This is a genomic window from Leptospira sanjuanensis, assembly GCF_022267325.1.
In the GTDB taxonomy this organism is placed as follows: Bacteria; Spirochaetota; Leptospiria; order Leptospirales; family Leptospiraceae; genus Leptospira; species Leptospira sanjuanensis.
In genome coordinates this window covers 173,015-229,354 of sequence record NZ_JAIZBG010000001.1, presented here as the reverse complement: position 1 = coordinate 229,354, position 56,340 = coordinate 173,015, and the positions used below count along the sequence as shown (strand labels likewise).

61 protein-coding genes (2 of these 61 only partly in view) are annotated in these 56,340 nt (G+C 43.5%); 31 read left to right on the top strand and 30 right to left on the bottom strand.

The features are described 5' to 3' along the window. Nucleotides 1–610: the 3' portion of a hypothetical protein gene (locus tag LFX25_RS01105; RefSeq protein ID WP_238728459.1), read on the top strand. The gene continues 347 nt to the left of window position 1, outside the view; 610 of the gene's 957 nt are visible here — the last part of the coding sequence; the start codon falls outside the window, past its left edge; its stop codon occupies nt 608–610. An 18-nt stretch (nt 611–628) separates the two neighbouring features. Beyond that, on the top strand, nt 629–1,876 hold the full coding sequence (locus LFX25_RS01100; protein ID WP_238728458.1) for an acyltransferase family protein: 1,248 nt from the start codon (nt 629–631) through the stop codon (nt 1,874–1,876). 44 nt (nt 1,877–1,920) lie between these two features. On the opposite strand, the gene LFX25_RS01095 is transcribed toward LFX25_RS01100, so the two are convergent. Genes LFX25_RS01095 through LFX25_RS01085 form a run of 3 tightly spaced genes read right to left on the bottom strand, consistent with a single transcriptional unit; the run spans nt 1,921 to nt 4,406 of the window. Next, on the bottom strand, nt 1,921–2,418 hold the full coding sequence (locus LFX25_RS01095; protein WP_238728457.1) for a DinB family protein: 498 nt from the start codon (nt 2,416–2,418) through the stop codon (nt 1,921–1,923). 9 nt (nt 2,419–2,427) lie between these two features. Beyond that, on the bottom strand, nt 2,428–3,627 hold the full coding sequence (locus tag LFX25_RS01090; protein ID WP_238728456.1) for an aminotransferase-like domain-containing protein: 1,200 nt from the start codon (nt 3,625–3,627) through the stop codon (nt 2,428–2,430). Next, nucleotides 3,624–4,406: a PhzF family phenazine biosynthesis protein gene (locus LFX25_RS01085; RefSeq protein ID WP_238728455.1), complete on the bottom strand. Its 783-nt coding sequence runs from the start codon at nt 4,404–4,406 to the stop codon at nt 3,624–3,626. Before LFX25_RS01085 ends, LFX25_RS01090 begins: the two co-directional genes overlap by 4 nt. Before the next feature lie 68 nt (nt 4,407–4,474). Here LFX25_RS01085 and LFX25_RS01080 point away from each other — a divergent pair, with 68 nt between their 5' ends. Next, nucleotides 4,475–5,914 (top strand): aminotransferase-like domain-containing protein, encoded by a 1,440-nt coding sequence (locus LFX25_RS01080; RefSeq protein ID WP_238728454.1) that lies wholly within the window; start codon nt 4,475–4,477, stop codon nt 5,912–5,914. 58 nt (nt 5,915–5,972) lie between these two features. Here LFX25_RS01080 and purF read toward each other — a convergent pair whose 3' ends face one another. Then, nucleotides 5,973–7,445, bottom strand: coding sequence for an amidophosphoribosyltransferase (gene purF, locus LFX25_RS01075; RefSeq protein ID WP_238728453.1), 1,473 nt, complete (start codon nt 7,443–7,445; stop codon nt 5,973–5,975). 41 nt (nt 7,446–7,486) lie between these two features. On the opposite strand from purF, the gene LFX25_RS01070 reads away from it, so the two are divergent. The 12 genes from LFX25_RS01070 to LFX25_RS01015 all read left to right on the top strand — a co-directional run bounded on the left by LFX25_RS01070 (nt 7,487) and on the right by LFX25_RS01015 (nt 18,817). Beyond that, nucleotides 7,487–8,653, top strand: coding sequence for a ribonuclease D (locus LFX25_RS01070; RefSeq protein ID WP_238728452.1), 1,167 nt, complete (start codon nt 7,487–7,489; stop codon nt 8,651–8,653). Nucleotides 8,654–8,686: 33 nt separating this feature from the next. Next, a complete protein-coding gene (locus LFX25_RS01065; protein ID WP_238728451.1) occupies nt 8,687–9,358 on the top strand; it encodes an NUDIX hydrolase in 672 nt (223 codons plus the stop codon). A gap of 291 nt (nt 9,359–9,649) precedes the next feature. After that, nucleotides 9,650–9,823 carry an LIMLP_16695 family PerRB-regulated protein gene (locus LFX25_RS01060; RefSeq protein ID WP_238728450.1) on the top strand — a complete coding sequence of 58 codons (174 nt, stop codon included), beginning with the start codon at nt 9,650–9,652 and terminating at the stop codon, nt 9,821–9,823. Next, on the top strand, nt 9,820–10,218 hold the full coding sequence (locus LFX25_RS01055) for a hypothetical protein (RefSeq protein WP_118954305.1): 399 nt from the start codon (nt 9,820–9,822) through the stop codon (nt 10,216–10,218). Before LFX25_RS01060 ends, LFX25_RS01055 begins: the two co-directional genes overlap by 4 nt. Then, entirely contained in the window at nt 10,215–10,814 is a 600-nt protein-coding gene (locus tag LFX25_RS01050) for an RNA polymerase sigma factor (protein WP_238728449.1), read from the top strand. The genes LFX25_RS01055 and LFX25_RS01050 overlap by 4 nt, the downstream gene beginning before the upstream one ends. After that, on the top strand, nt 10,798–11,196 hold the full coding sequence (locus tag LFX25_RS01045; RefSeq protein WP_238728448.1) for a hypothetical protein: 399 nt from the start codon (nt 10,798–10,800) through the stop codon (nt 11,194–11,196). The genes LFX25_RS01050 and LFX25_RS01045 overlap by 17 nt, the downstream gene beginning before the upstream one ends. Continuing rightward, nucleotides 11,193–11,639 (top strand): hypothetical protein, encoded by a 447-nt coding sequence (locus LFX25_RS01040; protein ID WP_238728447.1) that lies wholly within the window; start codon nt 11,193–11,195, stop codon nt 11,637–11,639. Before LFX25_RS01045 ends, LFX25_RS01040 begins: the two co-directional genes overlap by 4 nt. Before the next feature lie 213 nt (nt 11,640–11,852). Next, a complete protein-coding gene (locus LFX25_RS01035) occupies nt 11,853–12,557 on the top strand; it encodes a response regulator (RefSeq protein WP_002724505.1) in 705 nt (234 codons plus the stop codon). Then, nucleotides 12,547–13,938 (top strand): HAMP domain-containing sensor histidine kinase, encoded by a 1,392-nt coding sequence (locus LFX25_RS01030; protein ID WP_238728446.1) that lies wholly within the window; start codon nt 12,547–12,549, stop codon nt 13,936–13,938. Before LFX25_RS01035 ends, LFX25_RS01030 begins: the two co-directional genes overlap by 11 nt. A gap of 73 nt (nt 13,939–14,011) precedes the next feature. Next, entirely contained in the window at nt 14,012–15,163 is a 1,152-nt protein-coding gene (gene argJ, locus LFX25_RS01025) for a bifunctional glutamate N-acetyltransferase/amino-acid acetyltransferase ArgJ (RefSeq protein ID WP_238731463.1), read from the top strand. Further along, nucleotides 15,144–16,448, top strand: coding sequence for a hypothetical protein (locus LFX25_RS01020; protein ID WP_238728445.1), 1,305 nt, complete (start codon nt 15,144–15,146; stop codon nt 16,446–16,448). Before argJ ends, LFX25_RS01020 begins: the two co-directional genes overlap by 20 nt. Further along, nucleotides 16,445–18,817 (top strand): SpoIIE family protein phosphatase, encoded by a 2,373-nt coding sequence (locus tag LFX25_RS01015; RefSeq protein WP_238728444.1) that lies wholly within the window; start codon nt 16,445–16,447, stop codon nt 18,815–18,817. Before LFX25_RS01020 ends, LFX25_RS01015 begins: the two co-directional genes overlap by 4 nt. Nucleotides 18,818–19,197: 380 nt before the next feature. Here the strand turns inward: LFX25_RS01015 and LFX25_RS01010 are convergent, their stop codons facing one another. The 14 genes from LFX25_RS01010 to LFX25_RS00945 all read right to left on the bottom strand — a co-directional run bounded on the left by LFX25_RS01010 (nt 19,198) and on the right by LFX25_RS00945 (nt 32,876). Next, a complete protein-coding gene (locus LFX25_RS01010) occupies nt 19,198–19,893 on the bottom strand; it encodes a hypothetical protein (protein WP_238728443.1) in 696 nt (231 codons plus the stop codon). Nucleotide 19,894: 1 nt separating this feature from the next. Beyond that, entirely contained in the window at nt 19,895–21,028 is a 1,134-nt protein-coding gene (locus LFX25_RS01005; RefSeq protein WP_238728442.1) for a suppressor of fused domain protein, read from the bottom strand. Next, a complete protein-coding gene (locus LFX25_RS01000) occupies nt 21,025–21,279 on the bottom strand; it encodes a hypothetical protein (RefSeq protein ID WP_238728441.1) in 255 nt (84 codons plus the stop codon). Before LFX25_RS01000 ends, LFX25_RS01005 begins: the two co-directional genes overlap by 4 nt. Nucleotides 21,280–21,686: 407 nt before the next feature. Then, nucleotides 21,687–21,914: a hypothetical protein gene (locus LFX25_RS00995; protein ID WP_118954315.1), complete on the bottom strand. Its 228-nt coding sequence runs from the start codon at nt 21,912–21,914 to the stop codon at nt 21,687–21,689. A 76-nt stretch (nt 21,915–21,990) separates the two neighbouring features. After that, on the bottom strand, nt 21,991–22,293 hold the full coding sequence (locus LFX25_RS00990) for a hypothetical protein (RefSeq protein WP_238728440.1): 303 nt from the start codon (nt 22,291–22,293) through the stop codon (nt 21,991–21,993). A 233-nt stretch (nt 22,294–22,526) separates the two neighbouring features. Continuing rightward, nucleotides 22,527–24,050 carry a thiolase C-terminal domain-containing protein gene (locus tag LFX25_RS00985; RefSeq protein WP_238728439.1) on the bottom strand — a complete coding sequence of 508 codons (1,524 nt, stop codon included), beginning with the start codon at nt 24,048–24,050 and terminating at the stop codon, nt 22,527–22,529. A 121-nt stretch (nt 24,051–24,171) separates the two neighbouring features. Beyond that, nucleotides 24,172–24,603 (bottom strand): MaoC family dehydratase, encoded by a 432-nt coding sequence (locus LFX25_RS00980; protein WP_238728438.1) that lies wholly within the window; start codon nt 24,601–24,603, stop codon nt 24,172–24,174. A 15-nt stretch (nt 24,604–24,618) separates the two neighbouring features. Continuing rightward, the gene (locus tag LFX25_RS00975; protein ID WP_238728437.1) at nt 24,619–26,241 is read right to left on the bottom strand and encodes an acyl-CoA dehydrogenase family protein; all 1,623 of its coding nucleotides are present in this window, start codon (nt 26,239–26,241) and stop codon (nt 24,619–24,621) included. A 483-nt stretch (nt 26,242–26,724) separates the two neighbouring features. Then, nucleotides 26,725–28,770, bottom strand: coding sequence for an NAD-dependent DNA ligase LigA (gene ligA / locus LFX25_RS00970; protein ID WP_238728436.1), 2,046 nt, complete (start codon nt 28,768–28,770; stop codon nt 26,725–26,727). A gap of 18 nt (nt 28,771–28,788) precedes the next feature. Continuing rightward, nucleotides 28,789–29,760, bottom strand: a complete 972-nt coding sequence (locus LFX25_RS00965) for a M23 family metallopeptidase (RefSeq protein WP_238728435.1) — start codon at nt 29,758–29,760, stop codon at nt 28,789–28,791. Between the two features lie 44 nt (nt 29,761–29,804). Then, entirely contained in the window at nt 29,805–31,190 is a 1,386-nt protein-coding gene (locus tag LFX25_RS00960) for a cytochrome P450 (RefSeq protein ID WP_238728434.1), read from the bottom strand. Between the two features lie 221 nt (nt 31,191–31,411). Further along, on the bottom strand, nt 31,412–31,777 hold the full coding sequence (locus LFX25_RS00955) for a hypothetical protein (protein ID WP_238728433.1): 366 nt from the start codon (nt 31,775–31,777) through the stop codon (nt 31,412–31,414). Between the two features lie 24 nt (nt 31,778–31,801). Next, the gene (locus LFX25_RS00950; RefSeq protein WP_118954325.1) at nt 31,802–32,314 is read right to left on the bottom strand and encodes an RNA polymerase sigma factor; all 513 of its coding nucleotides are present in this window, start codon (nt 32,312–32,314) and stop codon (nt 31,802–31,804) included. Between the two features lie 7 nt (nt 32,315–32,321). Then, on the bottom strand, nt 32,322–32,876 hold the full coding sequence (locus LFX25_RS00945) for a Spy/CpxP family protein refolding chaperone (protein WP_238731462.1): 555 nt from the start codon (nt 32,874–32,876) through the stop codon (nt 32,322–32,324). A gap of 168 nt (nt 32,877–33,044) precedes the next feature. On the opposite strand from LFX25_RS00945, the gene LFX25_RS00940 reads away from it, so the two are divergent. Then, on the top strand, nt 33,045–33,734 hold the full coding sequence (locus LFX25_RS00940) for a SanA/YdcF family protein (RefSeq protein WP_238728432.1): 690 nt from the start codon (nt 33,045–33,047) through the stop codon (nt 33,732–33,734). A gap of 145 nt (nt 33,735–33,879) precedes the next feature. Here the strand turns inward: LFX25_RS00940 and LFX25_RS00935 are convergent, their stop codons facing one another. Then, the gene (locus tag LFX25_RS00935) at nt 33,880–34,830 is read right to left on the bottom strand and encodes a GDP-mannose 4,6-dehydratase (RefSeq protein ID WP_238728431.1); all 951 of its coding nucleotides are present in this window, start codon (nt 34,828–34,830) and stop codon (nt 33,880–33,882) included. Between the two features lie 84 nt (nt 34,831–34,914). Here LFX25_RS00935 and LFX25_RS00930 point away from each other — a divergent pair, with 84 nt between their 5' ends. From LFX25_RS00930 to LFX25_RS00915, 4 genes are read left to right on the top strand one after another with little or no spacing between them, the layout of a single operon-like run. Further along, a complete protein-coding gene (locus tag LFX25_RS00930) occupies nt 34,915–35,919 on the top strand; it encodes an LIC_10202 family protein (RefSeq protein WP_238728430.1) in 1,005 nt (334 codons plus the stop codon). Next, nucleotides 35,916–36,974 (top strand): glycosyltransferase family 4 protein, encoded by a 1,059-nt coding sequence (locus tag LFX25_RS00925; RefSeq protein WP_238728429.1) that lies wholly within the window; start codon nt 35,916–35,918, stop codon nt 36,972–36,974. Before LFX25_RS00930 ends, LFX25_RS00925 begins: the two co-directional genes overlap by 4 nt. Beyond that, on the top strand, nt 36,971–38,020 hold the full coding sequence (locus LFX25_RS00920) for a glycosyltransferase family 4 protein (protein WP_238728428.1): 1,050 nt from the start codon (nt 36,971–36,973) through the stop codon (nt 38,018–38,020). The genes LFX25_RS00925 and LFX25_RS00920 overlap by 4 nt, the downstream gene beginning before the upstream one ends. Next, nucleotides 38,004–39,380, top strand: a complete 1,377-nt coding sequence (locus tag LFX25_RS00915; protein WP_238728427.1) for a glycosyltransferase family 4 protein — start codon at nt 38,004–38,006, stop codon at nt 39,378–39,380. Before LFX25_RS00920 ends, LFX25_RS00915 begins: the two co-directional genes overlap by 17 nt. A 254-nt stretch (nt 39,381–39,634) precedes the next feature. Here LFX25_RS00915 and LFX25_RS00910 read toward each other — a convergent pair whose 3' ends face one another. Further along, complete coding sequence (locus tag LFX25_RS00910) at nt 39,635–40,450, bottom strand: inositol monophosphatase family protein (RefSeq protein WP_238728426.1); 816 nt, start codon at nt 40,448–40,450, stop codon at nt 39,635–39,637. Continuing rightward, complete coding sequence (locus LFX25_RS00905) at nt 40,447–40,761, bottom strand: YkvA family protein (protein ID WP_238728425.1); 315 nt, start codon at nt 40,759–40,761, stop codon at nt 40,447–40,449. The genes LFX25_RS00910 and LFX25_RS00905 overlap by 4 nt, the downstream gene beginning before the upstream one ends. Nucleotides 40,762–40,836: 75 nt before the next feature. Between LFX25_RS00905 and LFX25_RS00900 the strand changes: the two genes are divergently transcribed. From LFX25_RS00900 to LFX25_RS00885, 4 genes are all read left to right on the top strand, one after another. Continuing rightward, nucleotides 40,837–41,712 (top strand): 5'-methylthioadenosine/S-adenosylhomocysteine nucleosidase family protein, encoded by an 876-nt coding sequence (locus tag LFX25_RS00900; protein WP_238728424.1) that lies wholly within the window; start codon nt 40,837–40,839, stop codon nt 41,710–41,712. Next, complete coding sequence (locus LFX25_RS00895) at nt 41,684–42,721, top strand: SPL family radical SAM protein (RefSeq protein WP_238728423.1); 1,038 nt, start codon at nt 41,684–41,686, stop codon at nt 42,719–42,721. The genes LFX25_RS00900 and LFX25_RS00895 overlap by 29 nt, the downstream gene beginning before the upstream one ends. Continuing rightward, nucleotides 42,718–43,467: an SDR family oxidoreductase gene (locus tag LFX25_RS00890; RefSeq protein WP_238728422.1), complete on the top strand. Its 750-nt coding sequence runs from the start codon at nt 42,718–42,720 to the stop codon at nt 43,465–43,467. Before LFX25_RS00895 ends, LFX25_RS00890 begins: the two co-directional genes overlap by 4 nt. Before the next feature lie 335 nt (nt 43,468–43,802). Beyond that, nucleotides 43,803–44,645: a carbon-nitrogen family hydrolase gene (locus LFX25_RS00885; protein WP_238728421.1), complete on the top strand. Its 843-nt coding sequence runs from the start codon at nt 43,803–43,805 to the stop codon at nt 44,643–44,645. Here the strand turns inward: LFX25_RS00885 and LFX25_RS00880 are convergent. Beyond that, on the bottom strand, nt 44,614–45,552 hold the full coding sequence (locus LFX25_RS00880) for an RluA family pseudouridine synthase (protein WP_135778873.1): 939 nt from the start codon (nt 45,550–45,552) through the stop codon (nt 44,614–44,616). The genes LFX25_RS00885 and LFX25_RS00880 overlap by 32 nt on opposite strands. Nucleotides 45,553–45,689: 137 nt before the next feature. On the opposite strand from LFX25_RS00880, the gene loa22 reads away from it, so the two are divergent. Continuing rightward, the gene (gene loa22, locus LFX25_RS00875) at nt 45,690–46,277 is read left to right on the top strand and encodes an OmpA family outer membrane lipoprotein Loa22 (RefSeq protein WP_135778874.1); all 588 of its coding nucleotides are present in this window, start codon (nt 45,690–45,692) and stop codon (nt 46,275–46,277) included. Between the two features lie 437 nt (nt 46,278–46,714). On the opposite strand, the gene LFX25_RS00870 is transcribed toward loa22, so the two are convergent. The 4 genes from LFX25_RS00870 to LFX25_RS00855 all read right to left on the bottom strand — a co-directional run bounded on the left by LFX25_RS00870 (nt 46,715) and on the right by LFX25_RS00855 (nt 48,496). Then, nucleotides 46,715–47,284: a hypothetical protein gene (locus LFX25_RS00870; protein ID WP_238728420.1), complete on the bottom strand. Its 570-nt coding sequence runs from the start codon at nt 47,282–47,284 to the stop codon at nt 46,715–46,717. A 169-nt stretch (nt 47,285–47,453) separates the two neighbouring features. Further along, nucleotides 47,454–47,783: a hypothetical protein gene (locus tag LFX25_RS00865; protein WP_238728419.1), complete on the bottom strand. Its 330-nt coding sequence runs from the start codon at nt 47,781–47,783 to the stop codon at nt 47,454–47,456. Further along, nucleotides 47,780–48,013, bottom strand: a complete 234-nt coding sequence (locus LFX25_RS00860) for a hypothetical protein (protein ID WP_238728418.1) — start codon at nt 48,011–48,013, stop codon at nt 47,780–47,782. Before LFX25_RS00860 ends, LFX25_RS00865 begins: the two co-directional genes overlap by 4 nt. A gap of 180 nt (nt 48,014–48,193) precedes the next feature. After that, nucleotides 48,194–48,496: a helix-turn-helix domain-containing protein gene (locus tag LFX25_RS00855; protein WP_238728417.1), complete on the bottom strand. Its 303-nt coding sequence runs from the start codon at nt 48,494–48,496 to the stop codon at nt 48,194–48,196. A gap of 561 nt (nt 48,497–49,057) precedes the next feature. On the opposite strand from LFX25_RS00855, the gene LFX25_RS00850 reads away from it, so the two are divergent. Continuing rightward, the gene (locus LFX25_RS00850; RefSeq protein ID WP_238728416.1) at nt 49,058–49,225 is read left to right on the top strand and encodes a hypothetical protein; all 168 of its coding nucleotides are present in this window, start codon (nt 49,058–49,060) and stop codon (nt 49,223–49,225) included. On the opposite strand, the gene LFX25_RS00845 is transcribed toward LFX25_RS00850, so the two are convergent. After that, nucleotides 49,226–49,624, bottom strand: a complete 399-nt coding sequence (locus tag LFX25_RS00845; protein WP_238728415.1) for a helix-turn-helix domain-containing protein — start codon at nt 49,622–49,624, stop codon at nt 49,226–49,228. Between the two features lie 167 nt (nt 49,625–49,791). Between LFX25_RS00845 and LFX25_RS00840 the strand changes: the two genes are divergently transcribed. From LFX25_RS00840 to LFX25_RS00820, 5 genes are all read left to right on the top strand, one after another. Then, entirely contained in the window at nt 49,792–50,028 is a 237-nt protein-coding gene (locus LFX25_RS00840) for a hypothetical protein (protein ID WP_238728414.1), read from the top strand. Continuing rightward, nucleotides 50,028–50,333: an LIC13344 family protein gene (locus LFX25_RS00835; protein WP_238728413.1), complete on the top strand. Its 306-nt coding sequence runs from the start codon at nt 50,028–50,030 to the stop codon at nt 50,331–50,333. The genes LFX25_RS00840 and LFX25_RS00835 overlap by 1 nt, the downstream gene beginning before the upstream one ends. Continuing rightward, the gene (locus tag LFX25_RS00830; RefSeq protein ID WP_406600467.1) at nt 50,330–50,587 is read left to right on the top strand and encodes a hypothetical protein; all 258 of its coding nucleotides are present in this window, start codon (nt 50,330–50,332) and stop codon (nt 50,585–50,587) included. The genes LFX25_RS00835 and LFX25_RS00830 overlap by 4 nt, the downstream gene beginning before the upstream one ends. 191 nt (nt 50,588–50,778) lie before the next feature. Further along, entirely contained in the window at nt 50,779–51,378 is a 600-nt protein-coding gene (locus tag LFX25_RS00825) for a host-nuclease inhibitor Gam family protein (RefSeq protein ID WP_238728412.1), read from the top strand. Between the two features lie 115 nt (nt 51,379–51,493). Beyond that, complete coding sequence (locus tag LFX25_RS00820; protein WP_238728411.1) at nt 51,494–51,934, top strand: PD-(D/E)XK nuclease family protein; 441 nt, start codon at nt 51,494–51,496, stop codon at nt 51,932–51,934. A gap of 296 nt (nt 51,935–52,230) precedes the next feature. Here the strand turns inward: LFX25_RS00820 and fumC are convergent, their stop codons facing one another. The 3 genes from fumC to LFX25_RS00805 all read right to left on the bottom strand — a co-directional run. Then, a complete protein-coding gene (fumC, locus tag LFX25_RS00815; protein ID WP_238728410.1) occupies nt 52,231–53,625 on the bottom strand; it encodes a class II fumarate hydratase in 1,395 nt (464 codons plus the stop codon). Between the two features lie 97 nt (nt 53,626–53,722). Further along, complete coding sequence (locus LFX25_RS00810) at nt 53,723–55,801, bottom strand: hypothetical protein (RefSeq protein WP_238728409.1); 2,079 nt, start codon at nt 55,799–55,801, stop codon at nt 53,723–53,725. 281 nt (nt 55,802–56,082) lie between these two features. Beyond that, nucleotides 56,083–56,340, bottom strand: the 3' portion of a protein-coding gene (locus tag LFX25_RS00805) for a malic enzyme-like NAD(P)-binding protein (protein ID WP_238728408.1). Its footprint extends 1,005 nt past the window's final position; only the last 258 of its 1,263 coding nucleotides appear in the window; its start codon lies off the right edge, out of view — the gene reads right to left on this strand; its stop codon occupies nt 56,083–56,085.

Here is a 56,340-nt window from a genome sequence, read left to right as displayed (position 1 = left end):
CATAATACATGAATACAACATATTCCAACAAACCGAAGACGAGCGAAGACGTCTTAAAAAAACGGCTTCGTTCATGGATTTAAAATCGAACGAATATTGGACTTCTTTGAGTCCTCAGCGGGTTTGCAGCTTTATCGCGTATTGTCTTCAGGAAGCGAAGGACCCGGAGTTCGCCTCGCAATTTTTAACCGTTCTTCCTCCCGAAGCCGTTTCCGATCTGAGAAACCTCGCGGGTTTGAACTTGGAAGAAGAGAAGGAACTTTATCTTTCGCTCAAAGACGGAATCTACGAACTGCCGATTCGAAGCCCGGGAATTTATCGGCATATTCTTACCTTGTTTGAAGACGATCCGGAGATCTTTTTGATCCTTTCCACCATGGAAGATCTCGTTTCCAGAAAACAACAGATCATCGAATCCTCTCACGTGATTCTGGAAAAATACAGATCGGGAAAACTCAACCACCAATCCTTATTTGCGGATCTTTCCGTTTTGGAACCGGAAATCACGATGGAAATCCTGGGAATTTTCGAAGAGAAGGGAATTATCGGACGTTCCGAAAAAAACCTCATCAAAGAACTTCTTTCCAAACAAAAACATTCCAAAAACTAAAAAACGGTTCAAGCCGAGATGTTCCGTAAAATCCGTCTTTATTTGTTTTCTCCGTTTATCAAAAACGAAAACGAGATACAGTCTTTAAACGGAATCCGCGCGATCGCAATTTTGCTGGTAATCGTGTATCACGTTTGGCTTCCATTCGGTGTGGCGGGTTTCCCCGAAATTTTGCGGAGCGTTTTTTCGAATTTCAATTCGGGTGTGGATTTATTTTTCGTTCTCAGCGGTTTTTTGATATATTCAAGAATTCTAAAATACCAAACCGATCCGGCGGCTTTTTCCAAACGAAACTTCTTTTTGGCGCGTTCCCTACGGATTTTCCCGGCCTATTATTTTTGTCTGTTCGTTCTATACTTGTATTTTCAAGGTCAACACGATCGTTTATCCGCTATCGCAATTCCGAATGAATTGCAGACCGCAGAATTGAATCAGCTCTCGGCGATTCTACGGAGCTGCTATGCGGACTTGTTCTATATTTCAAATTACACGAAACATCGTCTTTCTTTAGTCGGTTGGTCTTTGTCCATTGAAGAACAGTTTTATCTGATTCTTCCGTTCTTTTCCGCGTTCTTTTTATTTCGATTCGGGATTAGGGTAAGAGTTCCGATTCTATCGATTCTCTATTTCGTTCCCCTTCTGTTTCGAATCGCGTATGTTCTGAACGATGCCGATCTTACCGTATTGATCTATTCCCATACCCGGATGGACAGCCTTTTGATCGGGATGATTCTCGCTGAGTGGAAAACAACAACGGATGTATCTTTGGAAAATAGGACATCGTCAAACAACGATAAAACAACCATCCTCGGCGGCTCGATGCAAATTCCGTTTATAAGAAAACGGTTTTCGGAACCGGTTTTGTTCCTTTTCGCAATCGGTATATTAGCGATCGGTCATATTTATCCGCTGGAACACGGGTTTCGAAAAACATTCGGATATAATTGTTTCAATGCCGGCTACGCGGTTTTGATTTATCTTTCCTTACAAAAGGAGAGTCTGATCGCGCGCGTATTCGGACTCGGATTCTTTCGACCGATCGCGAGGCTCAGTTATACGATGTATCTCTGGAACATTTTGATCGCAGGTCTTGCGGTTTCCAAAATTCTTTCCAGAATTACACAACCCGGACCGAACGATTTTGCAACGGCGATTGGAACGGCGATTCTTTATTGTTTTGCCGTTTCCTGGGTTTTGTATCTCGTCGTAGAAAGACCGTTTTTAATTTTGAAGGAAAGAATTCTCCCCAAAAACGAAACTCGTTAAACCGACATTCCAAATGAGGCGTGTCGATCCGCACTTCCATTTTCTTATACGCTCCCCATCCAAGCCAGATCCGTAACGCCCACATCGAAACCCATTTGCGTCAAAAGGGTCGTGATCTGTCCTCTATGATGCGTTTGATGATTGAAAAGATGAGCGACCAAAACCCAAGTCGGTTTTTCCAGCTCCCTTTGATACATAAGGCTGAAAAATTTATACGGAGAATTCAGCCAATCCGATTGAATCGTCTTTGTCCATTCGATGATCTGCGTATCGTAATCCTTACGGGTTCGAGTCAATTCCTCAAAACTCGTAAAAAGGTCCGAACCCGCGGGACCTTTCGGAAGAGGTTCGTTGTGAAATCGAGCCATCCAAGACATGTCCACCCAAAGGATATGATTGAGAGTCGAATGGATCGATTTAAAGAACGCGTGTCGATCCTCCTTTCTCTGTGAATCGGATAACTTTAGACAAACGTTATATACTTTTTCGTTCATCCATCGATTGTACTCGGCCATCAGTCCGCAGTATTCCGGAGTCAACATACGATTCTCCTAAACTTGGATTTTTGAAATCTTTCGGATCGATTCGGAAATTCTTACAATTCCGGTTTCGATCGCCTCCAAGGAAGAATGCGAAAAATTGATTCTCATCGTATCCGTTTCGGGATCATTCGTATAAAACGGGATTCCGGGAACGAAAGCCACATTGTTTGCGATTGCGGATTCGAACAACTCCATCGACGAAATAAAACCTTTCAGTTTCAGCCAGAAAAACATTCCGCCTTGAGGCGAAACCCATTCCGCAAAACCGCTCATCGATCTACGCAGAGATGCTTCCATACATTCTTTCTTGATACGATAAGAAGAACGCGTTTTTACGATTTGTAAATCCAAATCGTAAAGATTCAAATATTCGTCCAAAACGATTTGTGAAAGAAGATTCGAATGAAGATCGCTCGCCTGTTTCGCGATTAAAATCTTATCAATTATTTGTTTCGGAGCGCAGATCCAACCTACTCGAAAACCGGGCGTCAAGATTTTGGAAAAAGTGCCGAGACTGATCGTTCCTTCCGGATACAAGGATTGAATGCTGGGAAGATTCTCCGAATCGAAACGGATTTCTCCGTAAGGATTATCCTCGACCAAAATGGAATTTTGCGATTTTAGAATCTCCGCAAGACGTTTTCTTTTTTCAAGAGGAGTGGTTTTTCCGGTCGGATTTTGAAACGTCGGATTTGAATACAAAAACTTAGGAACGGTAGTTGCAAACGATCGCTTCAAAAATTCGAGATCCATTCCGTCTTCTTCCAGCGGGATTCCGACCAAGGAAGGTTCGTACAAAGAAAATGCCTGGATCGCTCCCAAATAACCCGGACGTTCGATAAAGATCGGATCTCCCGGATTGATCAGAACCTTTCCGATCAAATCCAAAGCCTGCTGGGAACCGGTCGTTATCAGAATGTTTTCCGAACTCAAAGGATAGTTTATGTTTTTGTAATATATTTCGAAAATTTTCTCTCGGAGCGGAGTGAATCCTTCGGAAATTCCGTATTGAAGAAGATCCGAACCGTATTTTCGAAACGCGCTTTCCGTAGATAAGCGAAGTTCTTCCACGGGAAACAAAGAAGGATCGGGATGTCCCCCCGCAAACGAAATCATTCCCGGATGAGAAGTCGCTTTCAAGATCTCGCGGATAAACGACCGGCTCGATTTTAGAATCCGATCCGAAAAATAAAACTGCTCCCGATTCATATCTCGATCCAACCTTCCAAATACGATACGCAGGTTCCTCCGATTCGAACGCGTTCGCCCAAATTCTCGCAAAAAAGTTTTCCTCCTCTGCTCGAAGCCTGATACGCTTGGAGACTCTTTTTGCCGAGACGTTCGGACCAAAACGGAATGAGCGTGCAATGGGAAGAACCGGTAACCGGATCTTCTGCTAAGCCGATGCTCGCGGAAAAAAATCGGGATAAAAAGTCGAATTCACCCGAACCAGGACAGGTTAGAATGACGCCTAACGCGTCCATATTTCTTAATCCCTGAATGTCGCATTGAACTTCTCTAAGCTGGGTTTCGTTTTCATAGACGAGCATATAATCCCGCGCTTTCCAAACTTCCTTAGGTCGAATCGAAAACGAATTCAGCACTATTTCCGGCGCCTCAACAAGCGCCGGTTTTCGGGAAGGGAAATCGAGATAAAGAACATTCTCTTTTTTGAATACGTTTAATTCTCCCGATAGGGATTGAAAACGAATCCGATCGCCCGTAAACCCGCCTTCGTCAAATAGATAAAACGCGGTCGCGAGCGTAGCGTGTCCGCAAAGATCGACTTCTCGAAGCGGTGTAAACCAACGAATACGATACGATTCTCCTTCTCGAACGAAGAATACGGTTTCGCTCAGATTATTCTCCATCGCGATCTTTTGCATCCGTTCGTCCGAAATCCATTCCTGCAAAGGACAAACCGCGGCGGGATTTCCCTGAAAGACTTTTTGTGCAAAGGCGTCGATCTGAAGAATTCTAAGTTTCATAAAAAATGATTTCCTTCCTGAAGTAATCCTGTTATAACAAATTTACAACGATCATAACAGATACAGAAATGAGCATTTTAACCAGTACAGATCAAAATTCAAAATACGAAACGATCGCGGAAAGCCTCAAAACCATGCTTGAATCGGGGGTTTTGCGAGCGGGGGACAAACTTCCTTCTTTGCGGAAAATTTCGCAGGAAAAAAAAGTGAGCATTTCGACGGTCCTGCTCGCATACGAACTTTTGGAAAACGAAGGTTATATCGAATCCAAGCCGAAATCGGGTTATGTGGTTCTCGCAAGAAAGGGAACTTCGAAACTTCCCACCATGCCCAAAAAGCCGAAGCTCGTTTCCTCTTTCGGAATCGACGAAAGAATTTCCTCGCTCATTGATTCATTACAAAATCCTGATATTCTTCCTTTGGGAACGGGAATTCCGGAAAAGGAATATCTTCCGATTCCTTCTTTGCATAAGAATCTAAAAAAGGCGATCTTGATGGCGGACAGCCACAACTATCAAAATTCTCAAGGATACGTTGGACTCAGAAAACAGTTGTCTCTTCGTTCTTCTTTACAAGGAGTTTCTGCGCACGAATCCGAAATCATCGTAACGAACGGATGTCAGGATGCGCTCAACCTCTGTATCAAGGTTCTTACAAAACCGGGCGATCTGATCGCGGTCGAATCTCCCGTTTATTTCGGAATTTTGCAAAGCATTCAAAGGCAGGGAAGAAAACTTTTGGAAATCCCGGTCGATCCGCTCTCCGGTATGAGCCTTTCGCATTTCGAGGAGGCGCTAAATCGTTATCCCATCCAATGCGTAATCCTCAATCCGAATTTTCAAAACCCTACGGGAAGTCTTGTTTCCAACGAGAATAAAAAGGCGTTCGTCGATTTATGTTCGAGCAAAAATATTCCGATCATCGAGGACGATATTTATGGAGATTTGTATTTTAATTCTTCGCGTCCTCTTTCCTTAAAGTCCTTCGATAAAAAAGAAAACGTATATAAGATTTCTTCGTATTCAAAGATCATATCGCCCGATCTCCGAATCGGATGGATCTTACCGGGAAAGAAGGGGCACGAACTTCAAAAAGAAATCAAACTTTCGAGACTCGCTCTCTCGAGCATTCCCCAAATCGCCTTAAGCGAATATTTGAAAACCTCATACGAAAGAAACTTAAAGATGCTGCGTAGGAATCTTTCTTCCAATCTTGCTAAAATCCGAGAATCGGTTTTAAAACATTTTCCGGAATCTACTTCGATTTCCAACCCACAAGGCGGTCTCGTATTTTGGATCGAACTGCCGGATAAGATCGATAGCCTTCTTCTACAGAACGAAGCTTGGAAACACAACATATCGGTCGCACCCGGTCCGATCTTTTCGGGCACAGGGAACTTCAGAAACTTTTTGCGTTTGAGCGGAGGAATCAAACTTACCCCGAAGGTGGAAGAGAAAATCAAGACGTTAGGAAAACTGGCTTCTCAACTGAAGAATTCTTTGTCTTGAAAAACGAAAGGTTTCGACATTCTCCGTTTCAGCGCTTTCCGATTCCGGTAAGGCCGTTTTAATAAACGGCCCTTTCTTCCACTTGATATTCTTTGAATAAACTCTTTTGATTTCCGACTTCGCTTTGGAACTCCACCGGATATTGAGCCGTAAAACAAGCGTTGCAGAATCCTCCGCCCTTGTGATCCAAAACCGCGCGGTTCATGGACTCGACGGAAAGATAGGCGATGCTATCGACTCTTAGGTATTTGCGGATTTCTTCAATAGTGTGCGTTGCGGCGATCAGTTCGTTGTGGGTCGGAATATCGATTCCGTAATAGCAAGGGGATATGGTCGGAGGTGCGGAAACTCGGAGATGGATTTCTTTGGCGCCCGCGTTTCGGATCATCTTGATGATCTTTCGACTCGTAGTCCCTCTCATGATGGAATCGTCGACCACGATCACTCGTTTTCCTTCGACGACGTTTCGAACCACGTTGTATTTGATCTTGGCTCCGAAATCTCGGATCTTTTGATCCGGTTCGATGAACGTTCTTCCGATATAATGAGATCGAATCAATCCGGATTGATAGGAAATTCCGGATTCTTCCGCATAACCTAAAGCTGCGATGCTCGCAGAATCGGGAACTGGAATTACAACGTCCGCTTCCACAGGCAATTCTCTGGCTAAGAATCTTCCTAAATTCTTACGAACCTTGTAAACCGATTCGCCGAAGATGTTGGAATCAGGTCTTGCAAAATAGATATATTCGAAGATACAAAGACTTGGGGTCGCTTTCGGAAACGGATAATAGGAATTCACTCCGTTCTTATCGACGACGATCATCTCACCCGGTTCCACATCCCTTTCGTATTTCGTATCGGTGATGTCGAAGGCACAGGTTTCGGACGCAAATACGATTGATCCGTCTTCCCTACGCCCCATCACCAAGGGACGGAATCCATTCGGATCGCGCACTGCAATCAACTGGGATTTGGTAAGAATGACAAGCGAATACGCCCCTCTTACTTTTTTGAGAGCGGACGAAAGCGCGGAGAGAAAATCGGATTCTCCCGAACGGGCCATAAGGTGAACGATCACTTCCGAGTCGATCGTGGTTTGGAAAATGCTTCCTTCTTTTTCGAGCTGGCTTCTGAGCTCCCAAGAATTGACCAAATTTCCATTGTGGGCCAAGGAAACGGCCCCGAGATGGGATTCGACCCGAAGAGGTTGTGCGTTTCTTAAAAAGCTGGCGCCGGTCGTGGAATAACGATTGTGACCGATGGCCGAATTGCCCTGAAGTTCCTTGAGTTTGGTTTCGGTGAAAATATTGGCGACCAGCCCCATTCCGGCGTAGCGATAGAGGTGTTCCCCGTCCGAGGAGACGATCCCGCTGGATTCCTGGCCCCGATGCTGCATCGAGTAAAGACCTAAATACGTGAAATTCGACGCTTCCGATGAATTAAAAATACCAAAAATCGCGCATTCATCTTTTGGTTTGTCATCCTGGGCTTGTCTTCTTACTCTGGATTTATCGGGAATTCGACTCATTCTCTGCCTTCTTAAGCTTAAAATCTCAGGTCGCGTTTTTCATGCAAATAAATTCCGACTACATAGTCGTAGATACAATTCGAAGCCTACAACTCGTTCTCATTAATTTGAGCCAGGCGGACTCTATCTCCATCGATACGGAGTCCTCCGGTTATTATACGTATTTTTCCAAGGTCTGTCTGATTCAAATTTCGGCTAAGGGAAAAAATTACATCATCGATCCGTTGAAGCTACAAAACTTAGATGGTCTCGGAAGTTTATTCGAAGATAAAAAAATTCTAAAAATCTTCCATTCCGCCATCGATGATATCAAAGCCCTGAAAAAGGATTTCGGTTTTACGTTCGTAAATATCGCCGATACTGGATTCAGTTCGCGTCTTTTGGATCACGATCAATATTCTCTTACATACCTCGTCGATTATTATCATAAAATTAAGCTTTCCAAGAAGGAGCAGAAGTCTAACTGGGAAAAGCGGCCGTTGGAAAAAAGCCAACTTCAATACGCAGCTTTGGATACGGTTTATTTAGAAACGATTTGGGAAAAGATGAAGGAAGAGCTCACAAAGAGAAGCCTCTTTGAGGAAGCTCTTTCCGAGTTCGAAAAAATCGCATCCGAAGAACCCGGTTCCGAAGGAAATTCCATTTCAATGGACAAGTTCCCGGATATTTTGGAATACAGCGCGGACGAAAGAAGATTCATCTACGATACGCTCGTGTTTCGGGACGATAAATCGAGAAAGTTGAATAAGGCGCCGTTTCGAGTCTTCAACAACGAAAAAGTGGTCCAGCTCGTAAAGTCGAGAAGGGACATGTCCAAGTTAACCGAAATTCTCGGGAAGAAGGATGCGGAAACACTGTTTCAAATTTATGCGAATCCGAGCGGACCTCCGATTCAAAAATCGGAATTGTTTAAAAAACCTGGCGAGAATCTGACGAACGAAGAGGGAGAACGTTTTAAACGTTTGAGAATCTGGAGAGAAACGATCATGTCGATTCGGAGAATGAGTCATCAGATGATGCCTTCGAATAAGATGATCGCGGAACTCGCGCAGAGAAATCCGAAGACGCTCGACGAACTCAGGGAGATGAATCTTTTCTCGGAATGGAAAGTGGTTCACTACGGACCTTCGATCCTGGCCGCCTTGGAAAACGTTCCATACGAATCGAATATCAAAGGATTGATTCCGATTAACAAAAAATTCGAATAGAGGAATATTCAAAATTCTGAATGCAGGTAAAGAATGAGATTTGATTTTCAGTCGCTCAAAACCCAGCTTGCAGTTCCTCAGGAAAGTTTTACCGGAATTCCGACCCCGCCCATTGGAGAGGAAAAATCAAGGGCCTCGTCCGTTATTCTTCCCATATACGAAAACCCCGATTCTACTCAGGGAATCATCCTACAAAAAAGAAATTCCAATCTGAAAGCGCATCCGGGGCAAATTGCGTTTCCCGGCGGTGCGCATTCCAAACGAGACAAGAATCTTTTGGATACGGCCCTTCGCGAATGGGAAGAGGAAATGGGAGAATCCAGTTCCGTTCTCGAAGTTCTCGGCGAATATCACGGACTTTTTACGCATACAGGATTTCATATTTCTCCCTTTATCGCTCGATACGCCGGCTCATTTCGTTTCAACACGAATCCGGAAGAAGTAGAACGTTCTATCCTACTCGATTTGAATCGTTTGGAAACGGCTCCGTTTTATTCGATTCGAATTCGGAGATCCGGCGCAAGAGAAATCGAAATCTATTATTTCGATTTGGAAGAAGGATTACTCTGGGGGGCTACGGGAAGAATCATCGTAAACTTTTTGCGCGAATATGCCGGTTTTGAAAGACAACCGACTCAAGTGGAACCGAATTTAGGCAGCCCTCCTTTTTTTGATCCGGTTCGGAAATTCTCTAAAAAAAATTAAAAAGACATTTTTTTCTTCAGCTAGTTTGCCGTCTGAAAATTGTAGATACGATTCTGTCTCGTAGTCCGTGTCGACAGGAGCGAGGAAAGAATTCAAAGTGTCCAAACGAGACTTCGAACTTTTCAAAAGGATCGATAAATTATCGTGCGGATTCTTTCAAACTGCCGATATTTATATAAGACATAATAAAATAAAACGAAGAACCCAAAAGGTTAAGATGAGATACGAACAAAACTGTTTCAAACTCAGCAACGACCTTCTATGGGGCGGCGTTAAGGAGGTAAAACAACGATGAAGATGATTAAGAATCTATTTCAAACCGAAATACGCAATTCCTACCTAAAAGAAAGTTTTCAAGAAGAAGAATGGTATCAATCCTTGATCAACCGTCCCGGTATCGAAGAAAGAATTCCTTACTTCAAGACCAGAGCGGAAAATAAAAAAGTAACAGCCATTGTAAGATGAACCCTGAAGAAAAAGCAAAATTATTAGAAACGCTGGACTTGATTCTGAAACACCTTCAGAATCAAAGCTCCAACTCCGGATCCGACTACAAAGTGGTTCTTTATTTGGTTCCGATCTTCGGAATCGTATTCGGATGTTCCTTGCTGTTTTTCGTTTTTTATTGGTGGTATAGACAAAGGATAGAAATCATCAAAGCCGGACTTTACAAAAAGGAAAGCTTCGATCTTAGAACGTATTCTTTCTTTTTAGGTTTGATCCTGACCTTTGTCGGAATCGCGCTCTCCATCGGATTCATTTCCGTATTAGGTCAATCGCTTGCAATGCTCGGAGGACTTGTTCCGCTCGGAACCGGTTTAGGATTGCTCTGCTATTATAAATTCTCCCGATCTCGATGAGGGAAAACCTTCCCATTGTATGCAACCAGGAAGACTGGGACTGCATTCAAAAAGTATTACACGGCGATTTCAATTCGTTCGAATTGCTGATGAACCGTTATCAGGGATTGGTTTATTCCCAAGCGATCAAGGCCTTTCGTAACGAAACGGAGGCCGAAGATTTCACCCAGGACATATTTTTAAAGGCATTCGAAAGTTTATCCACGTTCCAAGGTAGATCCCAATTCTCCACTTGGTTGTTCGTAATCGCGAGAAACGAAATCATCCGAAGATACCGCCGAGAACACCCCGAGGTCGCCGGACTCGACGCGTTGATTCTCGCGGAAACCGAAAAAGATAAACAAAGAGAAATCTCTTCCGAACAGGAAGCAAAACTTCTCAAACAGGAAAGCTCCGAGAAGATCCGAAACCTTGTAGAAAGCCTTCCCGAACTCTATCGCAAACCGATTTCTCTCCATTACTTCGAGAATATGTCTTATAAAGAAATTTCAAAAAAATTAAACTTGAAAATGAACACTTTAAAGAGTTATATTTTCAGGGGTAAGGAAATCATGAGGGATTGGTTAAACAAGGAAGAGAATGAAAAACAAGAATAATTCCGTTCCCCATTCTCCCGAACCCGATTCGCTTCCGCCGGAACTCGAAGAAAAACTGCACTTTTTCGAAGAGGAAACCCTAAACACTCGGGAAAATACGCCTGTTCCGCCGGATTTAAAACGAAGAGTCATGCTCCATATCGTTCCCGTCCGTCACATTAAGATTATCTTATCCGGCCTTTTTCTACTCGGGTTTTCTCCGCTTACGGTTTTGTTTTTTTTGGATCTAGGATTTTTGATCGAAACGGGACTTCTCGCTTTCATTTTAGTGACGAGCAGCATTCTCTTTTGTGTTTTCGCAATTTTAGCCGGTATCTACCTTGTCCATTATAGAAATCCATACACCAAAGAATGGAAAAATAAATTAGGCTTTTTCGAATGAATAGAAAGAATATTAGAATTTCCTTTTTCTCTCTTTTGATTTTTTCCGCGCTCGCGTCGACGAACTCGCTTTTGGCGGATCAGACCTCTTCCGCTGCGGATAAAGAAACGAAACCGGTTATGGGTGCGAGAGAATATCTGAACGCCGACCTGGATCGCGTATTTCCGATCATTCAAAAAATGAAAAAGGACGAAGCGGCGATCTTAATCACTCAAATCAGGGAAGAATCCAAAAAAGAATGGCCTAACGCAGACAAGTTCTACTTTCTGATTTCCCATCTCGAAGGCATCAAAGCGATCGAAGAAGAACACGAACGACTGAGAAGCCTGAACGAAGTGTATCTAATCGGAACGTTATTGCTCTCGGGTTTTCTCGTCTTTTCGATTTTCCGTCAAAGAACCTTGATTCGCAAGATCAACGCTCAATTAGGTGATAAAGAGTAATCTTTGTTTTCTCTCTGTCATTTAACAAAACGCTGAAAATCGAATTTCTGTAGTTTGTAATTTTTTCGTATTCTAATTGTAACGAATTTCTGGAATATTAGGATTATAAACATTGCCCGGTCTAATGAAAAGGATCTCGCGGTTTTCGGTTTTCTAAAAAAGGAAAATCGATTTGTAAAAAAACAGCGATAGATCGGGAAAAGAACAGGACTCATGAAAAACCAATCAGGGAACCCAGGGCAAAAAGTCCTCGTTGTTGACGACGAGGAAGATATCGCCGAGCTGATCCGATTCCACCTCGAAGAAAACGGCTATCAAGTCGACACATGCCAAAACGGGTTAGAAGTTCTCCCAAAACTCGAAAAGAACACACCGGATCTCGTAATTCTAGATTTGATGCTTCCGGGAATCGGCGGAATGGATCTATGCAAAAAGATCAAAGAAAAGTATTCCATGCCGATCATCATGGTTACCGCAAAATCCGGTGAGACCGAGGCGGTTCTCGGATTAGAACTCGGTGCGGACGACTATGTCCGTAAACCGTTCAGCACTCGCGAATTGATCGCTAGAGTTCGTTCCGTTTTAAGAAGAACCAAAGAAGGAGAGGAAGAGGAACAATTCGAAGGAAACATCACCATCGGAAACATCTTTCTCAACTTGAAAGCCCATAAGGCTTTTATCAACAATTCGGAAGTGGATTTAACCCTCATCGAATATAAGATTCTCAATCTCTTTATGACCAACCCGGGCGTGGCTTTTACAAGAGACAAATTATTGGACCGCGTTTGGGGAAAAGATATTTACGTTACCGACCGAGCTGTCGACGTAAATATCAAGAGACTGCGCGACAAACTCGGAGACGAAAAGGAAAGACTCGAGACGATACGCGGAATCGGCTATAGATTCAATGAGGCGTAGCTTATTTTCAAAACTCCTTCTTAGCAACTGGCTGCTTTTGCTTGTACTCCTCGTTGTTGCCGGCGCGGTACTTTTCGCGGAGAAGTTCATTCATCCCGATTTTAGAATTCTTCTTTTTTCCTTTTACGTTCTTTTTGCCATGTTCGGGACGTTCTACATGTCCTACTCGATCGCAAAGAGAGTCGCGGAACCTCTCGACAGAATCGAAAAAAAAACGAGCGATATCAACGCGGGAGATTTCGGTTCCGAGTTGGCTCTTTCGGACATTCGGGAACTCGCGGACTTAGCTTCTTCCATCAATCTCATGTCCAGTCGATTGAAGAATCAATTCGTGGATCTTACGATCGAAAAGGAAAAATTCGATTCCGTTTTACAAAATCTGAAAGAGGGTGTGTTTGCGATCGATCCGGACAACGCCTCCATTCTTTTTCAAAATAAAAGTATTCCGGGTTCTTTGATCGAACCGAATTCAAGATCCAGAAAAGTAACGGACGCGACGCGAGATCCGAGACTTTTGGAATTCGTTTTAAATCATCTCAAAGGTCCGAGCGATTCCAAGATGGAACTCGATCTTGGACAGAATTTTTACACGATCAAGATGTATCCTCTGAAAACGAACGGTAAAACGCTGATGTATATCGGCGTGATCCGAAACATCACCGAAGAAAAACAATCGCATATCATTCGGGAACAATTCGTGCAGAACGCTTCTCACGAACTCAAAACTCCGATCACGTCCATAAAGGGATATACGGAAACGTTGCTCGATCGTTTACGCCTTTCACCGGAAAGTCACGAAAAACGATTTCTAGACGCGATTTCCAGAAACACGGATCGTATGGTGCGTATCGTCGAAGATATGCTGACCATCACACGAATCGAAAATCAAACAAAGATCGCGGGCGATGAAGAATTCTCCCTGAAATCTCTTGTGGAGAATCTGAGTTATACCGTGGAAGGGGTCGTTTCCTCCAAAGGTCAAAAGTTTGTCGTAGAAATGCCTGAACCTTTGATGATCGCCGCGGATTGGGTTCTTTTGGAACACATGCTCTTAAACTTGATCTCGAACGCGTCCTCTTATTCTCCCGAAGGAAAAACGATCACTCTGAAAATTCTTCCCGTAAAAACGGATCAGGTTCAGTTCCAAGTGATCGATCAGGGGATCGGAATTCAAGACGAGGACAAAAGCAGAATCTTTGAAAGATTTTTCCGAGTCGATAAGAACCGTTCCCGTAAAGAAGGCGGAACCGGTCTCGGTCTTTCCATCGTAAAACATATCGTGCGTCTTCACCACGGCTCCGTAAAGGTTTTCGACAACCCGGAAGGCGGGACGATTTTTGCGGTTACGATTCCGATTCGTTATCAAGCCGAAGTTTCCTGAATTCTTCTTTCCGGCAGAGATAATTTTCCAAACATAGATCCAATCGACACGTTGAGGGATCTTATCCATGACAATGCCAAAAGGCTTTTCATCTTTCGGAATCAATATCGGAATCAAGGACAATACGAAAGACTTCGGAGTGATTTATTCCGAAGTGCCCTGCAAAGCGGCCGCCGTATTCACCAAAAACAATTATCCGGGCGCTCCCGTCATCGTGGGAAAAGAACACGTTCAATCCGGTCTTCTGCAAGCCGTGGTCATCAATTCTAAAAATTCGAACGTAGCAACGGGTGAAAAAGGAATTCAAAACTCAAGAGACATCTGCAAAGCGATCGGAGAATCCCTCGGCATCGACGCAAAGTTAGTCCTTCCTTCTTCGACCGGAGTGATCGGAGTTCCGTTAAAGATGGAAGTGATTCTCCCCGCTTGTAAAAAAGCGAAATCGCTTTTAAAACCGGGTAACTTGGAAGAAGTCGCAGAAGCGATCATGACCACGGACACTAAAAAGAAAATTTCTTTCCGAAAAATCAAAACAAAATCAGGAGAAGGCACGATCTACGGGATCGCAAAAGGCGCAGGAATGATCGAACCGAATATGGCTACGATGCTCTGCTATATTCTTTCGGACGTTTCTCTGCCGGAAGGAACGGATTTATATTCCGTTTTAAAATCATCCGTGGATCAGAGCTTCAATTGTTTAACGATCGATTCGGACACTTCCACTTCCGATACGGTCGCGTTGCTTTGCAACGGTTTGTCCGGCGAAAGTTCCGTTGAAGATTTTTCGAAAGCCCTTACGGAAATTTCAATCGATCTTACCAAACTCATCGCGATCGACGGAGAAGGTGCGACCAAGTTGATCGAACTCACGATCACCGGCGCAAAGAACGAAACGCAGGCAAGAAAAATCGGCAAGTCGATCCTGAATTCTCCCTTGGTAAAAACCGCGATCTACGGCGGCGATCCGAACTGGGGAAGATTGGTGATGGCGGTGGGAAAGGTTTTCGACGAACCGATCCCGTTCGAAGGTCTTCAAATCTATTTTGGAACGCTTCCGGTCAAAGAAGCGAACCAGGAAACATTGAAAAAGCTTTCCGAATACTTAAAAAATAATACTGAAATTTCCTTAAATGTAGTGTTGAATGTTGGGGCCGTTTCCATGAAATTTTGGGGCTGCGATTTTACGGAAAAATACATCGAAGAGAATGCTTACTACACTACCTGACAACGAGGAGAATCAAATCGGATTTAGGGAAGCCTTCCGTTCTCTCGTAACGGACTACTATCTAATTTCCGGAATTATCAACCTGTTCGCAAAGGGAATTTCGATTCTAATTGCGCTGGGTTTGTATTTCTTTATTCTCTCCGTAATTCCGGCGGCCATCGAATATTATATGGAAGTGAGTCTTCTTTCCACTTTGATCTTTGCGGTTTTTATCATATTCCCTCTTCAGGAAAAACTCAGCGGAAAATTAAAGTCGATTCTGATTTCCGAATATTTAAGCGACGATCCTCGATCCTCCCAATTGGCGTATCGAAAATTCGATCACGAAGGTCTGATCAAGAACGTATTCCCGGATTTGGTTCGGTTGACCGAGAGTAATTACGGAAAACTCGCGCTTCTTAACAACGACTTGAGAACCTTCGAACTTTATACGTATGCAAAGAAGAAACAAAGAAAGGTCATCACACACGACGGAATCAATCCGGACGCAAAGTTGTTGAAATACATCCTAAACAAAAAGAACGGAGCGATCATCGGAGAACCGGATCAAAACCACGAAATCAACGAGGATTTCGTAAGCCTCCGCGCTAATTTCATATTACCTTTCGTTTATAGAGAAACCCTATTCGGCTTTCTTGCGGCATCGAACATTCCAAAAGATTCCGTGCGTCAGGATTTGAGTTTTCTTTCCGGAAAGTGCGGGATCGCGGTTCACAATCATATTTTATCTTCCCAAGTCGCGGAAAATAAAAAGTACAGAAAAGAATTGGAAACGGCCGGTAAGATCCGGAAATTTCTGGAAGCCGCCGAACCTCCGATGATCGGAAATATCCGCATCGAAGTCCTTTCCAGAGAACCGGGGGAACTCGTCGAGTTTCTCAACTCGGAGGGGGAAGAAACCTACTTTGTCATCTTAAAACTGGGAGTTACGAACCAGATTTCCGTATTAGTTCTTTGTTATATACTTGGAATTTTGTTTTCCGCTAGAACATCCCGATCGGTTCAAAGTTTGAGTTACATTAAGAATCTGGTCGAATCCTATCTCAAAGAAATTTCCTGGAACGAGGACTACGATCTTTTGGTCGGAGTGATTCGTAGAAGCGAGAATACGATTTCCCTGAAAACATCCGGCAAAAATTTTAAAGCGCATAGAAATTCGAACTTCGGTAAAAATCTTCTTTCAGCGGGCTGGGAAGTGGAAGAGGAAATCGGCAGAGATCCTTTGATCCTCACCTGGAAGAACCGCACGATGATTTCTATCTATGACTTAGGATTTCCGGCGTGAGAAACATACTTTTATTGTTCATATCTCTGATCTTGTTCAGCATCGCGCTTTTTATAGGAGTTTTGCAGACTTCTTCCGAAAGTTTAAGACCTCCTTTTTATTATTATCCGAACGGAACGATCATTCAAAGCAGCGAAGAATTTCCGGGCATCTTAGGAAAGAAAGTGGATCTTTTGGAACTTGAGATCGCGGTTAAAATGGCCGAATCGGGTCAATCGTATGAAAACGGAATCCATGTTTACGACAAGGGAGTCAGCGAAACGATCCCTGTCATTCTCGCACCGAAATCGGATTACTCCGTGATCCAGGATTTTACGAGAGACATTCTGATTTCACTGTTGTATCTTTCCGTAGCGATCTGGTTTTTCTTTTACACAAGGGATCTCTACATGCTTTTGCTGTTCGGTTCCCTGTCGTGTTTGAGTTTATTCAACTTCTTTCTAGTCGGCTTTCACGAATTCCACTTTTTATTTTTCTTTTTTCTTTATTTTACAGCATTCGTGATCTTGAATATATCGTTTCGACTTCGAGGCAAGGAACTTCCCACACGATGGTTCGCACCGGAGATCATCTTCTCTTTGATCGCGGGTTTCGTGGGAAAATCGCAGAAGGCCGATCCGCATATCTTCGGAATACTTGCGACCAACGGAGTTTATTTTATTCTCTTCTGCTCCGTGATCTGCATTTTCTTTTTGATTTTGGATTCGATACGAAATCTTTTTCCGTTGCAGAGTTTATTCAAAAAACTCAGTTTGATTTTGGCGTTCAGCGCGATTTCCATTCTTCCTTTCGTATCCGTGGAATTTTCGCATCTTATCTCGCCCGATTCGGCGAAAGTTATGATCTTGGCGGCGTTCTTGATATTTCCGGCCTTGATCATCTACGGAACGTTCACGTATTCGATCGTTCCCGTTCAGATTGCGTTCAGTTCCTCTCTTACTTCGATTTATTTGATCTTGATCCTTGCGGGCGGTTATCTGTTTCTTCTTGCGGCGTTTTTTAAATTTAATCCGATCGCTGCGGATAAGTATCTGGAAGAATTCAACGTTCTCTTTCTTTGTTCGAGTTTATATACTCTCGGTTCAATCAACCGGCGTTTGTCCAACCTTGTGGACACTTGGAGCTTTAAAAGAAATCAAAAACTTCATTCGGCGATGGAAACGATCTCTTCGATGATCAGCGCTCCTATTTCCATGCGAGCGACGATCAACAATCTAATGAGAAAGGTTTCGGAAGCGTTGGATATTTCCAAAATCCTCGTATTGATTCCTGCGGATAAATTTCCGAGAACGGATCTGAAGAATATCAACTTCATTCGAATCGCTTCCGGTTCGGAGATTTGGCAGTATTTTGCGGCCAATACGGAAGTTACCGTCACGAATCACCTTGCGTATGGACTCGGAATCCGCGAATCGGTCTATAAATTCCTGCAAAATTCCGGTGTGCAGCTAACGTATCCGATCTTCAATTATTCGCGCGGAAAAGAGGTTTTGGGCGTGTTTCTAGTGGGTGAAAAGAACAACCGAAAGAATTTCAACCTCGGCGAGCTTCATTTCTTAAAAGAATGTACGAGAATGGCTTCGATGCTCCTTCAAAACTACGCGTTATTGGCGGAGGAAGTGGAGAAAAAAAGAATCGTTCGCGATCTCAATATGGCTTCGATTATCGATAAAACTCTGCACGTCGCCGAAGGAGAACCGATCAAAGGAATCAACATCGGTTTCTTTTCGATTCCCGCCGTAGGAATTTCCGGAGATTACTTAGACATTCAAAAGCTGAATTCAAACACGATGTTGTTGGCTTTAGGAGACGTTTCGGGACATGGATTGGGAACCGGATACTTGGTAAGTGCGATTCGAGGCATCATACAGAATCAAATTCGAAAAAAATCGGACTTATCCACGATTTTCAGAGTGATTAACTCGTTTTTAATCGAGAGATACAGAGGAAGCGAGTTCATGACGTTGATCTGCGGAGAATATAATTCTCAGGAAGAAACGTTTAAATACATCAATGCAGGACATTCTTCTCCGATTTGTATTCGAAAAAACGGAAAAGTAGAACTTAGAACCGAGACTCAAAGAGTTTTAGGAGTCTTACCTACCGAATATAAACACTTAACGATTCCGATTTACCCCGGTGATAAGCTAATTTTATTCACCGATGGAGTCACTGAAACGTTCAATGATAACGAAGAAATCTTCGGTGATGAGAATTTTTTAAATCTTTTACGCGAGAATCATCAATTAAGTCCGCAAGAACTAACGGATCTTGTACTAAAAACGATTCAAGACTATCGTGGTAAGAAAGATCCTAGCGATGATATATCTTTTCTCTGTCTTGAAGTGAATGAAGACACTCGCAGATGAAAGAAAAATCTTTGAGATAAATAAATTTTAAAAAAAAATGTAAAAATTTATTAAAACACTTTACATTTTTATCTTGATACATTAATTATGTCCCTAATCACGGCGTTAAGTTTCTGAAGAACATCAGAGCTTGATGTTAGTAACACGGAGGAAGAGTCAATGGTTGCAAAAAAGAAAGCAGCAAAGAAGGCAGCTAAGAAAAAAGTTGCTAAGAAAAAAGCAGCTAAAAAGAAAGTTGCGAAGAAGAAATAAGGTATCTTAGCAACACACTTTCATTCTAAGAAGGGATGAAACTTTAAAACCCGCTTTTCGAAGCGGGTTTTTTCTTTTAAGGAGCGTCGTTGTATCGTTTTGAACCGCTCGATCGAATGAAATCGGCCTTAAATTCCTAAAAATCCGCTCAGAAAACTCATCTCATCCTTCATCTCCGGTAAAATATCTCCGTAAACCTTGATTTGTTTCGATTCTCCGTCTGCATTGATCTCATAAAGACGGTATTCTTGGTTTGTTGCGGATGATTTTTCGAGTTTGAAGAAGCGAGTCGGCTTCTTTGAGAAGCGATTGTATAAGGTGAATTTATGAAAATAGAATCCGTCTTTGCTGGAATTGATCGGATATGGAATGAAATATTCGGCGCCGATCAAGAGAGAATCCGATTTTACTACGACCATCCTCGTCCAAGTAGCGAGATTGATCGGATAATTCTCATCTAAAAAGGATTTCTTATATTTACTTTCCCAAATCGAGAGAATTTTTCTGCGGATTTCATTCGCTTGTTTGTATCTCTCAAGTCCGTTTAAAGAAATTTCCAGCAGTGATAGAAGAGGAATTGTCTCATTTTTACCACTACGACTCAGCTCAAGCTGTACTAACTTCTTAGAGGAATGAAAATCCTTGTTATAAATCTCCTGCCATATCTTTTCCTGAACCTGTTCGCTTAACGGATCCGTATTTTGCGATAACAAAGAAAGTGGCAACGTAATCCAAATAGAAGAAACCGTGATCAGAGCGAGCAAAAGCGCGGACCGATTCGCATAACGTCGGATAGAGCGTATAATATCTTCTATAGGAATCATTTTAGATGAGCGTTTGTCTTTCCGCGTCGTGATACCAAGGAAATTCTTTTTCATTCCAGATTTCATTGAAAGATTGAATTCCGCCCTTCTGCGCGTATTCTTTTTCTTCTTCCGAAAGAGGAAGCAAGGTTAGGAATCGGACCGGTTTTCCGTTTTCTGAAATCAAATCCGATAAATCCGGCGCATTCGCAACGAAACGAAAGCTTTCCGTATCCCGAAAAAGAATCGAGGTGAAGTTTAAATACAACGCTTCCGGATCCTTTCGCGACATCGTGATCGTGTGACCGTGACCGAACCATTTCGCCATGTTCCAAGGAAATCGAATCAATTCGCCGATCAAATGCGGAACCCAGGATTCGGATCGTTCCAAACCTTCCGAACCGACTTTTACCGCAAGTATCAACTCGATTCTTGCATAATCTTCGTAATTCTTATGAAAGAGTTCTACGGTCGGCATATTCTGCGCGCTCATTCCGATGGTGGAATAGATAAGGACGCCGGGAAATTTTTCCGATTGGAAGCGCGCGATTCCAAGTTGAGGATATTTTCCTCCGTCGGCGGACCAATACTTTTCGTGTTTTCCGAACTTGGATTCTAAATACGAAAGACGTTTTTCTTGAATTCCTTTCCAAGCTCCTTGTTTAGAACGGGCTTCCCAAAAATCGCGGGAGGCGCGCACTCGATCGGGAATAATTCCGAATTCGGAATTTCCCAAAGGATACGCGGTCAAAGCTTCCACCTTCGCAAACAAAGAATATCCGTGAAAATCCTTCAATCCCGACCAAGGAGGAAGAAACGCGATGAGATTCTCCTTATAGAAAAGCGCGACGCCGTCCCCTTCTTCCGTCCAGATAAAATACAAATCCTTTTCATCCAAAGCCGGATGTCCTTTGGATTCGGTCACTTCGGATCGAAGAAGAATCGGCGCAAGTCCGCTGGAAAGATCTTCCATACTTCTTTTTTCGGGCGCTTCTATCCGATTGCAAACCCATACGGATTTGATTCCGAACTCGGGATTCTGTTCTCCTTGGAGATAAAGATAAACGGTCCTTCCGTCGTCTTCCAAGTACGCGGTGAATGTTCCGTAAGGATTGGCTTCCTGATAGATTACTTTCGGTTCGGTAGAATGAGTCATTGAATGGGAATTTCCACGATTCTTTTTTTGAAAACTTCAAGAAGAGAGCGAATGACTGTCTCTGTTCTATATTCGTTTAATATTTCCGGAAAATAAAACGAGGCATTGAGAAGACCTGTGAGTTCGATTTCGTTCCAAGTCTGAAAGGAATCCAAAACTAAAAAGACTTCGTCCGAGATCGGTTCCTGATTTTTTCTGCATTGAATGAAAGTCTCGACGGCGCGAGTGGGAGTCATTGGTTTCTTATACATTCTTTCCTCGGTCTTTAGACAAGGTTCCAGCGGAATGAGAATGTTTCAACTCTCTAAAGAAGCGGAATAATACGGGGAAAAGGAAAAAGAAAGGCGGGAAAAATAAAAAAACCGGGCGCGCAAAACTATCCCGGTTTCAATGAGGCTTAGAAATCAACGGTGAACGTATTGTTTCAAAGCCCGAATCGGAATTCTTTCCCGGGAAACCCTGGTTTTATACTGCTCAAATAGAATTAAGAATAGTAGTGTGATCAGAAATAAGTTTTCCATATCTATAGTTGACTCCGATTCTTACAAAAAATCGAACCCTTTTTGGAAATTTTTTTCCAAAGTTTTTTATCGGATTCTCTTTTTTTGAAAAAAATTGACTGCTTTAAATCGGGTGGAATCAGTCCGGACGATTCGATTTAGTCCTTCAGAATATTCTTGGCGGCTGTTTTAATGGAGTGTTTGAGTTTTGTTCTATTTGCCGGAGTCAATTTAGCCATGATTTCGATCGCTTTCACGAATTCTTCCGCCGCGAGATCCAACATGTCCGTAAGTCGAATATCATTCCTTTTCACGGACGGAGCGGTGGACTTTTTATTTTTTTTCGGAGCCGCTTTTTGGACTTTGGTCTTTTTCTTTTGGACCATGATTGAATTCCCCTAGAAAGAATACTGCAGACGGATTCTATTTTTGTATAAGTTCAAATCCAGCAGAAAGTGAATCTTATTCCAAAAATATTCCCATCACGCGATAACAATCCATTTTACTTTCCGAGATTTCAAAAACGGATCCGTTCGGACCGACTTCCTGCAATTTGATCGTATCGGGAAATCCGGTTTTAGAGACAGAATCGGATACGACAAAGAAGGTGGAATATTTTCTAAGATTGAGACAGTTCTCCACCTTTCTTCCGTGAAGAAACATAGTTCCTTCTTGTTCATTTGAAGAATCGGGAATCAAAATCAAATCGGAACCGTTAAAAATTCGGATCTGACCCGTTTGAATATTCTCTGCCTTGATATGCATAAATCGATCCAATCCTGAGAGCCTTCTCTCAACCGTTCAGTTCGACATTGCTCTTTAATTTATAACAAGTCGAAAAAGACCGAAACGGAAGTTTGACTAATATCGTTCCACAATCGCGTCGAGTTTAGAATGAGTTTTTCGTTTTGTAACCTGCAAAATTTAGACGATCGCTGTTAAACTTCGCAGATTCTTGGAAAGTATACTGACTTATGATCTTGGAAATTTCTTTCAATTCAAGATAAAATTCCTTTCAAAAACCCGTTTTCATTCACGATTTTTAATTTCGAACGATCGATTTGGAGAGTTTGATCGGTTTTTAAAAGTTCACCTTTGGAATCGAATACATTGACCATGACATATCTCCCCGCTTTCATTTTTACAAGAGCCAAAGAATATGGCGCCTTTGTAAACGATCCCGGATTCATGTTTACCGTTGTTGAAGAATAAACAATTCCCGTTTCATTGTTTTTTGCGCCGTTTTGATTGAGGGTCAATCGTCTCGGTTTCACTTTCTTCGATTTGAGTTTGGAGGCGGTCGAAGAAAAAATCGCGACCGAATTGATGCTGTCCACTCCTCCGTTTCCGCCCACCAAAGATTTTCCGGGACGAGTGACTTGAATGTTCGGAACGAAACGAGAATACAATCCATAGTGTGCGGCCACATCGATCAAACCGGTTGCGGCGGACATGGACATAGCCGCTTGGTAGTTGAGAATTCCTCCCATCTCGTTGACCTTGATTTTTTTGCCATTAGAGAATTTTAATTCTCCGTTTTTCAAATGTTCGACCGCTTCCTTTTTGGTGATTCCGAAATACTCGGACGACTGAAGTATCACCATTCCCGTAAAACAATCATAGATCCATGCGTAATCGATGTCTTCTCTTTCGATTCCTGCGGACGCAAACGCAATGTCGCCCGCTCTTCCCGCCGGAGTCGCAAAGTCGCCCTTGAGCATAAAGTATTCCGCATGGGCCGCGTGTCCCGCTCCGATCAAATACATCGGATCGATTTCCTTTTTGATCTTTCCCTGCGATTGCAGTTTCTTCGCTTTTTTTTCGGACATGAGAAGAGTCGCAAACCCGTGATCGGTAACGATTGCGATCATAGGCGCGGGATACGGGTCCGCGATCGTTCGAGAAAGTTGTTTTTCCGTTATCTCTTGTTGATATACGTGTGCTCTCGGATTCGTAATCGCGTTGGATCTGAACTTTTTCGTGATCGCTTCCAGATCCGCTTGAGCGATGTCGTTTTCAAACATCATCCGTTTCATCAAAAGTCCGTACATAGCGATCAAGGTCGCGCCGTAATTGAGTTCGTAAACGGGATGACAAACGGTTTCGTTCAATCGTTTCATATCGGAAACCTGTCTGAATGCGGACTTAGGAATATCCGCACCCGCGATCAAGACGACCGCCTCGCTGTCGGATTGAAGAATGGTTCTGGCTTGTCCTATCGCTCCGGTCACGCTCGCGCCTCCCAAATCGATCAGATGAGAACGAAAGCCGGTATACCCTAGTTCATTCGCAATTCTTACGCTATGTCCGTAACCCGACTTGCCCAACGAAGCCGGCTCGATGCTTACAAAGTCGGTAAGAATATCCCGTAAAGTTTCCGGTTTCATCTCCAAAAACTGAAGCAGATCGTATATTGATTTTTTATAATGTTCTAATACTTTTCTTTCGCCGGACCATTCTTTATATTCTTCCGGGAAATCGGCCGCAACCGAATCGCTCACGCCTAATAATACGGGGTTCATACGTCTTCTCTTTTGATTTTATTTTTGAATGTAATTTCGATTTTTACCAAACGGATCGAAATCGATTTCTAAAATTCCGCGAATCATCCCAAACAAACGAATCGATGTCGCGATCCGCAAATTAAGAATCGGAACCGGGCGGAAGAACCTTACATTCTCCCTTGCCGATCGTCTCGCCTTTTTGATTGGTCCATAGAATTTTCATCTCGACCATTTTCATCTTCGCGATCTTATTTTTGACTTCGACGGTGCAAGTCACCGTGTCTCCCGGATAAACCGGTTTCCGAAACTTAGTGACCGTTTCCAAAGCCACAGTTCCTAAACCGGGAAGTTTCATCCCCAGAACGGGTGCCAACAAAGACGCAGCAAGTCCGCCGTGAGCGATTCTCGTTCCGAAAATCGTCGTCTTCGCATATTCCTCGTCCACATGCAACGGGTTAAAGTCTCCGCTGATTCCTGCAAAAAGATAGATATCCGTTTCCGTGACGGTTTTCGAAAAACTCGCCTTATCTCCGATTTCAATTTCTTCGTAGGATTTTCCTTTTTGATACATCGTTTCTCCGTTCGATTAAGCGGACACAGCGCTTCCTAAGATTCCTTCTTTTAAAAACTCGATGCAATCCTCGATTTGTTTTTCCGGCGGGTTGAGATTGCCGAACGCTTGCATGAGATCCGTTACAGCAGCTTCGTCGAGTTCCTTCAAATATGCAATTCCTCGAATATATCTTGCCGTCAGATAATACGCGAGAATGTCGAGATCCCGTTCTTTGTCGGATGTTTTGTAGTGATTGCTGTTTTGCGTCAGATCCCAAATGCTCAGTTTTAAAATCGTAGTCAACGTGAGCAAGTCGGCAAAACCGAATTCGAGAGCTTGTCTTTTTTTTCGTTCGGGATTGTCTCCCACGTTTTGAATCAAAACGTCCAAACAACGCATCAGATTTCCGATCGGAGTCCTTTGAATCTTTTGTTCGGAATGATTTCGAACTTCCTCGGAAGCCGCGCTTTCGATAATGTTTTTAAACTTATCATAACCGCCGTAGCTCGCGGAAATGATGCTTCGTTGAACTTCGGAAGTTCCTCCTCCGATCGTTCCTAGTTTTACGTCCCGATACAAACGGCTGACGTGAACTTCTCTCATGTAGCCCATTCCACCGTGGATTTGAACCGCATCGGATGCGACTTCTTCGCTGACCTCCGAGGCGAAAACTTTCAAAATGGAACTTTCCATCGGCAAACTTACGTTTGGTTCCGCGTCCTTTTTGCGGGCAACAAAATACAAAGTTCTTCTCGAAGCGCAAAGATACGCCCAAATTCTTGCGATCTTTTCCTTCATAGCAAAGAAGGAAAGAATCGGTTTACCGAATTGTTGTCTTTGCCACCCGTAATGAATACAGCTTTCGACCGCATTCTCCAAGCCGCCCATCAAAGAAGCGAGAAGAACGGTTCTTTCCCATTCTAAAGTCGCTTTCCCGATTCTTAAAAAACCCGAATTCAACGGCCCTAACAAATTCTCATCCGGTATGAACATATCTTCGAACGAAAGTTCCGCAGTGGTGGAAGTATTGTGCCCGAGCTTTTTTAAAACTTTGGAAACGTGAAACCCTTTCCGATGGGACTCTACGATGAAAGCCGACACGCCCATCGGTCCGCGTGACTTGGTCGTTCTTGCCATCACGATAAAAATTTGTCCGATCGGTCCGTTTGTGATGAACATTTTGCTTCCGTTGAGAATAAAACCTCCTTCGGTTTTTTCAGCGTAAGTTCTCATACCCGCCGCGTCCGAGCCCGAATCGGGTTCGGTCAAACCGAGACCGGCAATCCATTCTCCGCTTGCAAGTTTGGGTAAATATTTTTCCTTTTGGGCTTCCGTTCCTTGGAACAAAATGGGAAGAGTTCCGATGATCATATGCGCTCCCCAGGAAAGTCCGAAACCGGAATCCAACGATCCTGCGTTGAACGCCTCTTGCGCCAGACAACACTGAAAACATGATCCGCCTTGTCCTCCGTATTGTTCGGGAAGAGGAATTCCCAAAAGACCCATAGATCCCATTTCTTTCCAGAGTTCGCTGTCCCAAGAGCAATCCTCGTCTCTTTGTTCTACCGTGGGAAGCGCGCGTTCTTTCGCGAATTCTTTAACGGTGTTGTAAAAGTCCTTATCTTCACTTTCTAAGTATGGATTCAAAAATAACATATCGATCGATTCTCTCCGTTGTTTCCTTTTTTAAATTCTAAGTCCTTTCGCTTTGTTTAAAGATTGTATACGAGATCGGAAGAATGGAAACCATAAGTCCTCCGTTCTTGCAAAAGAAATTTACGGCGCGTCCCAAAACTCTCATTTACTTTTTCAGAAAGATCAAGCGCAAGGTTCCGTCCCGATCGAACGACACATAAGGAATGATTTGCCGAGTTTCTTTTGGGACAGATTCTTATCTTCCGGCAAAAAGAATAGAAACGGTACCCGCTCGATCAAGTTATTTTTGAATCGTTTCGTTAAATCGAAGAGGCAATAAACATACGTTCATTTTCTGAACGAAGAATTCTGAAATCAAGAATCCTGGCTGCAACGAGGCGGCGCCGGACAAAACATTAAAGCGATGAAGTTGCAAACTCAGCGAGAGAAGTAAATTTGGTTTTTGGACAGGCTATAAGTGAAAGCGTCGTAGATTTCGAAATTCTATTTCGGATTTTTGAAATCGATCTTATGCGACTTGAGGAGTTCCAAGAACTGATTTTCGTCATAAACCGCGATCCCCAGTTCATTCGCTTTTTCTAATTTAGATCCGGCGCCGGGTCCGGCCAAGAGATGGGTCGTTTTGGAACTCACAGCGCTCACTTTTCTTCCACCGTAATACACGATCAAATCCATCGCTTTGTCTCTCGGTTGGAAGTTTTCAAAAGAACCTGTAACACACCAAGACTGACCCGCAAACGGTTGTTGATCGGCCACTTTTACGGGATCGGCTTTCATCTTGAGTCCGGCTTTTTTGAGCCGATCTATGAGTTTTAAGATTCGTTTATCGGAGAAGTTTTCCTGAAAGGCGAGTACGGTGGAAGGTCCGATGCCGGGGATTTCCAAAAGAGAATCGATTCTCTTTTTGTCTTTGGAAATCGCAAGAATCTCATCCATAGAATCGATTCCGTGTTCGATCAACAATTCCGTGACTTTATGTCCTAGTTCGGGAAGACCGATCGAAGGAAGAACAAAACGAAAATCTTTCTGTTTGGATTCTTCGATTCCTCCGAGAATGATCGCTACGCTCTTTTCTCCGAAACCTTCCTCTTCCATCAGCTTTTCTTTTTTATCTTTGAGATCGTACAAGTCGGCGACGGATTTGATATAATCGTGATCGTATAAGAATTCGATCTGTTTATCGCCGAGTCCTTCGATATCCATTTGCTTTCTTTGACAATAAAAGATGATTCCGTTCTTAACTCGATCCGGACAATCGGGGTTCGGACAAAAAAGATCCACAAGCCCTTCCTTTTTAATCGTCTTCGTCTTACACGAAGGGCAGCGATCCGGAATTTTAAAAACGTCTTTACCCGGAGTTACGACTTCTTCCACCGCGGGAATGATTTCTCCGCGTTTCGCGACGCGAACGACCGCACCGATCCCGACTCCGAGTTCGTCGATATAATCTTGATTATGAAGGGTTGCGAACGTTACCGTGGTTCCGGCAAGACTGACGGGTTCGATCTCCGCTCTTGGAGTGATCTTTCCGGTTCGACCGACCGCATACGTAATATCGACGATCTTACTTTCCTTCATAACCGCGTCGAACTTATACGCCCTCGCCCATCGCGGAGAATGAGAAGTATAACCGAGCGCATCGCGTTTGGAAACGTCGTTGAGTTTGATTACGAGTCCGTCCGTCGGAAAGCCGAGTTTTTCCTTCTTCTTTTTAAAATCCTGGATCGTCTTTGCGATTTTGGATCCGGTCACAAAAACGGTGTCAGGCGGAACCGGAAACGTTAACTTATCAAGCTTGGTAAGAATTTCCTGATGTGTTTTGAATTTTCTGGCAATGTCCGGAAACGTCGCGTCGTATGTGAAAATTCTCAGCGGACGTTTTGCCGTATCCGCCGAATTCTTTTGTTTGATCGAACCTGCGGAAAGATTTCGCGGATTTGCGTATTTACCGGAAGAAAGTTCGTTGAACTCCTCGAAGTCTTTGAAGGTCATAAAAACTTCGCCGCGAAGATAAATCGTTATCGGTTCTGGTAAACGCAATGGAATATTCCGAATGGTACGAATGTTATCGGTTACGTCGTCACCGATCCCGCCGGAACCCCGCGTAACTCCGTTTTGAAGTATTCCATTTTCATAATATAGAACGATGGAAGCGCCGTCTATTTTCCATTCTACGGAATATAATCCTTCCGGATCGGTCTTGTTGACCCAATCCAAAAGTTCTTCGTCGTTGTACGTGTTGATGAGTGATAAGACGGGGAGTTTGTGCTGAAATTTTTCGAAGTCCTTGTCCAAGTCGGAACCGACTACGAGCGTAGGGCTTGCCGGATCTTTGAGATCGGGAAAGGCTTCCTCCAAATCCTGAAGACGACGGAACATCTGATCGAAATCGAAATCGGAAATTTTCGGTTCGTGTTTTACATAGTAAAGATACTGGTGATGACGAATTTCGACGGTAAGCTTGTCGATAAGTTGTTTGGCCTCTTTCTCCGAAAGAGTTTTGGGAGAATCGTCTTTCTTTTTTGGCATATCGAATCCGAATTGAAATCAATAAACGGGAACTTTGAGATATTCCATCGGATCCGTTCGATTGGATTCTCCGATCCAAACCTCGTAGTGTAAGTGAGGTCCGGTCACGTTTCCTGTGGAACCGACCGTTGCGATCAAGTTTCCTTTGCGGATTTGTTGTCCGTCCCGTACGAAAATTTTCGTACAATGTCCGAACAAGGAAAAATAACCGTTCGCGTGTTGAATCACGATATGATTTCCGTACCCGCGGTTGGAATAAATCACTCGATGAATTCTTCCGTTACCCGTGGCATAAATCGGAGTTCCGGGCACGTTCGCGAGATCGATCCCGTCGTGGTACTCCATATAACCCGTGGTAGGCGAACGTCTCGTTCCGAAATAAGAAGTCAGGTTGTAGGAGTACAAAGGTTCTCCGAACGGAATCGCATCCATCACGTCGTATCGAAGATTGAGAAAGTCGTAAACGCTGTCCATCAACGGGCGATGTTTGTCCATGTAAACGCGAGCGGTGCGGTATCCGTAAATCTCGGAAAGATAACTTCTTCCCAACATCAGATCCTTATCGGCGGATTCTTCCGTTTTTAATTCGGCAAGAGCGATCGTTTCGATATCCGATTCGTCCGGAAGTTTCAACATCTCGTCTCCGTGTCCGTCGATGAGAGAATAGATCTCCTCTAAATTCTCCGTAAGCGCAAGAAAGTCGTCTTGCACTCCTTCCAATTGTTCGGAATATTCGATGTATTCGTCGAAGTATTTCCCGTAAACTTGCGCGAGTGCGTTGATTTGTTTTCTTGTATTGTTATATTTTACGATTCCGAAAACGGCGATTCCTAAAATAGATACGAGAAGACCGAATAAAAAGACGATCGTAAAAACCGAAATTTGAAAATGAAATGATTTATCGAAACCGTGAGGGATAAGAAGGACGGTCAGTCGTTGATGACCCTTTTCCTTGACTTGATCTATGCGTTTGCGGATTTCTTTTTCCATGGGAATAGACTCCAAATAAAGAGTCTATTCCGGGGAAGTATAGGTCAAGTGGAAACCAAGTCCATCGGCATTCCATGCTTCGGTCGCAATGTGACTAAAGGTTCCAATTCTACCTTATGACCGGAAACGGGCTTTAAATCATATTTTCTTGCGATCATACTCAGAATCAAAATTCCTTCCGTCATCGCAAATACGTTTCCGATGCACATTCTCGGACCGCCCCCGAACGGTATATACGCGTATTTCGGACGGTCTTTTGAGTTTTCTTCGGAGAATCGTTCCGGCCAAAATTTTTCCGGCTCTTTCCAAAACCTAGGATCCCTGTGAATCGAATAGATACATATGGAAACGTTGGTTCCGGTCGGTACATGATAACCGCCGACCGTGTCCGGTCCGAGCGCGGAACGTTCGACCGTCCAAGCGGGAGGATACAATCGCATCGATTCTTCCAAAACCATTCTGGAATAAGTGAGTGACGCTACATCTTCCAGAGCCGGAGTTCGATCACCGAGAACGTTCTTCGCTTCTTCTTTGAGTTTGGAATAAATTTCCGGATGTTTGGAAAGAAGATGAAACGCCCAAGTCAACGCGTTAGCCGTCGTTTCATGTCCCGCGAGCAAGAGCGTAATCGCTTCGTCGCGGACTTGTTCTAGACTCATCTTTTCTCCGGTTTCTTCATCCTGGATTTCAAGAAGCATACTGATCAGATCATTGGAAGAATTCTTTCTTCTTTGATCGATAAGTTCGTAGATGACCTCGTTCATCGCATCGATCGACTTTAAAAGTCTTCGATTTCCGGGCAAAGGCCAATGAATCGGAGGAGGAAAAACCATCGTCAATCGTTTGGTCAATTCTTCCATCGCGGTTTCCACGTTCTTTGCGATGATTTCGGAATATTCTTTTACGTCCGATCGAAAGAGGGTCTTACCTACGATCGCGAACGTCAACCGCATCATCTCTTCGGAAAGATCGACTCTTACTTTTCCGTTTTGTTCCTTTGTGTCCCATTCTCGAAATAGATTCAGGGTTTCGTCCGCCATAATATGAGTAAATTCTGATATTCTCTGACGGTGAAACGCGGGTTGAATGAGTCTTCTTTGTTTTTTCCAAAAATCCCCTTCCGAGGTCAAAAGCCCTTTTCCCAAAACCCGCTTGAGTTCGAGATAAAATACGCTTTTGTGATAGTTGGAACTGTTTTCCTGAAGAACGTGCCGAACGTCCTCCGGACTTTGAATCATAAAGATTCTCGTTTTACGGATTCCGAATAGAACCACATCCCCGTATTTCTTTTTCATATCCTCGAAGAACCCGATGATATCCCGACGCATTCGAGGCAAATGTCGAAGCGCAAAGAATCCGTACGAACCGGGAGGAGATTTGTGTTTCTGAGGTTTTGAATCGGAGGGGCGACTGGAAGTTAACGCAAACATGGGCTTTCTCCAAGTTTTATTGTATTTCCGGAAAATCCGGATTCCAGCCGAGACACTTTACTACGACGGCATTCGTAAAAAACAGCCGCCTCTATTTTTTAAATGGAGAATTCAAAATTCTCGAATACATTTCGATTCGGTCGGACGGTCCGAAACGAAACGTCCTGTTACACACGTTTTAGGTTCGAACGACGAAAGACCTTCGAACCGATTCACCCATATTATCTGCGATCTAAGGAAGCCTCGATCAAAGTGTCCACATCCAAAGAAACCGGCGCGCCGGTTTGAGGCATTTCCGATTCCTTATAAAAAACGTTGTGAACCTTGGATTCCGCTTCCGCAGTCGTTCCATAGATTTGTTCTTGAACCCAAGACTGAAGTTCGTTGCGTGCGATCGTAGGACCGCTGTTTTCAAAAAACGTCAGCCATACGAAGGAAGTGGAGAAGAATGCGGTTAAGAACGTGATAAACGCAAGTTGAATCATTCTCCAGCGGCGTCTTTTGTAAACCGCGTCGCAGATTTTGGAACTCCAGACCTTGCTACAAAGTCTGTCCGAAATTTCTTTATCGAATCCGTTCGATTTCATACCGAATAAATCCTATCTCTCACTCTATTTGTTATCTACGAAAATCTTTTTCAGCATTTGTTTTCCGCGAAACGCCCGGGACTTTACGGTTCCTTCGGGAATACTCAACTTTTCGGCGATCTGTTGTTCTTTATATCCTTCGCCGACAAGACTCAACACAGATTTATACTTCCATGGAAGCATAGCTAAAAGATCTTTCAATTCAAAATCGGTGAAGCTGGCCGAAGCCGCCTCTTTTTCTTGAATGGAATTATCCAGGATCACTTTTTCTTTCAACTTGCTTGCAAGCGCGGTTTGTCTGGATCTTTTTTGATTCATTCTCAGAGATTCGTTTCTTGCGATCGTATAAAGCCATGTGCTTACGGAAGAATCTCCGCGAAACTTATTCGCTGAAAGACTTTTATACGCGCGGAAATACGTTTCCTGCACGACGTCGTCGATGGAATCGTGGAATTCCTCGAATAGATTCTTCTTAATTGCCGAAAGTACGATATGTTTTGTCGAATCGATCAATTCGGTAAATTCTTTTTGGTCCATTGGTACCTCAGTGTAAAATTCCTTGTAAAGGAAGGATGATTCTCTCCGGAGAAAAAAGATTCACGGGGAATCCGGACTCCGGTGGAGCGGAGGGTGCTTTGATTTTGGATTTTTGGTCCTGAGTTAATACTTTTTCGATAGCAAGACGATGCGAGATTTGATTGATACGAATCTCCGCCGTATATTTTCCGATCTCTACGAGAAGCTTGCGGATCTTCGTTAAATCCACGTTAGACTCCATCAAAAGTCCCTCGAGTTCGATCTCGATGGGAGAAATTTTTTGAAGCCAGCGAAAGTGTTCTTGTTTGTGCTTCTCGTTGATTTTGGAAATTTCATCCAATTGTTTTTCGGAAAGAGCGAATCGTTCTCTGACCGTATCCACGTTTCCGAAAACGAGACCGAAACTTCTCAGCTGACGTATCGGTGCAAGTTGTTTGACGGGCGGAGGATTGGAATCGGTACCGGAACGAAGTCCTATGGTGAGTTCCTGAGAAAAAGTCACCGCCGGCGCCAAGAAGCAACCGGCGACGGTAAGTCTGAGAAATGAATTCAGGAGATTCATGAGGTATTTGCTCATTCGATAAGACCCGCGGCTCAATGGTTTGTTTCCTATTTAGAAAATTTTTCCCCGTTCCGATCCGTTGAAAAGAAAAAAAGGGATTCTCCCTTCAATTCCCGCACGTTAGCCTATCCAAATCTATTCCTGATTTTGACGAATTCGGACGAAACGTTGAACCTAAACTTCTTCAAAAAATCGAAATTTTATACGGGGGCGCTTTTACTTCTGGCGCTTTTAATTGCCGCACCGATCGCAATCGATTTTAGTTTCGAAGAATCGTATCTTCACACGGAAAAATATCAGAATCATCGATCCGCGAGACCGGCGACCGTTGCCGTCGTTCCGGGCGCCTCCGTTTATAAAAACGAACCATCCGCGGTTTTAAAAGACCGTTTGGATTGCGCCTTGGAATTGTATCATCAGGGAAAGGTGAGAAAGATTCTTCTTTCGGGAGACAACGGTTCGATTTATTACAACGAAGTGAAACCGATGCTGCTCTACATTCTTAAGAATCAAGTGAATGAAAGAGACATATTCGTCGATCATGCGGGTTTTCGAACCTTGGATACTTTGGTTCGTGCGAAAGAAATTTTTCAGGTCAAGGATCTGATCTTTGTGAGTCAGAGAATCTATCAGCCTCGGGCCGCGTTTTTGGCGAACAAGATCGGTTTGAAATTTCAGGCGTTCGAATCCGATCGGAGAATTTATACGAGCGGTCCGTTCAGCAGGTTCCGGGAATTTTTTGCGAGAACCTTGGCGTGGGTCGATATGAATTTGTTTAAAACGAATCCGAAATATTTAGGCGATCCGTTTCCGATCGAAGGAAGCGGAATCAAAACTTGGAAAGGTTCGGCGCTTTAGAGTTTTTGAATGTGATGTAGGAGTTCCTACATTGGAAACGGAAATTTTTATCGTTGAGGAATGTGGACTTTTGTGATAAGGAGAATTTTCGGGATTTTTTCCCGCCACCTGTTAAAACTCAGCACCTTCGCTTCCTATGGGGCGCTCATCTCGCTACCCATTGGTACACGTCTCGGATCGTTTCCGTTAAACCGAAGGCAGGTTTCCATCCGAGCGTTCGAAGTTTACTGTTATCCCCGGACAAACGTTTCATCTCCGCGGGACGAAAACGGGAAGAATCCACTTCGACCGGAATTTTTTTTCCCGATTCGGAAATGATCCGATCCAAGACATCCCGAATCACGACTTCCTGACCGGAACAGATATTATAAATTTCTCCGGGCTTTCCCTTCTCCGCGAGAATTCGATACGCACACACAACGTCTCTCACATCCAAAAAATCCCTCGTAGACGAAAGGTCTCCGACTAAGATTTTTCTTTCAGCTTCCGGCTTTTTCAAAGCTTCCAAAACCTGAGAACAAAAATTAGGAATCACGAAATTCAGACTTTGTCTCGGACCGGTGTGATTGAACGGTCTCGCGATCACGACTTCGAGTTCCGGAATCCATCGATGATATTGTAGGCAATAAATTTCTGCGCAAGCCTTGGAGGAAGAATACGGATTCAATGGCGCGGGTAAAATCGATTCTTGCACCGGGAGACAAGACTCGGGGACGTTTCCGTACACGTCGGAAGACGAGATATAAACGAAACGAACTTTCTTTTTTAAGGAACGCAGCGATTCCAAAATATTCAACGTTCCGTGAACGTTGATCTCCAAGGTTTCACCCGGATCTTCCACGGCTCTCGGTACAAAAGGCTGAGCCGCCAAATGAAAAACTGTATCCGGTGAAAAGTCATGAATGATGGAACGGACTTGTTCCGGATTTCGTATGTCGCAAACGGAAGAGCGATAGGATCTAGGAAGAGCAAGATCCGCTTCTATGTCCGGCCCGGGTTGAATTCCGATCCCTAAAAAATCTGTATAGGATTCTTTGAGTTCCTTCAGCAGGTAACCGCCGACGAACCCCGCCGCTCCCGTTATCAAACACTTCATAGAATTCTCGGTTTTCCGTAAAAATACTGTTGTTTTAGAAAATGAATAAAAAACAATCGAATAAAATTCTCTCCCCTTTTGAGCATGGAAGATAAATTTCAGGAACTATTCGAAATCAGAGATTCTCGGATCAACGTCCGCGAAATTATGGAAGAGATCGAATCCAAGCTCAAAAAAAATCCTTCCACAAAAGAAGACATAGAGAAACTCACTCATTGGAAATTTTCCCCTCCTAGTCCGGAAGGATATCGGGATTTTGATCCGGCGGAAATCGCGCATCTTTTTGAAAAGGGAATCGCCCCTCCTAAATTCTCCAATCCGAAACTTTGGTTCGTACGCGGACCTCTCAAATGGCTTTTGATCCGATTCGCGGAATTCTATTCTTTCTTGGACAAAAAACTTTCGGAAAATAGAACGCGCGCGTTTTACAGCGTGTTGCACGAACTCATTTTGATCCGTTCCGAAAACCAGAATCTGAAACGGAAGATGGAATCCTTTTATTCCGAATTTTTAGAATGGAATCAAGCGATCGGAAAGGAAGTTCGACCCGAATTCCTTTGGGCCAACGAAAATCTTTACTCGGAAGGGTTTGTGGAAGAAAGCGAAAACTTTCTTTTGGAATCGATCGATCCTTCCGAAAAAGTTTTGGTATTATCGCCTGGTTGGGGGAAGATTCTAAAGCAGCTTTTAAAACTCGGATCACAGTTCGATTCGGTCACTTGGAACAAAACTTGCGAAGAATTCATTCGCGGTTCGATCACTACGAACATTCAGCTTCAAGAACCCGGAGCGATTCCGAAAAATTGCTCGGTATATTCTAAAATTATAATATCTGAAAATTTATCCATACACCCGCATTGGCTGATCGAAAAAGCGCTTCGTTCCCTGAGTCTGGGAGTCGCTTCCGGAACGGAAATTCGATTCCGTTTTTCCAACGAAAACTCGAATTACCCTTCTCCATTTTTACCGTTGCGACTTACGAAAATACAAGAGCCTTTGATTCGGGATTATCTCAAACAACTCGGTTTTAGAAACATTATAGAAAAAAAATCGGAAGACGGGTTTACCGTCCTCTCGTTTCGAAAATGAAAGTCTATCAGCACGTCACCGAGTTTCGGGACGGTGACGGAATCGGAAACGACATCAAAGGAATTCACTCGGTTTTAGAAAAGATCGGGGTTCCCAATTCCATCGTATGTCTGAAAAATTTCTCGAAAGAAACCTTTCCGATCGAAACGCATCCCGTTCTTTCCCGATTCTCCAAAGACGATATTCATATTTTGAATTACGGCGGTTGCGGTTATCCTCTCGATTGGTTTCGGAATTTACCGGGAAAAAAAATCGTTCGTTATCAGAGTTTTACGCCTGCAATCTACTTTAAGAATTTCGTAAGTTCCGAAATCTACAACACGCTCCAACTCGAAGAAAAACGTTCCCTCTTGGAACTGTATTCCCTCAAAAACGAAACCGATTTGTTTTTGCCTTCTTCGCCGTTCAATGCGAACTTTCTGCAATCCTTGGGAATCATGAATACGCTGGTTCTTCCGATCGTTCGCAAATATTCGATCCGCGATAAAAGCACAAAGGACAAACGGGAATTCACGATCGGATTTATCGGAAGAATTTCACCGAACAAAAAAATGGAAGACCTTTTGAGAATGCTCGAATCGATTTTGAAGTTCAGACAGAACGTACAGCTTTTGATCTGCGGGAGCGTTCCTAAGGTATTCGAAGAATATTATATTTTTCTAAAAAAGATCATTCTCCAGAAACGTTTGATGGGGAACGTCCAAATCCGGCTAAACGCCAACGATACGGAAATGGAAACCTTTTTGAACTCGATGGATTTATACGTTTGTATGAGCGAACATGAAGGATTCAACATTCCCGTTCTGGAAGCGTTCGGCGCCGGCATTCCGGTAATTTCGTATCACGCGGGCGCAACCCCGGAAACGATGAAAACGGGCGGCGTCTTGTTCAAAGACAAATCGGCATTGGCGATGGATGTGCTCGCGGGACTCGTGGACAATCTTCTCGAAAACAAAACGCTCCGCGAACGAATTTCGGAAAACGAAAAGGAAATCATCGGAGAATACAATTCCTTTCCGTTCGAAGCTCTTTTTCGAGAGAAGGTTCTTGCATGAGACAGGTCCAACAGTTTTCCGCGGGTTTTAATCCGGGCGACGCGATCAGCAACGAGATGCAGGAAATCCGCAACTACTTAAAGGATTTGGAATATAAAGGAGACATTTATTCGGAAAACATCGGCGCGTCGAAATTTCCGTTCGTAAAAAAATACAAAACATACGACAAATCCTCGAAGGACATCTTGTTTTATCATCATTCGATTCATTCGGGGGTTTTTGAATTTTTGAGAACCTTTCGTTCCCCGAGAATTCTCATTTATCATAACGTGACTCCGCATCATTTCTTCGAGTCGTACGATCTCAAGATGAGTTATCTTTTGAAAAAGGGACGTGAAGAATTGAGGGAGATGAAGGATAGATTCGATCTCGTCTTTGCGGTCTCCAAATTCAATCAGCAGGAGCTGGAAGAATTAGGTTTTCAGAATGTGCAGATTCTTCCGATCACATATCAGTTGTCCGAGAACTTTTCCAAGATCTCCAAAACGGATTCGGAAATCAAAAAAATTCTTTTTGTGGGAAGAATCACTCCGAACAAAAGGCAAGACGATTTGATTCGTCTTGCCTACGCGTATAAATCGATGATCGGGGATAAGTTCCAATTTTATCTCGCAGGTTTTAGTTCGAGAGAATTGTATCTGTATCGCGAAGAACTGGAACGCATGTTGGATTTTTACGATCTTCGTCAAAACGTTTTGATCACCGGTTTTCTTTCCGATGCGGAACTCAACAATCTATATCAGGAAGCGGACGCTTTCGTTTCGATGAGCGAACACGAAGGTTTTTGCGTTCCTTTGATCGAAGCGATGGTCCATCGAATTCCCATTCTCGCGTACGCCGGAGGCGCGGTTCCCGAAACGTTAAACGAAGCCGGCGTTCTTTTTCACGAAAAAAAATTTCCGGATCTCGCGATTCTTTTGAATAAGATTTTGACCGATTCTTCCTTTAAGGATCAAATTCTGAAAGGACAGGATTTGCGTCTTGAAGAATTCAAAAAGACGGATTCGAAATCCGTTCTCAGGAAAACGATTGAAGCCCTCTCTTAAAAAAATCGCGGTCGTATCTCCGATTTTTTCGGACAAGGTTTCCGGAGGATCGGAAAAACTCATCTTTCAGTTCGTTGAACTTCTTGCCTCCGAATTCGAAATCACTGTCTTAACGACTCGCAGCTTGGATTATATCACTTGGAAAAATTCGATTTCGATTCAAGGAAAGAATTTTTTCCAGGAAGCAAACAACTCCGCCAAACCGATTTTGATCGAAGAAAGAAATTCTTCCTTAGGCGGCAAATACAACGTTCTACAATTTACCGTTGAAAAACAAAGAAACATAGATAAGTTCAACAAGCTTTCGAAAAAGATTTTGGAGGAACCTTCCCTTCAGAATAAGGAGAACGTTCAATATTGGCTCGAAGAGCAAGGCCCTTACGTTCCCGAGCTGATTCAATTCATCGAAACGAGAAAAAGCGAGTTCGACGTTTTTTTCTTCGTGAGTTATCTTTATTATCCTCTGGTTTTTGGAACTCCTTTGGTTGCCGAAAAGTCGATCGTCGTTCCTACGTTTCACGACGAAGCTCCGGCGTATCTTCCTGTATATAAGGAAGTTCTAACGGATCAGAGTTCGTATTCGTTTAATACTCCGGAAGAATTGGAAGTGTTTCGAAACATTCTCGGATTTAAGCCGAGTATCTATTCGATTACGGGAATGAACCTCGATCTAAGTCGTTATACGGACATTGCAAAATCGAATGTTCCCGAACGTTCCGGAATCTCCGGATCGAATCCAATGTCGTCGAAAGAAAAAGAACAAGTCCGTACCAAAGCCGTTTCGCAAAAGGGAGAAGCAACGACCTCCGAAAAAGCTCCGTTTCTTCTCTACGTGGGCCGCGTGGATCAGGGAAAAGGTTTTTTGGAAATGGCGGAATGGTTCGCGGAATGGAAAAAGAACACGGAACTTCCGCACAAACTTAAGATCGTAGGAAAGATCGCTTCCAAAATTCCGAATCGAATTTTAGAAAATCAGAATATAGAATTTCTCGGTTTTGTGGAAGAACAAGTAAAACTCGACCTTCTGGAACGTTGTGTTTGCCTGATTAACTCCTCCCCGTTGGAAAGTTTTTCGATCGTTTTGATGGAAGCTTGGCTGAAAGAAAAACCGGTTTTGGTAAACGGAAAATCGGACGTTCTAAAAGGCCATTGCCTTCGAAGCAACGGAGGTCTTTTTTATTCCGATCAAAAGAGCTTTTTCGCGACCTTGGATTATATTCTAAATCATCCCGATGAATCGATGATTCTCGGTAAAAACGGTAAGAGATACGTGGAGCTGAATTTCAACGCCGATACGGTTAAAGAAAAGTTACTGCGGTTGATCGAAAAGACGATTCAGAAAAAATACGTCGGGATTTGAAATCGTTCGATCCGTAGGCTTCCAAAAACCCGAAACGGAACAATTCGCTTAACAAAATGGAAAACGGCCGAAGTCAAAGATCGAGTCTCATCCTTCTACTAAAAACAATCGAAAACTCAGCGAAACGTCTTAAACTCGGATCTCACTATCTCACTCCCTACGGGTCGTTCGATAGGTCGTTCGATAGGTCGCAATAACTCAGCGAAACGCTTTCGCGGCAAAAACTCAGCAAATTGCTCCCTATGGGTCGCAATTCATGTAGGAATTCTCAGATATTCCTGCATTCCTTCCATCATCTTTTCGTGAAGTAGCGTGTTGCTTGCAACAACATTCGGAATGTACGGAGTAAACGTGTTCCCGTCATACGTGGACATTTTTCCGCCCGCTTCGGTAAGAATGATCGAAGGAGCCGCCATGTCCCAAGGTTTTAAACCTTCTTCCCAAAACGCGTCGAACCTTCCTTCCGCGACCCAACAAAGATCCAAACCGGCCGCACCCGTTCTTCGAACTCCTCTTGTCTTCAATAAAAAGTTTCTGTAATAGAACATCAATCGATCGATTTTCTTTTCGCGATCGTATGGAAATCCAGTCGAAAGCAGGGATTGTTTCAGCTCCTTCGTTTTAGAAACGGAGATCTTTTTTTGATTCTTAAACGCTCCGTGGTTTTTTCGAGCGTGATAGATTTCGTTCATACCCGGAAGAGGAACGATTCCCATCACAACTTCTCCGCTTTCCTGATTTTCCAATCCGATGCAAGCGCAGTACAACGGAAGTCTGTGAGAATAATTTACGGTCCCGTCCAAAGGATCGATGATCCATTTAAAAATCGAACTTCCTTTTTTGTCCGTTCCTTCTTCGCCGAGAATACCGTCGGTCGGAAACATTCGATCGATTTCGGAAATGATTCTTTCTTCCGAACCCTTGTCCGCTTTTGTAACGAGATCAATTTCTCCTTTGTAACCGATATCGAGATCGTTTTCTTCCTGAGTGGACGCTAAAAATTCCATGACCTTCGGAACGAAGTTCAGGAAATGTTCGTATCTGATTTTGATTTCGTTGTCTAAGCTCATTCGTTCTCCAGAAATTTTCTCGCCTTATCTCTATGTTCTTCGCGGATCGCGGATTGAACACTTGCCAGTACCGCCGCAATCACTCCCGCGTCATCCAGAAATCCGGCGCCGGGAATAAAATCCGGAACCGCATCCAACGGGGAAATAAAATAAGCCAACGCGCCGGCAATCACGAGTTTGGTTCTTAAGGGGGTTTCGGGATCCATCATGGAATAATAAAGCGCGATCAGATCCTCCGTAAACGGAATCTTGGATACGACCGATTTCAGCTTCGGCCAAAATTCTCTTTTTACCTTTTCGATCAAATCCATGAAAGACTCCTTTTCTTTCGTTTCGATGATTTCTCTCTTGTCCCAGATTCTATGTTCCGGTATCAAGAAAGAAAGATGATTTTTATTTCCGTCGCGCTTTTCCCGGAAGCAAAACCTTGGATCGAAACTCTAGGTTTGAAAATTCTTCGGGACCAAATACCGTTTCCGGTCTATCAAAACGAGAACTACGCTCTCGTCGTTTCCGGAACGGGAAAAATTCATTCCGCGATGTCGGTCACATATTTATTAAACGAATTCAAAACTTCAATCCGAGAAACTTCTTGGATCTTAAATCTGGGAATCTGCGGCGCCCCGAAGCAGTTGTCCGAAATCGGAGAATCGTTTTTGATCCATAAGATCACCGATCAAGGATCGGGAAAGAACGTTTATCCCGATATTCTTTTTCGACATTCCATCCCGGAATCCTCCTTGATTACCGTGGATCGGCCGGTTTTCGAAAATGAGACGAAGGAACTCCCGAATACGTTAGTCGATATGGAAGCGTTCGGTTTTTTTCAAGCCGCACGAAAATTCCTGACCGGAGATAAAATCCGAATCGTAAAAACCGTTTCCGATCACTTTACAAAATTTGAATCTTTCAAAGAACTTGCGGTTACGGATCGAATTTCGAAATTGATCGCGGAATCGATCCCGAAGGTTCAAACGATTCTTTCCATTCCGGTTTACGCAAGCGAAGAAGTCCGTTTACAACCGGAAGAGAATTTCGCATTCAACGAAATCAGCGACATGCTTCGTTTATCCGAAACGGAGGCGATTCAGTTGAAAAATTGGATGATCGGCTATAAAATTAGGACCGGTAATTCCTGCGAACCGGGACTCGCTTTTTTGAAAAACACGAACGGGATTTTAGATGCGGACCAAACGCGGGTCAAAACGAGAGAAGAAGGAAAGAAGGGACTGAATGCACTCCGAAAATTTTATCAGTTCTAAACGATTCTCTCATATCTATGTGGAAGAATCCGCAAAGAATCATCCGAGGACGTCGGAAATTCTTTCCAAGTTTCCGGATTCGAATGTGATCCTCGTCGATTCTTACAAAGAAGTGTTCAATCCTTCCGCACAGAATTTTCAGGCTCAAAAAAGAAGTCCGAAACTGATTCTGGCAAAGCGCAAGGAACAGTTTTTATATTCCGGATCGGGAGTGGCACCGGACTTCGGTTATCAATTCTTTTATTACAACGCGCTCGTGTTGAATTGTCTTTATAACTGTTCCTATTGTTATCTTCAGGGAATGTATTCTTCCGCGAATCTGGTCGTCTTCGTAAACAACGAGGAATACATCCAAGAAACCAAGGAACAGCTCAAACTTTCCAAACCGTTGTACCTCTGTATTTCGTACGATACGGATCTTTTAGCGCTCGAAAACACATTAGGATATTGTAAAGAATGGATTTCGTTCGCCGAAACGGAACCGGATCTGATCGTGGAAATCCGAACCAAAAGCGCCAACTTCAAATCGATCGCCGATCTAAAACCCCCTCCCAACGTAATTCTTGCTTGGACGCTTTCCCCCGATTTTGTCGTCGCCGAACACGAACCGCTGACTCCGAGACTTTCATCCCGTCTGAAAAATATAAAAGAAGCGTTGAATGCGGGTTGGCAAGTGAGACTTTGCCTGGATCCGATCTTAAACGTTCCGAATTGGCGCGAGATTTATCCCGATTTCGTTCGAAAAATCTTTGCGGAAATTCCCGGAGAGAAACTGAGAGAAGTCAGTTTGGGCGTATTTCGGATGAACTCGGATTACTTTAAGAATTCCAAAAAGAGAAGACCCGATTCTTATCTATTTTATCTTCCGATGGATAACCGCGCCGGCGTAAAATCCTATCCGGAAGAATTGGAAAGGGAAATGTTTTCGATCGTCGAAAAAGAATTGGAATCATTTGTACCTCGGGAAAAAATTCACAGACTGGTTGCAAGCGAGATGGAATCGAAATGAAAACCGATAAAGCACCTAACGGATCTTTGGCGATCGTAACCGGCTCATCCAAAGGAATCGGAAAATCGATCGCCGAATTTCTAATCTCTCAAGGTTATAAAGTCGTCGGAATCGCGAGAACAGAACCGGATTCTTCCGTGTTGAAAGAATCGAAGCTTTATCGTCACCTAAGATTGGATCTTTCGGATACGAAAAAAATCGAATTCGAATTATTGAATGTTTTAAAAGAGGAACCGCCCCTGAAAATTCTTGTGAACAACGCCGGTCTGGGAAACTTTGCTCCTCACGAAGAGATCGCCTATCGGGAATTGGAAGAAATGCTCGTCGTAAATTTCGTTTCCCCGGTTTTAATCGCCAAACTGCTCTTACGCGATTTAAAGAAAAATCAAGGATGGATTTTTCAGATCCATTCCATCGCCGCATTGAAAGAATCCGTGCGGGGAGCGGCCTACGCCGGAACCAAGGCCGGCCTTCGTCATTTCGGTTTAAATTTATTCGAGGAAATCCGTAAGGCGGGGGTCAAAATGATCAGCATCAATCCGGATATTGCGGACACGGATTTTTACGATCGTTTGGATTTTGAAAAGGACAATGATCCGAATTCGTATCTGAACGTTTCCGAAATTCTCAGTGCGTTCGAATACGCGCTTTCCGGTCCGGTAAATTTAGGTTTTACGGAAATCACGATTCGTCCTCAGTTTCATAAGGTTGTCAAGAAACCGTTTATTCGGAAGAATAAAAATTGATCTTTACAATCAAGTTTGCAATCGAGAATAAAAAGAAGATATAATAATTCGACGCGGCCACTCACTTTGTTCGTTGAACTCAGCGCCGCGCTTTCACGCGGCAGGGATGGAGGCGGAGTCAATAAATTGCCTCCGATCAAAGGCGAAGTTTTTCGAGCCGACTTTGCAATTTATTGACTGGAGCCGAGAGCCCGGTTTCGGAGAAACAAATTCGATTTGATTTTCAAAATCCGACGAAACAATGTACGATCGAAAATTTTCCTCCGAAAGCCGCCCTGAAAATCATTTCGAAGCGGTCTTATGATTAAAACGATTTTATTCGGGAGAAGAAGTCTTTGACGCCAGATGAACTCAACGTTGCTCTTGTACAATGCGATCTTTCTTGGGAAAACCAAGACGCGAACTACGACCACGTTCGAATGCTGATCCATTCTACGCTTGAAAAAAATAGAAATGAAAAATCGGATTTGATTCTTCTTCCCGAAACCTTCGCGACCGGATTTACGATGAGATCGGAAAGAATTGCGGAATCAAACGAAGGGCCCACCGAAACCTTTCTCCGAGAAATCGCAAAAAACGCGAATTCCTATATTTCCGCCGGTTGGATTCAAAAAAACCCCGAAGGGAAACCGTTCAACACGGTCAGCGTGATCGCTCCAAGCGGAGAAATCGTATTACGTTATTCTAAAATTCATCCGTTTACGTTCGGAGGAGAGGACCGTCACTACAGCTCCGGCTCCGAAATCGTGAGTTACGATCTGAACGGTTTCAGAATCACTCCGTTTATCTGTTATGATATTCGTTTTCCGGAAATCTTCCGTAGGGTCGCCGGTGATACGGACATTTTTACCGTTCACGCGAATTGGCCGATTCCTCGTATCCATCATTGGGAATTGATTTTGAAAACGAGAGCGATCGAAAACCAAGCCTACGTTTTCGGCGTAAATCGAATCGGAATCGCCGGTTACAACAAAAGCGTTCATCACAACGGGCATTCTCTCGCAATTTCGCCTAACGGAGATTTTGCGGATGCCGGAGAAGAAACGGAAACGATTCTTTTTTACAAGGCTCGGAAGAAAACGATTCTGGATTACAGAGAACACTTTCCCGTTTTACCGGACCGCAAGGATCAGAGTAAAATTCGACTTAGAATAGCGGAGCATTCTTCTCAAACCTGAGAAACCGTTCGGTCAAGGGCAGATCGGCTTCGATCTTTTCCCCCGTAAACGGATCTTTGAATTTGAGATGGTAGGAAATTAACTGCAATCCGTAGGATTCGTACTGAGAACCGGCTCTTGAATACAACAAGTCCCCGACTACCGGACATCTTTGACTTTGAAAGTGAATCCGGATCTGGTGTGTACGTCCGGTTTCCAATCCGATATCCACGAAACTGAATTTTCTTCCGGAACGCGAATTGATGTACTTTAGAACTTTGTAATGAGTTATCGACCGTCTTCCTTTGGGTGAAATCGTCATCTTCAACCGCTCGACCGGATGTCTTGCGATCGGAAGGTCGATGGTTCCCTCTTCTTCAGGAGGATGTCCTTGGACCCAAGCGTAGTATTTCTTTTCGATTTCTCTCTTTCGGAAAAGCTCGGAAAGTTTTCCGTGGGCTCGGTCGTTTTTTGCGATAAGAATCAATCCTTCCGTTGGCTTGTCCAAGCGGTGTACGATCCCCGGTCGCGCTTCTCCCCCAGCCTTGGACAATTCCTTAAAGTGATAAAGCAGTCCGTTTACCAAACTTGGGGAGCGATCTCCCGGTCCGCTGTGGCTCGCAATTCCCGGCGGTTTGTGGATGATGAGAAAATTCTCCCTTTCTAAAATTACGGGCAACGCCATCGGGATCGGTTCGAGATTGAGAGGAGGCCTTGGGGGAATGGAAAGGAAATACTGCTCGCCGGTTTTGACCTTCCAGGAACTCTTATCGTGAATTTTTTGATCCTGATTGCGGACATAGCCGGACTCGATCCATTTTTGGATGGATGCACGGGATACTTCGTCCCCAAAAGAAAATTTCAGGAACCGATCCAATCGATTTCCGGAGAATTCTTCAGCGACCTCTGCTTTTAGTTCTAAGTTCATTGAAATTGAGAAAAGGATTCCAGATTTTTACTTCACGCGTTTTTAGCACTCTAAAAAAACAGTTTCCATTTTCCTTCCTAAGCCTTATCATGACACACTGAAACCAATACCCCTTAGATCTAAGGAAGGAAAGACACATGGTCAAAAAGATTTTGAATCTGATTCTGCTCGGTGCAATTGCATTTTCATTCACTCTTTGCTCCTCCGCTGAAAAAAAAGAGGAATCTGCCGCTCCTGAGCCATCCCAACAAGAGCAAGGCGCTGCAGCCAACAGAAGCGTTGATGCCAATTCTCCGGAAGCAATCGCAGACTCTCTGAACGAAAAACTGAAAGATTTCAGATATCCGGACGGTTTAACTCGTCCAGGGTTCAGCTACAAAAAAGCGGACGTGAACGCGGGAGATTTCAGCGAGTGGTCTAAAGTGAATGCTCCAGTGATTAAAGAAGGTCTTGGAAAACTTCCTGATAGCTACGCTCTCGAAATCACAGGACATACCGATGCGATCGGTCCTGAACAAGCGGAAGGAGATAAAAAAGGAAATATTTTTTACTCCGAACTTCGTGCAAACGCAGTTAAACAAGCTCTGATTAAACAAGGAATTCCTGCAAACCGTATCGTTACAAAAGGTGCCGGTTCTTCCGAGCCTGTTTCCGGTTTGGACGCAAAAGACGCTAAAAACAGAAGAGTTACCTTCCGTTTCGCGACTTCCGCTCCACAACAATAATTCAATCAATCAGAAATCTGATTCAAAAGGGGCGATGAGAAATCATCGCCTTTTTATTTGTTAAAGAATGAAGCATTAGATTTTTCTAAATCTTCATAATGAAAGCGGATTCTTTTTTCAATTCTCGCAATCCCGCTGAGTTTTTCTACGATCAACGTGATAATAAACTCGATATTTACAATCGACTGTGTCATTCGTAAAATTCGTTTCATGCATCCCTATCAGGATGTAGGAATTCTACTCACTTTGATTCTTGTTCTTTTTTCCGATCTTCCAAAAAAAACTCCCTTCCATGTTGGAAGACGCAATCCCTGATAGTTTAACCATCGGCGATTTCTTCAAAAGGTGGAAAATTTATAATGATCGCTTCCGATTCTGAATAAAGAACGTTTACGTGTTTTCGCATTATTCTCGATTTAAGAAACAACCATACTGCCTCAAATTTTCTCGAGATACAATGCGCTTGGAACTCCAAGATCGAATAGAAAATCCAATTCGTATTGAATCATGTGACCGTAAGGATCGATATATCGAGGTCCGACTCCGTACGGATCCGAGGCTTTTAAAAATTTCTTCCCATCGCCCGTAGTTACGATTCCGATGCCTCGGATGATATGTCCCTTTTTCGTAAGATAGGTTCCAAGGCCGCAAGGATACTTTCCGTTTTCAAAATATTCGCAAAGTTCGTTTTTATTTCCTTTTCGTTTTACGATTCGAAAGGGAATTTCGTTCGTTTCCATCAGAAGATTGAAATGTTCGGCGTGATCCGCCGAATCGTATACATTCCTTCCGTTTTTGATTACCCAATCTTCGAGGAGCGCGTAATAGTTGTAAGTCGTGAGATGGATAAAATCGGGAATCCGGTATGTCAAACCAATATATATTATAAAATCTTGAAATACATTCCCCATACATTGTTGGTAATCCCGTAAAAACAAACGCGGAGTGATTTGATCGTTTCGTTGGGGATTCCAAGGCGCGATCGGATAAGAAATATGGGCGATCATTATTTTTCTCCTTCGTTTAACAAACGAGGCGAAGAATCCGTTTCGAAAACGATTTCGTTAAGGACGAAAATTCCCCTTACTCCGATCGAACATATCAAGAATCCGAATATTAAAATTGCATAAACTTTCGTTTTGAATTCGAGGATATTCCACCAGAGCAGCAGAGAATTCATAACTGCCTGCTCCCCGAGACCGACTTAGCGGAGGAACTTGTTTCTTTGGATGCTTGAAACGAATTCAGAACATCCTCCAGGATTCTTTTTTTGGAATGAACGTTCTCGTTGATTCGTTTTCCTAAGTAAAGACTTCCCATTGCTCCGTAAAAAAGAATCAACCATTGTATGAGATCCATGTGAAGCGGCCTCAAAGAATCGGGCGAAACGATCGATAATACGGACAAAGCGGTTAAATACGAGATCGCAAGTAAAAATACGATCCAGGTACGAAGAGTCGTATCGGAAGGTTTTCCGGTTCGATCGTCCTGAAATAAGAATTTCATTCGGACCTCCTTCCTCTGGAAGAAGTAAGTTTAATCAAGTCCTTGACATCGGCTTTGATTTCGGACAAGTCCTTCGCAATCGACGCCATCTCCGTCTCTATTTTCACGATGCGGATCTCGTGATCCTTATACATCGTGTTGTATTGAATTGCGCCCGAAATTACAAAACATAGTATGACAAGAAAATCCTTGATTCCGAGCTTGATCTGACTTATTTTTGAACTCTCCATTCTTCCCCGCAAAAAAAGACCCGCACTGTGGCGGGCTAAATGACTACTCAATCGCTTCCGATTGTAAACAGAGAATAACACGGGTTCGTCTCAAGACCAAGAACCGAATCGGATCCTACCGGTCGATTCTGCCTCTAATTCAACGAACATTGAACGTTAGTCGTCATTGACTAGAAAGAATCAATAAATCTGTTTTTTCGTTTTACGGGAGAGAACGATCTTTTCCAAATCGGAGATCATGAATCTTCTAACTCGAGGACTCCACTCAATGAACGGAATTTCGTGATCGATCACGTATTGATTGAACGTCCGTACGGAAAGATTCAAGTAACTTGCGGCTTCCTTCGTTTTTAAAATTCGTGTTTTATCGTTTTTTGTGGGCGATTCTCTATCGTCACAATTCGGCCTTTCGTCGACCGAAACGGAAGGCTGAACGTTTTTCAGCAAAGAACCTTTTCTTGTGTGACCTTTGATTGTAGACATAGAAACCGGATTGAGAAGTATATGCGTTTTTTGTCAAGTCCCTTTTCGAACTTAAACCGTTAGGCGGGATTACTCCCGCCAACTTTGAATAAGGAAAGTTTGTCCATTTAAAATAGATTCAACGATTCAAAGTTATCGTTTATATCCGGAAGAACATAATGAATTACGAATGTTTTAATTTTAATCAAAGAAATATTCCCTAATTGAGCGAGGTGAGATGCATTGTTAACTGCGGAAGTTAGATCGGGATTCTTTCCTTACTTCATAAAAAGTCGAGGGTGAATGATATATTCTTTTCGTGAAAATTCTCCTTTCTGCTTTTTTCTTCCGGTTTTATAAAAACGTTTTTGAAACGATGCTTATGAAAGGATGAAAAGGAAAACAATGAGACATATCGAAATTATTGTCATTTCACTTCCTTCTTATCCTCATTTCGTAACGATTGTGAAAATCAAAATTTGCTCGGACAAAAAACCGACACACGTTCTGATTTAGGATGGATTTTGTCGGGGGTAAAAAATATACTAAACATATATATAGCTATTTTGTTGGAGCAAGAATTTGGAGACTTCGGAAGAATTACGCGAATCGCTTTATTGGAAAGTGGAGGGGGCTTTGAAAAAGTTCGAATCCGATTTTCAATTTTCTCCCGAACCGATTCAGGTTCTCAGACATACATACGCGCAGGAAATCGTAAAACTCGTTTTCGAATCTTTGGAAAATCGATAATCACTTCTTCTTTCGAAACTTTTCTATAACAACGCTCAACGCTTCCAGTTCAACGTCAGGAACTTCCAAAAGACTTTCCACTAACGCTTCCATTTGAGGACGATTTCGAATCTTTCTCAATAAAGTTCGATAACGATCCGTTTCAGAGTCGCTCTTCGCTTCTGCTGCGCTGATCAACATATCACCTTCACCTGAAATCAGCCAAAGAGGATTTACGTTGTGAACGGTTCTTAAACGAAGAATGGACTCTTGAGAAAAACTTTTCGCCCGTTCGTTGATGAGATCGCTGATAAACGCAGGTTTTAAATCGATCGATCTCGCGAATTCAGCTTGGGAAATCCCCAAAGTTTCGATGAGCCTCTTTAAACGATCCGGAAATTTTTTGTCGGCTTTATACATTTTAATCGTATTTTATGGTTGACATTTATACATTTTTAGCGTATGGTCATTTTTGGCGGGACACACCCCGCCGAAATCAAAGTCGATCTCGCGTCCGAACTCGATTTTGCGCACCACCCAAGGGTCGCAAACGGAAGCGAAATCGCAATCACAAAAAGGAGGTCCCGATGATCATCATCAACGGAGACGAGTGTAAGGATTTCATCTGTATTACGCTGCGCATGAAGACTCTTGCGAAATTCGCCAGAGAAGCGGACGTAAACTATGATTATCTTTCTAAAAGTTTAAACGGACAACATTCCTATACGGAAATCAGAGAAGCATTCAAAAAATGGAATATTCCGTACAAGATGGACCGCATTCCTCGGTCCTATTCAAAACGAAGAAGCAGGAGAGCCGCGTGATGAAATCAGTAAATTCAACGGCAATCGCTGAGAAAAATCCGATCGCAAACAGAAACAACCTGGACCCGATCGTTCTTTCCGACATCGAAGAAAAGATGATCGTTCAAATCGCGGAATACGTTAAGGAACAATTTCCCACTTTCGATTGGAGATGGGACGATCACAGCGAAATGCACGATAAGGCGGTCACTTCCCTTTTTCTTGTGAAAAACGACATCGCACAAATCTGCGAAAAGAACCCGAATAAGATTCAGGAGTTTATCAGAATTCTTGAATATATTTTGGAGGAGGAATTCGAAGAATGACGACCCTTCGTAATCCGAAACTTAGACCCGCGTCGACTCAGAAAAACGAACAACCTAATGGGAGAATTATGAATATGCAAACCGATTCCTGCGCACAGTGCAATCAGAAAGAAGCCATGAAACAGACCGATCTTTGCGAGGATTGTCTGATCCGAACCTTTAAAGCATTGATTCCTATTTCGGACAGGATTCTTTCCTTATACGCAAACGACTCACGTTCGCAGATTCAAAGCGAACACCAAGGCGCGGCATAAACGGTAAAATCAGGAACAGCGATGAAAACAACAACGGCAAAAGCAAACAAAAAGACTTTCTCCCAAAAGAAGAAAAAAACCAGAGCGTCCGTTCCGAAAATTCCTTCGGTATCGATCCTCTCTTATTCGACCAACGGAATCACCGTAGAAATGAATCCACAAAATTCGAAATCGTCTAACTAGGAGGAACGATGCCTAAAGCTAAGAATTCGCTTAACAAAACAATCTTAGTCGATCTACCGGATAATCGTTATCGCAATCTTGCCGAAATCGCTCAGGCAATTCAGCAACTCGGCGAAACCAAGCGGGAAAGAGAACGAATCAAAAGTAGAACGGACGACGAGATCGCCAAACTTCAGTTAGACCTTCAAGATCAAATGTTTCCGTTCGATCTAAAAATCCAACATATCGCATCTGGAATCAAATTCTTCGTGGATCATCATAAGACAGAACTGTTTCCGGATCCCGAATATAGAACGTGTAAATTCGCAACGGGATCTTTGAAACTCAGAAGAGTCCCTCCTTCCGTAAAAACGAGAGGAACCGCAAAACTTTTCGAAAGGATTTTAAGTGAAAACGGTTTACTTGAAAAGTTCAGCAACCTGATTGCGAAGTTGAGCAACGTTTATCTCAGGGTTAAATTGGAGTTGAACAAAGAGCAAATTCTCGCGGAGCCGTTAAGAGCGATGCAAAAGATCGGAATCGAATTCAACGAAGAAGCGGAACGTCTCTACATCGCTCCGAACGAAACAGAACTTGAAATCGAAGCGGACGAGGAAAGCGTCGCTTAAATGGCGATTCAGCTCCACGATTTTCGGTTCCTAAAAAGAAAGGAGATGCAAATCGCCAAAAACGGAGCAAATCCGCACAACGCATTCAAGAAATCGGATATAAGGAGGGAATAAAATGGATCAAATCGTATATAGAAATCTTAAAAATTATAAATATCAACTCGTCAGATCTTATAGTTACGAAACCGGAATCAAAACGAACAGAGCGCTTCGGATCGGAAGCAAAAACGAAAAGGTTTTCGTGGATATGAATTCGGATGGTTTGCTGCGGATAGAGGCAGGATACGCTTGGGACGGACCCAGCGGCCCGACGTTCGATACAAAAACGTTTATGCGAGGTTCTTTGTTGCACGACGCTCTTTATCAGCTTATGCGAGAAGAGAAGCTGGATCGAAAAGAATTCCGCGAAGCAGCGGACAGATTATTGGAAAGGATCTGTTTGGAAGACGGGATGAATTCTATACGAGCGGCTTATGTATATCGGTTCGTTCGTTGGTTCGGAGAATCTTCAGCGTTTCCGAAGGATGAAACAAAAGAATGGGAGGTGGCGCCTTGAAAGCATCGGACATTTTTCTTTTGGTTTTCGAATACACCGCTTTTTGGAGTTTCTTTATTTGGTTTTTAATCGGAGCGACGACCGCCGCACTATGGTATTTCCTTCGACTTTTATTCAAATCGAAAAACGACGAGGATCAAAATCGCTGAGAGCAAAAACAATGCAGATCGCGTCCAAATTCAATAAAACATTAGAAAAACAGAATTCTCTAAAATACAAGATTGTGATTCCAGGAAATCAAAATCTTGCTGCGTATCTTATCCAATAAAAAAGGGGCCGTTCAGCCCCTTTTTTTCTTAATCCACCGAAGGGTGGATCATTTTTTCCGGCAGAACCCACTGATCGAACTGTTCGCTCGTTAAGAGCCCCAACTCGATCCCGGATTCTTTCAGGGTCGTTCCTTTTTTATGCGCGTTCTTTGCGATCTTAGCCGCGTTATCATATCCGATATGAGGATTCAAAGCGGTAACGAGCATCAAAGAATTATTCAAGTGTTCGTTGAGCTTTTCCTTGTTCGGCGTAATTCCGCGAGCGCAGTGTTCTTCGAAGGAAACGCAGGAATCTGATAAAAGTCGGATGGAGTTCAAAACATTGTGGATAATCAACGGTTTAAAAACGTTCAACTCGAAGTTTCCGGACGCACCACCGATGTTCACAGCGACGTCGTTTGCGATCACTTGCGCCGCAACCATCGTCATCTGTTCGGATTGAGTAGGGTTGACCTTCCCCGGCATGATGGAGGAACCCGGTTCGTTTTCAGGAATGCTGATTTCGCCGATTCCGCAACGTGGACCGGAAGATAACCAACGCACGTCGTTTGCGATCTTCATCAAAGAAACCGCAATCGTTTTCAAAACACCGCTTGTCTCGACGAGAGAATCGTGAGCGGCAAGCGCCTCGAATTTATTTTCGGCGCTCACGAACGGAAGCCCCGTTTCCTTTGAGATCTGAGCGGCCGATTTAACGGCAAATTCAGGATGCGTATTCAACCCGGTTCCAACAGCAGTTCCGCCTAACGCAAGTCTATAAACCGCCGGAAGAACCGCCTTTACTCTTGCGATATTGTAATCAAGCTGCTGCACATAACCGGAAAATTCCTGACCCAGCGTCAAAGGAGTGGCGTCTTGAAGATGAGTTCTTCCGATTTTTATAATATTCTGAAATTCATCCGTTTTCTTTTTAAGAGTATCTCTGAGTTGAGTCAGAGCCGGAATGAGTTTTTGATTGAGCTGCTCCGCGGCTGCGATATGCATCGCGGTCGGGAAGGTGTCATTGGAGGATTGAGCTTTGTTCACGTCGTCGTTCGGGTGAATCGGCTTCTTGGAACCTTTGACTCCGCCCGCGATTTCGATGGCGCGGTTGGAAATGACCTCGTTTGAATTCATGTTCGTCTGTGTGCCCGAACCGGTCTGCCAAACCGAAAGAGGAAAGTGTTCGTCCAGTTTTCCGGAAATCACTTCGTCCGCCGATTGGACGATCAGCTTCTTCTTATCTTCGCTTAACAATCCCAGTTCGGCGTTTACGATCGCCGCCGATTTTTTCAAGATTCCCAAGGCGCGGATCATTTCTCTTGGAAAACGATCGTTACCGATATGAAAGTGATGTAAGGAGCGTTCGGTCTGCGCGCCCCAATATTTTGAATCGTCTACGGCGATTTCGCCCATTGAATCCGTTTCGATTCTGGTTTTCATGAATCCTCCGAAAGGTGTTGGTTGATTAAAAATTATATTCTCCAAAGAGAAAACGGAATTTTATGAAATTCTAATATGATTAGAATCGAAAAAATTCTTATTCGTTTTGGAATCTTCTCAGAGTGTCCGCAAGAGCGGAGAACTCTGGTTTTTTTGCGGAAACATTGTCGAGATAATCCAGCGTGGTTTGGATCCAACTCGGGTCGGATTCCAATTCTCTTCGTATAAAAACGTGTCGCACCTGGTTCATCGCTCGGATTTCCAGATATCTCCGCTTCTGGTCATAGTATATGAGGTCGGCCACTTTGTCTTTTCCGAATTCGGGGGAAGAAACGGCGACGACGACTTCGTCGAGCCAAATCAATCCGTTGTTTTTTCGGTCCACATAATCGATCGCCTTTTGAACCCGGGCAGGAACGATCATTTCCTTTTCTTTCGGTCCGACAATCACTCCTAAAGACATTTTCTTTTTCGGTTTAACGGTTTCGAAAGCGGATGGATCGGAATCCGAATTTTTAGTTTCTTTTCTAACTTGGCCCCTGTTCGGGATTTCTTTTTCTTTCGGAGTCAATTTGATTCCGAATAAACTGAGAATGAATTCGATGAGCCTTTCGATGATCGACTTCGAAGCGCGCTCGGACCGAATTCTTTCCTTTTCCGTGTCCTCTTCCCATTCGGCGATCGCCTTACTCAGACGAATCTGTTCGTCGACGGCGGTTTGTCCGTCTTTTACGTCCGTAACTTCCCGCAAAAATTCGTAGATGCCGCGCGGATAACCGTTCTGACGAATTAAGTTATGAACCGAAGTTCTTCTTTGACGAACTTCGGTAAAAGCGCGGAGAATCATACTCTTCGCTAAAATCATAAGACCCATTACTTCGCCGCCCGCGGCCTTTCTTTCCTTTTTGAGAAAGTCCTCTCTTGCCCGGATGCGTTCCAAAACTTCGCGGAACAATTCCGTTCTGCTCATGCCGACGCTTTTGATCGCAGCGTCATCCGCTTCGAAGTTGGCAAGATCAAAGTTCACGGGTTCTTTCGATTCTTTAAAGCGAAATAGATTCTCGCCCGTGATGAGATTGATCAGAGATTCTTTTTTGAGATTTTCGAGTGTGCGTATGGTTTGAAGAAGAACTTCGTAGGCTTTAATGAAATCTCCGCCGCCCATCCAATTTTTTCCGGAAGTAAATGCGGGATGTTTTTTCAGTTCCTGAACGTATCGTTCCGCTTGGGAATTTCCGGTCAACTCGATCCAAGTCGAATCTTCTCCGGGAAGAAGCTGCAGAAGAATCTTGCGCGCAATCACGGTAAACAAATCGAAGATGATTTCGAGCTCCGTGATTTTTCCCGGCTCGTCCTTTTCTTTTGGAGCATTTCTGAAACTGAGTAATTCATCTAAAGAAGGTTGAAACAAATGGAAACGGGGATGCAACTGAAGAAGCGGAGAGCGCGATCCCCTTTTTTCAAGAACGGGTAGAACTTCCGGTTCGACTTTGATCAGAGAAAGCTGATTTAAAATCTCTCCCGGTTTTTGATTGAGCATCTGAAAAATATTGCTGAAAAGATCGCCGCGTACTTGCAGACGGGAAAGCAAAGCTTCCAGAGAAAGAGATTCCAAATTCTGCATGGACTTTTCGAGGAATTTGGAATCGGCCAAGTTGATCGGCATTCCCTTTTCGTCCACGTTCAGATAATTCTGGTGAACCCAATCTTCGATTTCGCTATTTTTGGAAACGTTGAGAATGAACTGATCTCGCGCGTAAAGCATCTCCAAAATCGCAGCCACACTTTGCAAAAGACAACCGCGTTTTACTTTTACGATCTGATCCGCCTTTAAGGAAGCGGGACGGATGATTACGTTTACGATCTGAAGTTCGCGGATTTCTTTTTGAAACAGAAGGTATTGATAGGATTGAATCCCTCTTCTCTCTTCCAAAAATTTCAAGTCGTGAAGTTTGAGATGTTGTAGTTGTTCGATCTTCGTAAGCGCGAAAGGAGATTGATTGAATAGGAAATAATTTTCTACGCCCTTCTCCACAAGATCGATATCTTTAAAAGCTCCAGGATTAAACTGAAGCATCAGAACCTTGAGTTCCTGATCTCCGATCATATCCTGAGTTTCTTCGGAGCTTAACACGAAACTTTCCGGAGTGGGGACTTGATTTTCGGATTTGGACATAATCTACCGCGCCCCTAAGGCTATAGTTTTAGGAGACTGTAGAAATTTACAAAAGTCGAAACCTATTTGAGTCAAAAGGGGAATTTCCATTCTCGAAAAACGATATTATCTTTTTGATTATCGGGTTTTTCCGGAATAAATCGGATCTTTTTCCGAAAGAGAAGTTGTATGTTAGGACAACGGATAATGGGAATTGTGGGAACTCCAACGTATTCTTTCGATGAAACGCTCTTTCTAAACGCGTTTTAATTCGACATAAAACGCGTCTTATCAAGGAGTTTTCAGCTTCGGATAATTCCTTCCAGGAAGCCGAGGTATTTTTCTCTTCCCGGATAAGGAATACGGGAGGAACCGCTTGCTACGGCCGCTTCCGCAACGGCCGGAGCCACGTGAAACAAAACTCGTTTATCGAACGGTTTAGGAATCAAATATTCCGGACCGAACTCGAACTTCGCTCCGCCGTAAGCCATGCTCACCGCATCGGGAACTTCCAAACGAGCCAGTTCGGCAAGAGCACGAGCGGCGGCGAGTTTCATTTC

Coding starts and splice junctions, on each gene's coding strand:
- LFX25_RS00950 (WP_118954325.1), bottom strand. CDS start 32,314: ATGGACCAAAAAGAATTTACCGAATTGATCGATTCGACAAAACATATC.
- LFX25_RS01050 (WP_238728449.1), top strand. CDS start 10,215: ATGAGGGAAAACCTTCCCATTGTATGCAACCAGGAAGACTGGGACTGC.
- fumC (WP_238728410.1), bottom strand. CDS start 53,625: ATGAAAACCAGAATCGAAACGGATTCAATGGGCGAAATCGCCGTAGAC.
- LFX25_RS00820 (WP_238728411.1), top strand. CDS start 51,494: ATGGATCAAATCGTATATAGAAATCTTAAAAATTATAAATATCAACTC.
- LFX25_RS00870 (WP_238728420.1), bottom strand. CDS start 47,284: ATGATCGCCCATATTTCTTATCCGATCGCGCCTTGGAATCCCCAACGA.
- LFX25_RS00845 (WP_238728415.1), bottom strand. CDS start 49,624: ATGTATAAAGCCGACAAAAAATTTCCGGATCGTTTAAAGAGGCTCATC.
- LFX25_RS00880 (WP_135778873.1), bottom strand. CDS start 45,552: ATGAACTTAGAACTAAAAGCAGAGGTCGCTGAAGAATTCTCCGGAAAT.
- LFX25_RS00960 (WP_238728434.1), bottom strand. CDS start 31,190: ATGTTTGCGTTAACTTCCAGTCGCCCCTCCGATTCAAAACCTCAGAAA.
- LFX25_RS00945 (WP_238731462.1), bottom strand. CDS start 32,876: ATGAATCTCCTGAATTCATTTCTCAGACTTACCGTCGCCGGTTGCTTC.
- LFX25_RS00825 (WP_238728412.1), top strand. CDS start 50,779: ATGCCTAAAGCTAAGAATTCGCTTAACAAAACAATCTTAGTCGATCTA.
- argJ (WP_238731463.1), top strand. CDS start 14,012: ATGCCAAAAGGCTTTTCATCTTTCGGAATCAATATCGGAATCAAGGAC.
- LFX25_RS00810 (WP_238728409.1), bottom strand. CDS start 55,801: ATGTCCAAATCCGAAAATCAAGTCCCCACTCCGGAAAGTTTCGTGTTA.
- LFX25_RS00840 (WP_238728414.1), top strand. CDS start 49,792: ATGATCATCATCAACGGAGACGAGTGTAAGGATTTCATCTGTATTACG.
- LFX25_RS00920 (WP_238728428.1), top strand. CDS start 36,971: ATGAGACAGGTCCAACAGTTTTCCGCGGGTTTTAATCCGGGCGACGCG.
- LFX25_RS01035 (WP_002724505.1), top strand. CDS start 11,853: ATGAAAAACCAATCAGGGAACCCAGGGCAAAAAGTCCTCGTTGTTGAC.
- LFX25_RS01060 (WP_238728450.1), top strand. CDS start 9,650: ATGAAGATGATTAAGAATCTATTTCAAACCGAAATACGCAATTCCTAC.
- LFX25_RS00905 (WP_238728425.1), bottom strand. CDS start 40,761: ATGGATTTGATCGAAAAGGTAAAAAGAGAATTTTGGCCGAAGCTGAAA.
- LFX25_RS00985 (WP_238728439.1), bottom strand. CDS start 24,050: ATGAACCCCGTATTATTAGGCGTGAGCGATTCGGTTGCGGCCGATTTC.
- LFX25_RS00980 (WP_238728438.1), bottom strand. CDS start 24,603: ATGTATCAAAAAGGAAAATCCTACGAAGAAATTGAAATCGGAGATAAG.
- LFX25_RS01070 (WP_238728452.1), top strand. CDS start 7,487: ATGCAAATAAATTCCGACTACATAGTCGTAGATACAATTCGAAGCCTA.
- LFX25_RS00975 (WP_238728437.1), bottom strand. CDS start 26,241: ATGTTATTTTTGAATCCATACTTAGAAAGTGAAGATAAGGACTTTTAC.
- ligA (WP_238728436.1), bottom strand. CDS start 28,770: ATGCCAAAAAAGAAAGACGATTCTCCCAAAACTCTTTCGGAGAAAGAG.
- LFX25_RS00895 (WP_238728423.1), top strand. CDS start 41,684: ATGCACTCCGAAAATTTTATCAGTTCTAAACGATTCTCTCATATCTAT.
- purF (WP_238728453.1), bottom strand. CDS start 7,445: ATGAGTCGAATTCCCGATAAATCCAGAGTAAGAAGACAAGCCCAGGAT.
- LFX25_RS00830 (WP_406600467.1), top strand. CDS start 50,330: ATGACGACCCTTCGTAATCCGAAACTTAGACCCGCGTCGACTCAGAAA.
- LFX25_RS01080 (WP_238728454.1), top strand. CDS start 4,475: ATGAGCATTTTAACCAGTACAGATCAAAATTCAAAATACGAAACGATC.
- LFX25_RS00935 (WP_238728431.1), bottom strand. CDS start 34,830: ATGAAGTGTTTGATAACGGGAGCGGCGGGGTTCGTCGGCGGTTACCTG.
- LFX25_RS01095 (WP_238728457.1), bottom strand. CDS start 2,418: ATGTTGACTCCGGAATACTGCGGACTGATGGCCGAGTACAATCGATGG.
- LFX25_RS00900 (WP_238728424.1), top strand. CDS start 40,837: ATGATTTTTATTTCCGTCGCGCTTTTCCCGGAAGCAAAACCTTGGATC.
- LFX25_RS00965 (WP_238728435.1), bottom strand. CDS start 29,760: ATGGAAAAAGAAATCCGCAAACGCATAGATCAAGTCAAGGAAAAGGGT.
- LFX25_RS01000 (WP_238728441.1), bottom strand. CDS start 21,279: ATGTATAAGAAACCAATGACTCCCACTCGCGCCGTCGAGACTTTCATT.
- LFX25_RS01020 (WP_238728445.1), top strand. CDS start 15,144: ATGCTTACTACACTACCTGACAACGAGGAGAATCAAATCGGATTTAGG.
- LFX25_RS00865 (WP_238728419.1), bottom strand. CDS start 47,783: ATGAAATTCTTATTTCAGGACGATCGAACCGGAAAACCTTCCGATACG.
- LFX25_RS00990 (WP_238728440.1), bottom strand. CDS start 22,293: ATGCATATCAAGGCAGAGAATATTCAAACGGGTCAGATCCGAATTTTT.
- LFX25_RS00855 (WP_238728417.1), bottom strand. CDS start 48,496: ATGTCTACAATCAAAGGTCACACAAGAAAAGGTTCTTTGCTGAAAAAC.
- LFX25_RS00955 (WP_238728433.1), bottom strand. CDS start 31,777: ATGAAATCGAACGGATTCGATAAAGAAATTTCGGACAGACTTTGTAGC.
- LFX25_RS01065 (WP_238728451.1), top strand. CDS start 8,687: ATGAGATTTGATTTTCAGTCGCTCAAAACCCAGCTTGCAGTTCCTCAG.
- LFX25_RS01040 (WP_238728447.1), top strand. CDS start 11,193: ATGAATAGAAAGAATATTAGAATTTCCTTTTTCTCTCTTTTGATTTTT.
- LFX25_RS01010 (WP_238728443.1), bottom strand. CDS start 19,893: ATGATTCCTATAGAAGATATTATACGCTCTATCCGACGTTATGCGAAT.
- LFX25_RS01030 (WP_238728446.1), top strand. CDS start 12,547: ATGAGGCGTAGCTTATTTTCAAAACTCCTTCTTAGCAACTGGCTGCTT.
- LFX25_RS00925 (WP_238728429.1), top strand. CDS start 35,916: ATGAAAGTCTATCAGCACGTCACCGAGTTTCGGGACGGTGACGGAATC.
- LFX25_RS01100 (WP_238728458.1), top strand. CDS start 629: ATGTTCCGTAAAATCCGTCTTTATTTGTTTTCTCCGTTTATCAAAAAC.
- LFX25_RS00930 (WP_238728430.1), top strand. CDS start 34,915: ATGGAAGATAAATTTCAGGAACTATTCGAAATCAGAGATTCTCGGATC.
- LFX25_RS01090 (WP_238728456.1), bottom strand. CDS start 3,627: ATGAATCGGGAGCAGTTTTATTTTTCGGATCGGATTCTAAAATCGAGC.
- LFX25_RS00860 (WP_238728418.1), bottom strand. CDS start 48,013: ATGGAGAGTTCAAAAATAAGTCAGATCAAGCTCGGAATCAAGGATTTT.
- LFX25_RS00890 (WP_238728422.1), top strand. CDS start 42,718: ATGAAAACCGATAAAGCACCTAACGGATCTTTGGCGATCGTAACCGGC.
- LFX25_RS01045 (WP_238728448.1), top strand. CDS start 10,798: ATGAAAAACAAGAATAATTCCGTTCCCCATTCTCCCGAACCCGATTCG.
- LFX25_RS01085 (WP_238728455.1), bottom strand. CDS start 4,406: ATGAAACTTAGAATTCTTCAGATCGACGCCTTTGCACAAAAAGTCTTT.
- LFX25_RS00910 (WP_238728426.1), bottom strand. CDS start 40,450: ATGAGCTTAGACAACGAAATCAAAATCAGATACGAACATTTCCTGAAC.
- LFX25_RS00835 (WP_238728413.1), top strand. CDS start 50,028: ATGAAATCAGTAAATTCAACGGCAATCGCTGAGAAAAATCCGATCGCA.
- LFX25_RS00995 (WP_118954315.1), bottom strand. CDS start 21,914: ATGGTCCAAAAGAAAAAGACCAAAGTCCAAAAAGCGGCTCCGAAAAAA.
- LFX25_RS01055 (WP_118954305.1), top strand. CDS start 9,820: ATGAACCCTGAAGAAAAAGCAAAATTATTAGAAACGCTGGACTTGATT.
- LFX25_RS01005 (WP_238728442.1), bottom strand. CDS start 21,028: ATGACTCATTCTACCGAACCGAAAGTAATCTATCAGGAAGCCAATCCT.
- loa22 (WP_135778874.1), top strand. CDS start 45,690: ATGGTCAAAAAGATTTTGAATCTGATTCTGCTCGGTGCAATTGCATTT.